Origin of the sequence: Streptomyces sp. NPDC005483 (assembly GCF_040606035.1) — a bacterium.
Taxonomy (GTDB): Bacteria; Actinomycetota; Actinomycetes; order Streptomycetales; family Streptomycetaceae; genus Streptomyces.
Map to the genome: position 1 here is coordinate 1 of NZ_JBEXEA010000047.1, position 52,165 is coordinate 52,165.

The 52,165-nt window shown below is 69.9% G+C and carries 51 protein-coding genes and 11 pseudogenes; 26 read left to right on the forward strand and 36 right to left on the reverse strand.

Going from position 1 to position 52,165, the window contains the following annotated elements; translation table 11 throughout:
* The 3 genes and pseudogenes from ABZT06_RS44540 to ABZT06_RS44550 form a co-directional block, all read left to right on the forward strand.
* Window positions 1-137 (forward strand): annotated as a pseudogene (locus ABZT06_RS44540) (alpha/beta hydrolase); the annotation flags it as partial.
* Window positions 138-243: 106 nt separating this feature from the next.
* Window positions 244-1,122, forward strand: a complete 879-nt coding sequence (locus ABZT06_RS44545) for a helix-turn-helix transcriptional regulator (RefSeq protein ID WP_355754251.1) — start codon at window positions 244-246, stop codon at window positions 1,120-1,122.
* A 102-nt stretch (window positions 1,123-1,224) separates the two neighbouring features.
* Window positions 1,225-2,085 (forward strand): alpha/beta fold hydrolase, encoded by an 861-nt coding sequence (locus tag ABZT06_RS44550; RefSeq protein WP_355754253.1) that lies wholly within the window; start codon window positions 1,225-1,227, stop codon window positions 2,083-2,085.
* 69 nt (window positions 2,086-2,154) lie between these two features.
* On the opposite strand, the gene ABZT06_RS44555 is transcribed toward ABZT06_RS44550, so the two are convergent.
* A complete protein-coding gene (locus tag ABZT06_RS44555; RefSeq protein WP_355754255.1) occupies window positions 2,155-2,499 on the reverse strand; it encodes a hypothetical protein in 345 nt (114 codons plus the stop codon).
* Between the two features lie 204 nt (window positions 2,500-2,703).
* On the opposite strand from ABZT06_RS44555, the gene ABZT06_RS44560 reads away from it, so the two are divergent.
* Window positions 2,704-3,276, forward strand: a complete 573-nt coding sequence (locus ABZT06_RS44560) for a helix-turn-helix domain-containing protein (protein ID WP_355754257.1) — start codon at window positions 2,704-2,706, stop codon at window positions 3,274-3,276.
* On the opposite strand, the gene ABZT06_RS44565 is transcribed toward ABZT06_RS44560, so the two are convergent.
* Complete coding sequence (locus ABZT06_RS44565) at window positions 3,270-4,175, reverse strand: Bax inhibitor-1/YccA family protein (RefSeq protein WP_355754259.1); 906 nt, start codon at window positions 4,173-4,175, stop codon at window positions 3,270-3,272. The two genes, ABZT06_RS44560 and ABZT06_RS44565, sit on opposite strands and share 7 nt — an antisense overlap.
* A gap of 420 nt (window positions 4,176-4,595) precedes the next feature.
* Here ABZT06_RS44565 and ABZT06_RS44570 point away from each other — a divergent pair.
* Window positions 4,596-4,958, forward strand: a pseudogene (locus ABZT06_RS44570) (SGNH/GDSL hydrolase family protein); the annotation flags it as partial.
* 58 nt (window positions 4,959-5,016) lie between these two features.
* Here the strand turns inward: ABZT06_RS44570 and ABZT06_RS44575 are convergent.
* The 7 genes and pseudogenes from ABZT06_RS44575 to ABZT06_RS44605 form a co-directional block, all read right to left on the reverse strand.
* Entirely contained in the window at window positions 5,017-5,223 is a 207-nt protein-coding gene (locus tag ABZT06_RS44575) for a hypothetical protein (RefSeq protein ID WP_355754260.1), read from the reverse strand.
* A 99-nt stretch (window positions 5,224-5,322) separates the two neighbouring features.
* Window positions 5,323-5,748, reverse strand: a complete 426-nt coding sequence (locus ABZT06_RS44580; RefSeq protein ID WP_355754263.1) for an organic hydroperoxide resistance protein — start codon at window positions 5,746-5,748, stop codon at window positions 5,323-5,325.
* 178 nt (window positions 5,749-5,926) lie between these two features.
* The gene (locus ABZT06_RS44585) at window positions 5,927-6,559 is read right to left on the reverse strand and encodes a peptide deformylase (RefSeq protein ID WP_355754266.1); all 633 of its coding nucleotides are present in this window, start codon (window positions 6,557-6,559) and stop codon (window positions 5,927-5,929) included.
* Between the two features lie 438 nt (window positions 6,560-6,997).
* A pseudogene (locus ABZT06_RS44590) lies at window positions 6,998-7,310 on the reverse strand (replication initiation protein, RepL2).
* A pseudogene (locus ABZT06_RS44595) lies at window positions 7,307-7,629 on the reverse strand (MarR family transcriptional regulator). Before ABZT06_RS44595 ends, ABZT06_RS44590 begins: the two co-directional pseudogenes overlap by 4 nt.
* 465 nt (window positions 7,630-8,094) lie before the next feature.
* Window positions 8,095-9,228 carry a ParB/RepB/Spo0J family partition protein gene (locus tag ABZT06_RS44600; RefSeq protein ID WP_355754268.1) on the reverse strand — a complete coding sequence of 378 codons (1,134 nt, stop codon included), beginning with the start codon at window positions 9,226-9,228 and terminating at the stop codon, window positions 8,095-8,097.
* Window positions 9,225-10,490, reverse strand: coding sequence for a ParA family protein (locus ABZT06_RS44605; RefSeq protein WP_355754270.1), 1,266 nt, complete (start codon window positions 10,488-10,490; stop codon window positions 9,225-9,227). The genes ABZT06_RS44600 and ABZT06_RS44605 overlap by 4 nt, the downstream gene beginning before the upstream one ends.
* Window positions 10,491-10,816: 326 nt before the next feature.
* Between ABZT06_RS44605 and ABZT06_RS44610 the strand changes: the two are divergent.
* Together ABZT06_RS44610 and ABZT06_RS44615 are read left to right on the forward strand one after the other, a co-directional pair.
* Window positions 10,817-11,472: pseudogene (locus ABZT06_RS44610) on the forward strand (phage/plasmid primase, P4 family); the annotation flags it as partial.
* Window positions 11,473-11,673: 201 nt separating this feature from the next.
* Window positions 11,674-12,057: a DUF6009 family protein gene (locus ABZT06_RS44615; RefSeq protein ID WP_355754273.1), complete on the forward strand. Its 384-nt coding sequence runs from the start codon at window positions 11,674-11,676 to the stop codon at window positions 12,055-12,057.
* 91 nt (window positions 12,058-12,148) lie between these two features.
* Here ABZT06_RS44615 and ABZT06_RS44620 read toward each other — a convergent pair.
* A pseudogene (locus ABZT06_RS44620) lies at window positions 12,149-12,809 on the reverse strand (transglycosylase SLT domain-containing protein).
* Between the two features lie 291 nt (window positions 12,810-13,100).
* Between ABZT06_RS44620 and ABZT06_RS44625 the strand changes: the two are divergent.
* A complete protein-coding gene (locus ABZT06_RS44625) occupies window positions 13,101-13,550 on the forward strand; it encodes a thioesterase family protein (protein WP_355754276.1) in 450 nt (149 codons plus the stop codon).
* A gap of 200 nt (window positions 13,551-13,750) precedes the next feature.
* Window positions 13,751-14,770 (forward strand): M28 family peptidase, encoded by a 1,020-nt coding sequence (locus ABZT06_RS44630; protein WP_355754278.1) that lies wholly within the window; start codon window positions 13,751-13,753, stop codon window positions 14,768-14,770.
* A gap of 3 nt (window positions 14,771-14,773) precedes the next feature.
* Here the strand turns inward: ABZT06_RS44630 and ABZT06_RS44635 are convergent.
* The 5 genes and pseudogenes from ABZT06_RS44635 to ABZT06_RS44655 all read right to left on the reverse strand — a co-directional run.
* A pseudogene (locus ABZT06_RS44635) lies at window positions 14,774-14,962 on the reverse strand (SsgA family sporulation/cell division regulator); the annotation flags it as partial.
* Window positions 14,963-14,970: 8 nt separating this feature from the next.
* Window positions 14,971-15,198 (reverse strand): annotated as a pseudogene (locus ABZT06_RS44640) (hypothetical protein); the annotation flags it as partial.
* Window positions 15,195-15,329, reverse strand: coding sequence for a hypothetical protein (locus ABZT06_RS44645; RefSeq protein ID WP_355754280.1), 135 nt, complete (start codon window positions 15,327-15,329; stop codon window positions 15,195-15,197). The gene ABZT06_RS44645 and the pseudogene ABZT06_RS44640, both read right to left, overlap by 4 nt.
* Window positions 15,314-15,502, reverse strand: coding sequence for a hypothetical protein (locus tag ABZT06_RS44650; RefSeq protein ID WP_355754282.1), 189 nt, complete (start codon window positions 15,500-15,502; stop codon window positions 15,314-15,316). Before ABZT06_RS44650 ends, ABZT06_RS44645 begins: the two co-directional genes overlap by 16 nt.
* A gap of 277 nt (window positions 15,503-15,779) precedes the next feature.
* Window positions 15,780-15,905, reverse strand: a pseudogene (locus tag ABZT06_RS44655) (transcriptional regulator); the annotation flags it as partial.
* A gap of 71 nt (window positions 15,906-15,976) precedes the next feature.
* On the opposite strand from ABZT06_RS44655, the gene ABZT06_RS44660 reads away from it, so the two are divergent.
* Complete coding sequence (locus tag ABZT06_RS44660) at window positions 15,977-16,276, forward strand: DUF1778 domain-containing protein (protein WP_355754285.1); 300 nt, start codon at window positions 15,977-15,979, stop codon at window positions 16,274-16,276.
* Window positions 16,273-16,659 carry a fic family toxin-antitoxin system, toxin component gene (locus tag ABZT06_RS44665; protein WP_355754288.1) on the forward strand — a complete coding sequence of 129 codons (387 nt, stop codon included), beginning with the start codon at window positions 16,273-16,275 and terminating at the stop codon, window positions 16,657-16,659. The genes ABZT06_RS44660 and ABZT06_RS44665 overlap by 4 nt, the downstream gene beginning before the upstream one ends.
* Window positions 16,660-16,997: 338 nt before the next feature.
* Here the strand turns inward: ABZT06_RS44665 and ABZT06_RS44670 are convergent, their stop codons facing one another.
* From ABZT06_RS44670 to ftsH, 4 genes and pseudogenes are all read right to left on the reverse strand, one after another.
* Complete coding sequence (locus tag ABZT06_RS44670) at window positions 16,998-17,399, reverse strand: DUF6009 family protein (protein ID WP_355754290.1); 402 nt, start codon at window positions 17,397-17,399, stop codon at window positions 16,998-17,000.
* Window positions 17,396-18,916, reverse strand: coding sequence for a phage/plasmid primase, P4 family (locus ABZT06_RS44675; RefSeq protein WP_355754292.1), 1,521 nt, complete (start codon window positions 18,914-18,916; stop codon window positions 17,396-17,398). Before ABZT06_RS44675 ends, ABZT06_RS44670 begins: the two co-directional genes overlap by 4 nt.
* Window positions 18,913-20,025, reverse strand: coding sequence for a bifunctional DNA primase/polymerase (locus ABZT06_RS44680; protein WP_355754294.1), 1,113 nt, complete (start codon window positions 20,023-20,025; stop codon window positions 18,913-18,915). Before ABZT06_RS44680 ends, ABZT06_RS44675 begins: the two co-directional genes overlap by 4 nt.
* Window positions 20,026-20,529: 504 nt before the next feature.
* A pseudogene (gene ftsH, locus ABZT06_RS44685) lies at window positions 20,530-21,934 on the reverse strand (ATP-dependent zinc metalloprotease FtsH); the annotation flags it as partial.
* Window positions 21,935-21,939: 5 nt separating this feature from the next.
* On the opposite strand from ftsH, the gene ABZT06_RS44690 reads away from it, so the two are divergent.
* Complete coding sequence (locus ABZT06_RS44690) at window positions 21,940-22,257, forward strand: PrsW family glutamic-type intramembrane protease (RefSeq protein WP_355754358.1); 318 nt, start codon at window positions 21,940-21,942, stop codon at window positions 22,255-22,257.
* Between the two features lie 119 nt (window positions 22,258-22,376).
* Here the strand turns inward: ABZT06_RS44690 and ABZT06_RS44695 are convergent, their stop codons facing one another.
* From ABZT06_RS44695 to ABZT06_RS44705, 3 genes are all read right to left on the reverse strand, one after another.
* Complete coding sequence (locus tag ABZT06_RS44695; RefSeq protein ID WP_355754296.1) at window positions 22,377-22,697, reverse strand: WhiB family transcriptional regulator; 321 nt, start codon at window positions 22,695-22,697, stop codon at window positions 22,377-22,379.
* A 55-nt stretch (window positions 22,698-22,752) separates the two neighbouring features.
* Window positions 22,753-23,157: an SsgA family sporulation/cell division regulator gene (locus ABZT06_RS44700; protein ID WP_355754299.1), complete on the reverse strand. Its 405-nt coding sequence runs from the start codon at window positions 23,155-23,157 to the stop codon at window positions 22,753-22,755.
* Window positions 23,158-23,233: 76 nt separating this feature from the next.
* Window positions 23,234-23,884: a hypothetical protein gene (locus tag ABZT06_RS44705; protein ID WP_355754302.1), complete on the reverse strand. Its 651-nt coding sequence runs from the start codon at window positions 23,882-23,884 to the stop codon at window positions 23,234-23,236.
* 541 nt (window positions 23,885-24,425) lie between these two features.
* On the opposite strand from ABZT06_RS44705, the gene ABZT06_RS44710 reads away from it, so the two are divergent.
* Window positions 24,426-26,114, forward strand: coding sequence for a hypothetical protein (locus ABZT06_RS44710; RefSeq protein ID WP_355754304.1), 1,689 nt, complete (start codon window positions 24,426-24,428; stop codon window positions 26,112-26,114).
* Window positions 26,041-26,346 carry a helix-turn-helix transcriptional regulator gene (locus ABZT06_RS44715; RefSeq protein ID WP_355754306.1) on the forward strand — a complete coding sequence of 102 codons (306 nt, stop codon included), beginning with the start codon at window positions 26,041-26,043 and terminating at the stop codon, window positions 26,344-26,346. Before ABZT06_RS44710 ends, ABZT06_RS44715 begins: the two co-directional genes overlap by 74 nt.
* Here the strand turns inward: ABZT06_RS44715 and ABZT06_RS44720 are convergent.
* Window positions 26,295-27,225, reverse strand: a pseudogene (locus tag ABZT06_RS44720) (IS5 family transposase). The gene ABZT06_RS44715 and the pseudogene ABZT06_RS44720 sit on opposite strands and share 52 nt — an antisense overlap.
* Window positions 27,226-27,416: 191 nt before the next feature.
* Here ABZT06_RS44720 and ABZT06_RS44725 point away from each other — a divergent pair.
* The 3 genes from ABZT06_RS44725 to ABZT06_RS44735 all read left to right on the forward strand — a co-directional run bounded on the left by ABZT06_RS44725 (window position 27,417) and on the right by ABZT06_RS44735 (window position 29,303).
* On the forward strand, window positions 27,417-27,875 hold the full coding sequence (locus tag ABZT06_RS44725) for a MarR family transcriptional regulator (protein WP_355754308.1): 459 nt from the start codon (window positions 27,417-27,419) through the stop codon (window positions 27,873-27,875).
* 80 nt (window positions 27,876-27,955) lie between these two features.
* Window positions 27,956-28,516 (forward strand): isochorismatase family cysteine hydrolase, encoded by a 561-nt coding sequence (locus tag ABZT06_RS44730; protein WP_355754311.1) that lies wholly within the window; start codon window positions 27,956-27,958, stop codon window positions 28,514-28,516.
* A gap of 127 nt (window positions 28,517-28,643) precedes the next feature.
* Entirely contained in the window at window positions 28,644-29,303 is a 660-nt protein-coding gene (locus ABZT06_RS44735; RefSeq protein WP_355754313.1) for a response regulator transcription factor, read from the forward strand.
* Window positions 29,304-29,373: 70 nt separating this feature from the next.
* Here the strand turns inward: ABZT06_RS44735 and ABZT06_RS44740 are convergent, their stop codons facing one another.
* Entirely contained in the window at window positions 29,374-29,739 is a 366-nt protein-coding gene (locus tag ABZT06_RS44740) for a response regulator transcription factor (protein WP_355754316.1), read from the reverse strand.
* A 248-nt stretch (window positions 29,740-29,987) separates the two neighbouring features.
* Between ABZT06_RS44740 and ABZT06_RS44745 the strand changes: the two genes are divergently transcribed.
* From ABZT06_RS44745 to ABZT06_RS44755, 3 genes are all read left to right on the forward strand, one after another.
* Window positions 29,988-32,786 carry an AAA family ATPase gene (locus ABZT06_RS44745; RefSeq protein ID WP_355754319.1) on the forward strand — a complete coding sequence of 933 codons (2,799 nt, stop codon included), beginning with the start codon at window positions 29,988-29,990 and terminating at the stop codon, window positions 32,784-32,786.
* Window positions 32,787-32,948: 162 nt separating this feature from the next.
* Window positions 32,949-33,269, forward strand: coding sequence for an SRPBCC family protein (locus ABZT06_RS44750; protein WP_355754321.1), 321 nt, complete (start codon window positions 32,949-32,951; stop codon window positions 33,267-33,269).
* The gene (locus ABZT06_RS44755) at window positions 33,242-33,421 is read left to right on the forward strand and encodes a hypothetical protein (RefSeq protein ID WP_355754323.1); all 180 of its coding nucleotides are present in this window, start codon (window positions 33,242-33,244) and stop codon (window positions 33,419-33,421) included. The genes ABZT06_RS44750 and ABZT06_RS44755 overlap by 28 nt, the downstream gene beginning before the upstream one ends.
* Before the next feature lie 60 nt (window positions 33,422-33,481).
* Here the strand turns inward: ABZT06_RS44755 and ABZT06_RS44760 are convergent, their stop codons facing one another.
* Window positions 33,482-35,035 (reverse strand): MDR family MFS transporter, encoded by a 1,554-nt coding sequence (locus tag ABZT06_RS44760; protein ID WP_355754325.1) that lies wholly within the window; start codon window positions 35,033-35,035, stop codon window positions 33,482-33,484.
* A 199-nt stretch (window positions 35,036-35,234) separates the two neighbouring features.
* Here ABZT06_RS44760 and ABZT06_RS44765 point away from each other — a divergent pair, with 199 nt between their 5' ends.
* Complete coding sequence (locus ABZT06_RS44765) at window positions 35,235-35,723, forward strand: TetR/AcrR family transcriptional regulator (protein WP_355754361.1); 489 nt, start codon at window positions 35,235-35,237, stop codon at window positions 35,721-35,723.
* Between the two features lie 114 nt (window positions 35,724-35,837).
* Here ABZT06_RS44765 and ABZT06_RS44770 read toward each other — a convergent pair whose 3' ends face one another.
* The 8 genes from ABZT06_RS44770 to ABZT06_RS44805 form a co-directional block, all read right to left on the reverse strand.
* Window positions 35,838-35,996, reverse strand: a complete 159-nt coding sequence (locus ABZT06_RS44770; RefSeq protein ID WP_355754326.1) for a hypothetical protein — start codon at window positions 35,994-35,996, stop codon at window positions 35,838-35,840.
* Window positions 35,997-36,142: 146 nt separating this feature from the next.
* On the reverse strand, window positions 36,143-37,060 hold the full coding sequence (locus tag ABZT06_RS44775; RefSeq protein ID WP_355754329.1) for a TIGR03619 family F420-dependent LLM class oxidoreductase: 918 nt from the start codon (window positions 37,058-37,060) through the stop codon (window positions 36,143-36,145).
* Window positions 37,061-37,112: 52 nt separating this feature from the next.
* Window positions 37,113-37,736 carry an HAD family phosphatase gene (locus tag ABZT06_RS44780; RefSeq protein WP_355754331.1) on the reverse strand — a complete coding sequence of 208 codons (624 nt, stop codon included), beginning with the start codon at window positions 37,734-37,736 and terminating at the stop codon, window positions 37,113-37,115.
* Window positions 37,737-37,915: 179 nt separating this feature from the next.
* Window positions 37,916-38,752, reverse strand: a complete 837-nt coding sequence (locus tag ABZT06_RS44785) for a prephenate dehydratase (protein ID WP_355754333.1) — start codon at window positions 38,750-38,752, stop codon at window positions 37,916-37,918.
* The gene (locus ABZT06_RS44790) at window positions 38,727-39,614 is read right to left on the reverse strand and encodes a hypothetical protein (protein ID WP_355754335.1); all 888 of its coding nucleotides are present in this window, start codon (window positions 39,612-39,614) and stop codon (window positions 38,727-38,729) included. Before ABZT06_RS44790 ends, ABZT06_RS44785 begins: the two co-directional genes overlap by 26 nt.
* Window positions 39,615-39,618: 4 nt before the next feature.
* Window positions 39,619-40,590 (reverse strand): NAD(P)-dependent oxidoreductase, encoded by a 972-nt coding sequence (locus tag ABZT06_RS44795; protein ID WP_355754337.1) that lies wholly within the window; start codon window positions 40,588-40,590, stop codon window positions 39,619-39,621.
* A 112-nt stretch (window positions 40,591-40,702) separates the two neighbouring features.
* Window positions 40,703-40,996 (reverse strand): WhiB family transcriptional regulator, encoded by a 294-nt coding sequence (locus ABZT06_RS44800; RefSeq protein ID WP_355754339.1) that lies wholly within the window; start codon window positions 40,994-40,996, stop codon window positions 40,703-40,705.
* A 126-nt stretch (window positions 40,997-41,122) separates the two neighbouring features.
* Window positions 41,123-42,097, reverse strand: a complete 975-nt coding sequence (locus ABZT06_RS44805; protein WP_355754341.1) for a zinc-binding alcohol dehydrogenase — start codon at window positions 42,095-42,097, stop codon at window positions 41,123-41,125.
* A 527-nt stretch (window positions 42,098-42,624) separates the two neighbouring features.
* Between ABZT06_RS44805 and ABZT06_RS44810 the strand changes: the two genes are divergently transcribed.
* Window positions 42,625-45,366, forward strand: coding sequence for a LuxR family transcriptional regulator (locus ABZT06_RS44810; protein ID WP_355754363.1), 2,742 nt, complete (start codon window positions 42,625-42,627; stop codon window positions 45,364-45,366).
* Window positions 45,367-45,400: 34 nt separating this feature from the next.
* Here the strand turns inward: ABZT06_RS44810 and ABZT06_RS44815 are convergent, their stop codons facing one another.
* A complete protein-coding gene (locus tag ABZT06_RS44815) occupies window positions 45,401-46,216 on the reverse strand; it encodes an alpha/beta hydrolase (RefSeq protein ID WP_355754344.1) in 816 nt (271 codons plus the stop codon).
* A 374-nt stretch (window positions 46,217-46,590) separates the two neighbouring features.
* Here ABZT06_RS44815 and ABZT06_RS44820 point away from each other — a divergent pair, with 374 nt between their 5' ends.
* On the forward strand, window positions 46,591-47,061 hold the full coding sequence (locus ABZT06_RS44820) for an SsgA family sporulation/cell division regulator (RefSeq protein WP_355754346.1): 471 nt from the start codon (window positions 46,591-46,593) through the stop codon (window positions 47,059-47,061).
* Here the strand turns inward: ABZT06_RS44820 and ABZT06_RS44825 are convergent.
* Window positions 47,049-47,954, reverse strand: a complete 906-nt coding sequence (locus ABZT06_RS44825; RefSeq protein WP_355754348.1) for a M28 family peptidase — start codon at window positions 47,952-47,954, stop codon at window positions 47,049-47,051. The genes ABZT06_RS44820 and ABZT06_RS44825 overlap by 13 nt on opposite strands.
* Before the next feature lie 659 nt (window positions 47,955-48,613).
* Here ABZT06_RS44825 and ABZT06_RS44830 point away from each other — a divergent pair.
* From ABZT06_RS44830 to ABZT06_RS44840, 3 genes are all read left to right on the forward strand, one after another.
* A complete protein-coding gene (locus ABZT06_RS44830; RefSeq protein WP_355754350.1) occupies window positions 48,614-49,297 on the forward strand; it encodes a lytic transglycosylase domain-containing protein in 684 nt (227 codons plus the stop codon).
* Between the two features lie 58 nt (window positions 49,298-49,355).
* Complete coding sequence (locus tag ABZT06_RS44835; RefSeq protein WP_355754353.1) at window positions 49,356-50,321, forward strand: sigma-70 family RNA polymerase sigma factor; 966 nt, start codon at window positions 49,356-49,358, stop codon at window positions 50,319-50,321.
* A gap of 103 nt (window positions 50,322-50,424) precedes the next feature.
* Window positions 50,425-51,327 (forward strand): alpha/beta hydrolase, encoded by a 903-nt coding sequence (locus ABZT06_RS44840; RefSeq protein WP_355754354.1) that lies wholly within the window; start codon window positions 50,425-50,427, stop codon window positions 51,325-51,327.
* 156 nt (window positions 51,328-51,483) lie between these two features.
* Here ABZT06_RS44840 and ABZT06_RS44845 read toward each other — a convergent pair whose 3' ends face one another.
* Window positions 51,484-51,864 (reverse strand): DUF6009 family protein, encoded by a 381-nt coding sequence (locus ABZT06_RS44845; RefSeq protein ID WP_355754357.1) that lies wholly within the window; start codon window positions 51,862-51,864, stop codon window positions 51,484-51,486.
* Window positions 51,865-52,165: the final 301 nt, after the last annotated feature.

The window sequence follows — 52,165 nt, forward strand, 5'->3', positions numbered from 1 at the left end:
CGGCCGTGCAGCGCTTCATGGCCAAGCGCGCCCACGCCCACACCACCGAGGTCGCCGCCTCCCACTCCGTCGCCGTCTCCCACCCCCGCCTGGTGACCGACGTGATCGAGCGCGCCGCCCGCGCCACCACCCACTGACACCCCCACAGGGCGGCGGGACCGATCAACGGTCCCGCCGCCCTCGGCCGTTTCCCGATCCCGTCACACATCGCCCATGTGTGTGATCCGCAGGAGAATCGACGACATGAGCTCACATCCCGACCCGCATGCCCTCGGTGCCTTTCTGCGGGCCCGCCGGGCACAACTGGACCCCCAGGAATGCGGCCTGCCCGCAACGGGCTCCGCCCGCCGGGTCACGGGACTGCGCCGCGAAGAAGTCGCCGCACTCGCCGCCATCAGCGTCGACTACTACACCCGCCTCGAACAAGGACGCGTCCGCGCCTCCACCCCCGTCCTCACCACCCTCGCCCAAGCCCTCCACCTCGACGACGACCAACAGCACTACCTCTACCAACTCGCCGGACGCACCGACGACCGACCCCGCCGCCGCAGACAACCCCAACGCCTACGACCCGCCATGCGCCGCCTCCTCGACCAACTCACCCACACCCCCGCCCTCGTCCTCGGCAAACGCCTCGACATCCTCGCCTGGAACCCCACCGCCACCGCCCTCTACACCGACTTCGCCGCCGTCCCGGCCCACCAGCGCAACTACCTGCGCCTCATGTTCACCGACCCCGCGATCCGGGGGCTGCACAAGGAGTGGGCCCACGATGCCCGGGACGCGGTGGCCGCCCTGCGGATGGAGGCGGGCGCCGACTCCGACGACCCGGAGCTCGCCCGCCTGGTCGGCGACCTGACCATCCAGGACGCCGACTTCCGGACCTGGTGGGCCCAGCAGCACGTCAACAGCGCCACCCACGGCACCAAGAACTACCGCCACCCCCTGGTCGGCGACCTCACCCTCGACTGCGACACCTGGTCCGGAGGCGACGGCTCAGGGCAACGCCTGATGGTCCTCACCGCCGAACCCGGCAGCCCCTCCCACGACGCCCTGCGCATCCTCACCTCCTGGACCGCGAGGCAGACGGAACCGGACTCGGGGCGGCACACATCCCGATAGGCTCCGGCCGGCTGAACCCGCGGGCCCTCCTCCCTCGTGGTCCTAGGGAGGCTCGTCGTCCCGGGGAAGCTCGTGCTCCTGGGGAAGTGGGAAGAGGTGGGCATGCTCGCGTACGACGTCCGGGGCGGCGGACCCGGTCTGGTCCTGTTGGCCGGGATCGGGGGCACCGCGGCGGACACCTGGGATCTGTTGCTTGCGGACCTGGCGGCCGAGCACACGGTCGTGCCGATCGACCTCCCCGGCTCGGTTCGCAGTCCCTTGCCCGTCGGCCCGCTGCGGGTGGGTGCCGTGGCCGACCAGGTGGTGGCCACCGCGCGCGAGGCCGGGCTGACGGAGTTCGTGATCGCCGGGACCTCGCTGGGCGCGGCCGTCGCCGTCGCGGTCGCGGCCCGCCATCCCCGTTCGGTGCGCGGCCTGTTCACCCTCTGCGGATTCGCCCGGCCCCGCACCACCCTGTGGCTCGGTCTGGAGATGTGGGCGTCGGTGCAGCTCCGCGGCGAGAGCGAGCTGAACACCTTTCTTGCCTCACTGTCCTTCTCCCGGGCCTACCTCGCCGCGCACACGGCCCAGACGGCCCGGCTGCTGACCGCCCGGCTGGCGGGGTCGGCCCCCGGTGTCTCCCAGCAGATCTCCTTGGCCCTGAACACCGACCTGCGCGGCGATCTCGCCGCCGTCACCGCTCCCACCCTGGTAGTCGCGGCCACGGGTGACCAGTTGGTGGCCCCGGAGCACTCGGTGGAACTCGCCGAGGGGATACCCGGCGCACGGTTGGCCGCGGTCAAGGGCGGGCACGCGGCGACCTTCGAGGAACCGGAACGGACGCTGGAGATCCTCACCGAGTTCCTCCGCGACCTCCACCGCCGACCCCGCCCCGCGCCCTCCCCCACCGACTCCGTCGGCCGACCGACAGGACCGGGCTCCCCGCGGACCGTCCCGGCGCCTCGCCGTCCCCATGAACGCTGACCACGTCACCGGACGGGACGGCACGACGGCAGCCTCGCCCGGCCGTGCAACCAAGGGCGGACCGCCCCGTCATCCCTCCCCGGGGTGCGGAGCGGGTTCCGGTTCCTGCGCCACCCTTTCCAACAGCCTTTCCGCGCTTGCCAGTTCGACGCCGCTGTCAGGCCCGGGGTGTGCCGTCGCCTCGTGGAGTGCGGCGAGGAGACGGGCGAGCCTGCCGCCACCGGCGTGCGGCAGGGCGACACTGCCCTCCCAGAGGATCTCGCGCAGCCGGACCGGGGTGAACTCGCCGTCCCCGGCGCAGGCCACCAGCAGGCGGGCCGCGAGCGTGCGCTCCAGCGGCCCCGGGACCCAGGCGCCCCGGTCGAGGTCCTCGGTCAGGGCGGCGGACAGTGCGGTGAGGCGCTCATGCGGCATGGGAGTCGACGGCCTTCTGCTTCCTTGCGGACGAGATGTCGGTGCCCCACCCGTTCGGACAGCGTGCGGGTGTAGGTTTCACTCAGAATACGTGTCACATGTGTGCCCCACTCGGAGATGGCGACATGTATGACACTCCAACCCTTGCCCGGCGCGGTACAACGCGCTGTGTGGCACCACGACCGGAGAGAGACCGGAGCATCGATGAGATCGGACGCACGCCACAACCGGCTGCGCATCCTCGAAGCGGCGGCGGAGACGCTCGCCGCTGCCGGTGACACCTCGCTCAAGTCCATCGCACGCAGAGCCGGCGTGGGCCAGGGCACCATCTACCGCCACTTCCCCACCCGGGAGGCCCTGGTGCTCGAGGTGTACTGGGAGGAGGTGGAGGAACTGGCGGGCGCCGTGCCCGTGCTCCTCGACGCCCTGTGCCCGCCGGTCGCGCTGCGGGCGTGGCTGAAGCGCCTCCTGGACGTCGGCGGCTGCACCCCGGAGTTCGCGGGTGCCATGAGCACGGCGGGCGACGTACTGACCCAGCAGTGCCGACAGGCGTACCAGCCGCTGCTGGACGCGCTCACGGCCCTCGTGGCGGCCAACGAGGCGGCCGGGACCATCGTGCCGGGGACGACGGCCGAGGACGTGCTCCTGCTCCTCGGCCCGCTGTGGCGGGTCGGAGCGGACGACGAGGAGCGCGCCCGGTCGGCACGGCTCCTCGACGTGCTCCTGCGTGGGCTGTGCCCGTCGGGCGACCCACGGGAAGCACCGCCCGCTCAGTAGTAGTCCTCACCGGGGAACAGGGTGAGCAGCCGTACGGCCTCCACGTACAGCCATGACAGGGTCAGCGTGAGCCCGAACGCGGCGAGCCAGGACCGGCTCCCGGGCGCGCCGTGGGTGATGGCCTCCTCGATCTTCCTGAAGTGCAGGGACAGGAAGGAGGCGGCCAGCACGACGCCCACCAGGCCCGTGAAGACCCCCAGGCCGAAGGGACGCAGGCCCAGGACGTCCCAGCCGGTGACGGGGAACAGGGTCCAGTCCGCCAGCGCGAGGAGACACGTGCCGAGGAGCGCGCCGCCGGTGAAGCCGTAAAAGCGGCGGTGCACCCGCATCCAGTGCAGTTTGTGGGCGAGGAGGACTCCGGCGGAGGTCGCCATCGTGGCCAGCACGGGCTGGACGAGGACACCGGGTGAGAGGTGGCCGGAGACAGTGGCGGAGAGCACGCCGAGGAACACACCCTGGAACCCGGCGAACGCCAGCGTCCGCGCCGGGGACGGCACCTGACTGCGGCACTGGACCACCACCAGTGCGGCGGCGGCGAGTCCGGCCCCGGCGGCGATGCCGTAGGCGACGGGCGCGCCGAAGGGGGAGTACGGCAGCAGCGTCCAGGACAGGACTGCCGCGAGGGCCGTCACCGCGAGCCCCGCCAGTGTCCTGGCCAGGACGTCGTCCATCGTCATCAGGTCACCGACGGAGAAGGGAAGGGGCGCGGAGCCGTCCGCATACGGCGGGTCCCTGTCGAGGTCCTGTTCCTGGGCCTTTCCGAGCCGGCTCTGCGCGACGGCGATCCCGGCCCGGGGATCCCGGGCCGCCGTCTTCTGTCCGCCGCGTCGCCCGAACTGCGGCCGGGCGAGTATCGGGTTGCTGCTCTTCAGGGAACGCTGCTGCTCGACCGGTGTCACGCCAGGTCCTCTTCCTCGTCTCGGACGTACCGGCACCGGTCCCGCGGGGCGGCGGGGCCGGTGCCGAGGGGCTCGCCGGAGGTGTCGGCTGTCGTCAGCCTGCGCTTGCGGACATACCGCGCGCATCAGTCACTTGACGGTCGGTCCGACATGCACGCCACGGAACGGACGCGCGGTCACGGCGGCTCGGCTCAGGCCTTCAGCGCGTAGAAATGCATCGGGGTCGGTCAGGCCCGTCGCGCGGGCAACCGGCGTGTGCCGTCCCGCAGGGCCGGGTCCACCGCATCCGTGTGCGTCTCCCCGACCGAGTAAGGGCTTGTTTCCACCAGATCGCTCAGCACGGGCGCACAACTCCCGCAGCAGGGCGACCAGTTCGGCCCCGTCGGCCGCCGTGCCCACCGACGTGGATCATGAAGGCACCTCCACCGCCGTGCGCCGCACGCCCGGGTCATGGTGGTCGGCTACCCCGACCTCTTCCCGGACGACGGTGTCGGCTGCACCAGCAAGACCGTGCCGCTGGCCATGGGCGACTTCGCCTGGCTCCGCGACAAGGAGAAGGAGCTGAACGCGATGCTGGCCCATCAGGCGTGGCACGGCAGGGCGCAGTACGTGAACACGTATGCGCCGACCGTCGGCCACGACCTGTGCAAGCCGACCGGCGAGCGCTGGATCGAGACGTTCGCGCCGGAGACCCCGGCGGCGCCGGTGCACCCCAACGCCACGGGCGAGAGCGCGATGGCGGGCGCCGTCAAGTCGGCCCTCGCCCACCACGGCCGCCGCTGACGCGTCCACGCAGTACCGGCGGATGATCCGTGCCGCCCGGGCCGATGCGGCCCGTCCGTCAGAGGAAGCTCGACGCGGACGGGCCGTATCCCCCGAGCACCGCGCTCTGCGCCCAGTTCCAGACCTGGAGGCCGGTGGGCCGGGCCGGCCCCTCGGCGTCCGTGATGGCCCGCGGGATCTCCCGGGCGGGCCGCTCGTCGGCCACGGCGGTACGGCCGGAGGCCCAGCCGTCACGGGCGCGATGTGCGTGTCGCCTGACGGTCATGTGCTGTCCTCGCTGTCCGTCGGCGGTGCGGGCCAAAGAAGGCAGCGGGTCCCGCATCCGGGGGGCTTGGAGAGATGCGGGACCCGCGTTCAGGGGGGATCAGGCCGCGGCAGCGTTGATGGTGACGGGGACGTTGCCGCGCGTGGCCTTGGAGTACGGGCAGATCTGGTGCGCGGCCTCGGCGAGCTGCTGGGCGGTGGCCTGGTCGACACCGCCGAGGACGGGGTTGAGGATCGCGGAGAGGGAGAACTCCCCGTCGTCGCCGTGGGTGAGGGTGATCTCCGCCGTGATGGTGGTGCTCGTCAGCCGGACCTTGCGCTCGGCCGCGGCACGGCGCAGGGCGCCGAGGAAGCAGGCCGCCCACCCGGCCGCCAGGAGCTGCTCGGGGTTGGTCGCGCCGCCCGCGCCGCCCAGCTCCTTGGGGATCGCGAGGCTGGTCTGCAGCAGACCGTCGGACGAATTGACGTGACCGCCGTTGCAGCCCTCTCCGTCGACGTCGACAACGGCGGTGTAGCTGACTGCCATGGCTGGTGCTCCGCATCTGGGTCCGGGTCAAGAAAGGTTTCGACACCTCCCGACCGGCACTTGCGTGCCATCACCGGTTGAGGTGGTGACGTAATCATGGCAGCCACCTTCGTCACCCGTCAAGCCGGTGATGTGTTGAGTGTGCGGGGGTGCCTCGGCCCGGACACACCCGCCTCCCCTACGGCAGCGAGAACCCGAGTTGTTCGGCGGCGGCCGCGGGCCCCGCGGCACCCCATCGCCGCACCACCTGTTCGGTGGTGGAGAAGGACCGCAGCTCGGCGCTGTCGAGGTAGAGCGTTCCGCTCAAGTGGTCGGTCTCGTGCTGCACGATGCGCGCCCCGATCCCCGCGTACTCCTCCACCAGATGCCGCCCGGTCTCGTCCTGGCGGGTCAGCCTGATGCGGTCCGGACGTGCCACCACGGCCTGCCAGCCGGACACGCTCAGACATCCCTCGTAGCTCCCCACCCGCCCTCGGCCCACGGCCCGGTACGACGGATTGACCAGCACGGTGAAAGGTACGGGCTGCTGACCGGCCTGGATCAGCCTGTCGGCAAGCGCCTCGGGGGTGGCCAGCACCGCGAGCCCGAGCGGGAGTCCGACCTGGGGCGCCGCGAGTCCGACCGCGCCTTTGATGCCCTCCATCGTCTCGCGCATGCGGAGGATCAGTCGGGCCAGCAGATCGTCGCCGAACTGTCCGTCGTAGGGGGCCGCTCGCTGCCGGAGTACGGGGTCACCGGCCTGCACCACAGCCAGTGGGCCCGTCTTGTCGAGGAGTTCAGCCACCTGGTCGGCGAGTGGGCTGCTTGCCATGTCCGGCCTTTCGTCGTCGAGCTGCAACGTTTCTCAGCATCGGAGAGGGCTGTAGAAACATGACGAAGATACCTGAGCATCGTTGCCAGGCACACATATCTTGGCATGGACTTACTGAGCACGTATGCTCATATCCGCGTGCGTACGAAGTGGCGCGCGAGACGGCGGGCCGACAACGCAGGGCGGGCCTCAGCGAAAGCGGAGAGAGCGCCAGGAGCCGGAATTCCGCGCGGCCCCGAGAAGCCGGCTCTCGGGAAAATCGTTCTGAGCGAAGAATCGAACAGATCGAACACCGTGCCGATATCGGCTAAATGATCCCGCCCGGGCGATGTGTGCCCTTGCCCGGGCGTCAGTCGTGGCGTCCCACGGAACGCCCCTCATTGACGTGACGTACATCTGCTACGCCTGAGGGGTCCGTCCGGTGAGAGAGGTTGTGGCTCAAGTCGCCCGCCGCAGCGGGACGACGACCCGCTCCCCCAGTCGGCCGGGGGTCAGCCGGTAGTACTTGATGTGACCGATCTTTTCGGTCTCCTCAAGCCACCCCAGCTCGATGACCTGCTTGCCGCGTCCGGGAGAAGACCGGGGGCGCCATACCGACCAGTTGGGCGAGCTGAGCGGCCGTCTCCAGCACCGCGCCCGAGCGCTCTGTCGGGTGCAGTGCGTAAAGCATGACGACGAGCCGCTGGTTGGCGGTCATCCCAGCCGTGGCCTCCAGCAACTTGAGGTTCTGCTGTTTGATGTCACTGGTCACTTTGCCTCCCACCGTGCTGGGGTGTTCTCGTCGAAGCCCGGGATGTCCGGCGGATTACATGCTTTTACCGCTTCACGCTGTTCCAAGCCCGTTCCGTGAAAAGCGATGTACGGGCTGATGCGGTACAGGTTGTAGTTTTCGATACGACCACGGACCACCAGAGGACGAGGAACTTCTGGCTGGGCGTGAACGACTTGGACTCCGTGATGGCCTCGACCCTGGCCTTGTCCACCTGGGTGTACCGACCGGAAAAGGCGTAGAACGCGTAGGGAACCGGCTCGCCGGTGTCGGCATCGACCAGTCTGCGTACTACTCCCAACAGGACCTCCGTGCATGGGTCATGGCCGCAGTGTTCCCCTGGGACGGCCCTCGAGCCGTCCCTCATGAACCCAACGTAAATGAGCAACACGTCAATCAAGTCCGCCCACAGGACGTTTCGTTTGCCTCCGGGGACAGTTGCCCGGCCTGGTCGAGCGGGCTTTTTCGGCGTCGGAGACATGTACGTCACGTCAATGTCCAACAGGCCGTACTCCGGCTCTCCCCCGGACTCCTCCCCCACCGCACGACGCCCCTCTCCCCGGCCCTTTCCCCTGTTCCTCTCCCCTGCCGCCCTCTCTGACCCGCACCGCCGAAAGTCAGCCACGACGGACCGGCACCAGGGCACCGGGGCGCGCGTGTGCCTCGCTCAGCCACCCACCAGGACCAGCCACGCCATTCGCTTTTTCGCCCGACGTGACTGTGGCCGGCACAAGGAAGTCTTGTGCCGGCCACAGTCACGTCGTCATCAGTGCGCGCTCGTACGCCGTCCCACGCGTTGGTGGTAGTGCTTGGTGAGGACGTCGAGCATCTTGTCGAACTCGGTCTCGCTCATCTTCCGGATGAGGTGCATGGCGATGAAGGTGCCGTCGTCGTAGGGAAGTCGGCTGCTGGTGGGAATCTTGACCATGCGCTCGGCCGGTTCCTCCACGGGGCGCGCCGGGGCGGCCAGAGCGGGGGGTGTGGTCGGCGTGGCCTGCTCGTCGAGAGCGGACCGGGTCGGCGGAACACCCCGACTCGGGCTTGAAGCCGGCGGCGTCGCATGCTGCTTCGCTTTCGGAGGGGCGGGTTCCTCGGTGGTCTCCTCCTGTTCCGGCTCCTCGGCGAGTGAGGAGAGCTGCGGATCCTCAGCCCTCACGGCAGGCTGGGGGCTGGTAGGCAGCCTGCGCTCGGCTTCCTTGCGGGCCCGCTCGGCCTTGAGTTCCTCCAGGACCGCTTGCTGGCGTTCCTGGGGGGCCTTGGCGACCGAGCGCAGCAGTTCAACGGGTTCGTCGCCGACTGCGTCCTGGAGTTCGGGGGTCAGGTTGAGCAGGGCGAGCCGCTGCGAGACCCAACCCTGCGATTTGTTCAGGCGCTTGGCGAGCTTGACCTGTGAGCCGTAAAGCGCGAGAAGGCGTTGCAGTGCACGGGCCTCGTCCAGGGGGTCGAGGTCGTTGCGGTGGATGTTGGCGACGAGCGCCGATTCGAGGATGGCCTCGCTGTCACTCCCCTGCTCGTCGTCGACCATGACGTTCAGATGAGTGAGGCCCGCTTCCCGGGCTGCTGCCAGGCGGCTGCTGCCGTCGACGACGACATGGGTGGTGTCGGGCTCCAGGTCTTCGGCGCGTGAGGGGTTGGCCTTGATGTAGGCATCACGGTTCATGACCGTGATGGCCTGCTTCTGACCGTGCTCCCTGAGGCTGCCGACGAGTTCGGTGAGGTCGCTCAGACTGGTGCGGGGGTTGTCGGGGTTGGGGCTGATCCGCACGACCGGCAGGCGGCTCGGAGGCGCCACGCCCTCGGTGGGGACACCGGTGGCGGCTCCGATGGCGGCGCGCCGCGCACTGACGGGACGGGCACCTCCTCCGAAGCGTCCACTGCCCAGCTGGTCGGCCTTGCTCATGAGATCTCCCGGGCCAGCGCGCGCATCGCGACAGCCTGCTGCGACGAGGGCGCGTAGCTGAGCAACGGCTGCTTCATGCGGACGGCTTCCTTCTGTTCCTTGAGGTCGCTGATGAGACCCACGACCTTGGGATCCTTTATGTCGACCCATCCCTGGAGAGACGATGTGGCGATGTAGCCGCGCCGACTGTCATAGAGGTTGACGACGATGCCCAGGTAGTCGATGTCGAGCGCCAGGTCGGTGCGAAGGTCCTCCATCTGGTTCGTCAGCAGGTCGTAGGCGTCGGCGGAACTGTCCTCGGCCTGGACGACGATGAGTGCTCCCGACTGACCGGGACCCTCGCCCTCGCGGCGGCGGCCGTAGTAGGCGGCGGCGTCCATGCTGAGGCCGAGGCTGGGCGGGCAGTCGACGATGATGACGTCGTAATCGGCTTCGAGGGGAAGCAGCGCTCGTTCGAGAGCCGCCTCGCGGGCGCGTACCGCGGAGAGCCGGACGTCCAGGAGAAAGGCGTCGTGGCAGGAAGGCAGCAGGTGCAGCCGCCCTCCGAAGTTCTCTTCGTCGACGGGGACGATCAGGTCGCGAAGGTCGCCCTTCGGATCGCCGGCCATGTGGTTGGTGAGACTGTCACCGTTCATCGCCAGGGGAGCGGCACCGAGTTGGTTGGTGAGGTGGCTCTGCGGGTCGAAGTCCACCAGCAGCACACGGAGGCCGTAGCCGGGGAGCTTCTCGATGTCGAGCGGGTCGTGGGCGGTGTCCGACAGGTTGTCCGCGGACTCGCTTGCGCGCAGGGCCGTGGTTAGCGCCTTGGCAACGCGTACCGGGAACAGGCGGTTGGGGTCCTCCGCCAGCGCCTCACCGACACCTGCGGTGATGGCCGTCTTGCCCACGCCGCCCTTCTGGTTGCAGACGACCACACGACGGGTGATCTCGGGGCGCTGGACGTCGGGCGCGGGGTTCGTGTCCAGCCAGAGCTGAACGGACTGGGCCAGTCCCTGCGTGAGGGACACCCGCCGATCCTCCGCGATCCTCCGGAACTCCTCCCACTGGCCTTGCGGCAGGAAGGTGGAGAAGGATTCGGCTCCGGCGGTGTCGACGGAAGCCGTGGTGGAGGCCAGGTCGATCCACGCGGTGATGCCCTGCGCGACGGCGGTCTGAATCTCGATGCCGAGTTGGGCAGTTCTGACTTTGAGGTTCTGCCGGAGCCATCCCGGCAGCTTGGACACGACCTTGGCTCGGTCGTTGGAGGTGGCTGGCATACTCATGGCGCTACCTTACTAACGTGCTAGATCATCTGGTGTATCGACTCGTTAGTTAGCTCATCTTTCGTCGGGACAGACCCCCACGACCCCACTCAGCACCTATTACGGCGTAATTGGTCCGTCAGGTTCACGGATCCACCGCCACCCTGAGAAGAGGGATCTGTCCTGTCTCACTCAATCAAGTCGTTTTCTCAACGAACCGAGTCGCTCGGGCTTCTGTCTCAGCGAACCACCGACCTGACCGGAGTCCCTGTCGTCGCCCTCGGTCAGGGGGGCGGGACTTCACCCGGCGAGGGGAGGTCGTCGCAGTGGACGTCGCACTAGATGATGGGCGACGGCTGATCGTGTGCAGCGAGCTGAAACTGAACGACAAGTTCGACGAGGCGCGGGTACGGCTGCTGACGGGCGGTGACAAGATCAAGGCCCGGCGCATGCGGCAGGACTACTTCTCGTTCACTCCGACCCACCACCTGTGGCTGCTGGGCAACCACCGCCCCGAGGTCTCCACGGGTGGCTTCGCCTTCTGGCGGCGCATCCGGCTGCTGCCCTTCACGCGCACGGTCCCGGCCCACCGCAGGATCGACAACCTGGCCTTCGAACTGGTCCGCGACGAGGGTCCGGGCATCCTCCACTGGCTGATCGAGGGCGCGCGACGCCATCTGCGGACCAGGGATCCCCTGGAGGGCCCGGACCGGGTCAGGATCGCCACCACCGCGTACGCCACGACGGAGGACCACATTGGGCGGTTCCTGGCCGAGTGCTGCACGCGTGGTGGCGAGGGCGGCAAGGACCTGAAGGTGGAGCAGGGGCTGCTGTACTCGGAGTACAGCTCCTGGTGCCACGCGGCGAGGGCATCCGTCCGGCGTCGCCCCGGGCCTTTGCCAATCGGGTCCGCCAGGAGGTCGGAGTGGCCTCGCCGACCGACATGATCAAGTCGAACGGCCGCAAGTACTATCCGGGCATCGCCCTGCTGGAGCGCCCGTGACGGCCGTCCTGTCCCCGCCCTGTCCACCACGTGGCCTACTCCGCCGTCGTCGTGCGTTCTACGATGGAGGGAGATCCCCGTCCGCGGTGGTCCTCGCAGAACGGTCCGCGACCCGGCGATGAGCGGACCGGAACGACACGGACAGACCCCGCGCCATGTCTCATGGCGGGGGAGTACGCCGACGAAGGAGAGGCTGCAGCCATGAGTTCGCTGTTGACCGAGAGCGACCTCATCCACGAGGCCGAGGTGGTGTGGCTGGAGACCCTCGAAGGGCTCGATTACGTACGTCAGGCACTGGACAAGACCAGACGGCGCAACACCAAGCCGCCCTACGCGCGCGACGGTCGCATGGTCGGGTACGCCCTGCTGGACGAGAACGCGTCCCCGGACCCCGACAGCGGCCTGTACAAACGCCGGGTCTTCTTCCTGCTGTCGCACGACCGGGACAGCCTGCCCGACGGCCTGTACCGGGAAGGTGCTCCGGGCGAGGCGGTCGACCCGCGCACCATCGCTCCGAGGAAGCCCGGAGTGAAGACGCCCCGGTCACAAAGCGGATCCGTGGCTGTCGCGGCGTCGGCGCCCTGAGCAGGGCGCCGACAAACCCCCGTTACCTACGACGAGCGCGACTCCGCGCGAAGTTCACGGCCGACGGCCCTCGCGGTCCGGCTGCCTCACCTCAGTACCAGTGGTTGGCCTGCCAGAACTCCCACGCCCCCAGGGGCTGCCGTAACTGGAGTTCATGTAGCCGAGCCCCCACTTGATCTGGGTGGCGGGGTTGGTCCGCCAGTCGGCGCCGACGGACGCCATCTTGGAGCCGGGCAGCGCCTGGAAGAGGCCGTAGGCCCCGGAAGAGGTGTTGACGGCGCGGTAGTTCCAGCTCGACTCGTGGTTCACGATGTTGCTGAAGCACTGGAACTGGCCGGATGGCACCAACTGCCGGGCCATCGACTGGATCTGCGCGACGGAGTAGGTACCGGACGCCGTCAGACCCGAGATGCCCTGGGCGGCCTTGGCCTTGGCCTTGGCCTTGGCCTCGGCACGCTCGCGGGCCTGCCGCTCGGCCTTCTCGGCGGCCTGCTTCTTCTCGGCCGCGGTTCTGGCTGCCGTCCTGCGGGCGGCCTCCTGGGCGTCCTTCCTGGCGCTCGTGTCGGCCGCGACGGCCTGGACGGCTGCCTGCCGCGTCAGCGACGCGGTCTGTTCCTCCACCTGCAGGCCGACGGGTACGGCCGCGAGGAGCGTCGACGTGGCGGGGCGGCGGTCTCGTTCGGCTGGGCGCTGCTGCCCGAGGCGACGCCCACGACGCTTCCGACGGCGGTGACCGCGGTGGCCGAGGCCACCGCGAACCCGCGGAACGAGGTCGGGTTCACGTGCTGTCCTTCCGTAACTCTGCGCGGATGGTGCCGTTCCGGTACTCGGCCGCCGCGCGCCGCCATGATCCGGCATTCGGCACACTCTGCCCTGTTCGCGAGGACGGGGCAACGTCCGGGGCACGTGTGACTGCTCATACGCGACATGACACGCACACCTTCCGGATGCTTTCGGAATGAACCTTTCGCCCGTCCCGACTCGTGTACGCAGGGAACGACCACCGGCCGAGCGCCATGGCACGGAGAGGCTGATCTGCCGACATGCCGGACGAGTTGACGAAGTCCTTCGAGGTCCGCTGGGACGACCTCGACCTCAACGGCCACCTCCGCAACACCAGGTACCTTGAGTACGCGTCCACGGCCCGTCTCGCGTTTCTGGTGGCGTCCGGGTGGACACCACGGGACCTCCTCAAGGCCGGGATCGGCGCCGTGGCGCTCGGCGAGGAGGTGCGCTACCTGCGCGAGGTTCTTCCTCTCGAGGTGGTCACCGTCGTCTCCCGGGTCGTTGGGCTGAGCACGGACGGGGCACGGTGGCGCTTCGAGCACATCTTCGTCCGGAAGGACGGGAAGGAAGCCGCCGTCGTACGGACCCTCGGCACCTGGATCGACCTCGCGGCCCGCAGGACGACCGCGCCCCCGGCCGGCCTGCGGGCCGCGCTGGCGGGGGCCGGGAGCGAGGACTGCGAACTGCTGGAACCGGCGAGGGCCTGACGCGGCGCCCGCCGACTTCCGCCGGGGAAAGAGGAGCGGTCGTCCTCGCATCGGGGAAGAGTGCGAGGACGACCGCCGTTCCTGCGACCGGCCAGCCATAAGAACTCGGCCGCAGGAGCTTCACTAAGGGCAACGGGCCGGGGACAGCGATGGGTTCACGGGAAAATCCACGGGAATATCCAGGGGAAGGCGAGCAACTGTTGAACACGGACGGGCATCTTCCGCATGCGGAGGCCGCACGCCTGCGCCGGCACGTGGAGTTCCTCGCCGCCGCCGGACCCCGCAGTCGGCGCCGCACGCCCCGGGCCATGGGGCGGGCCGAGACGTATGTCCGGGACGAACTGGAGGCGGCCGGCTGGCTGGTGGAGCGGCAGCCGTTCGAAGCGCGCTGGCAGTTGGGCGCCACGGACCGGCACGGTCACCGGGCGCTCGCCCTCAAACCGCGCCTGCACCGGCGTCTGTCCGGGGCGAACCTGCTCGCCCGGCTGCCGGGCCGGGACGACGGACCGGTCGTCCTGGTCGGTGCCCACCTCGACAGCGTCGACGGCAGTCCGGGAGCCGACGACAACGCCTCGGGTGTGGCCGTGGTGCTGGAGGCGGCACGCCTGCTGGCCGCCGCTCCCACCGCCCCGCGCGTGGTGCTGGCCGTCTTCGACATGGAGGAACTGGGGCTCGTCGGCGCCCGTCAGGCGGCTCGCGGGCTGAGCCGGGGCGGCAAGGTGCGCGGCATGATCTGTCTGGAATCGGTGGGCTACTTCGACGACACCCCGGGAGCCCAGCGGCTGCCCGTCGGCTTCGGACGGATCTTCCCCGAGGCGTCCGCCGCCACCGCTGCCGCCGGGTACCGGGGCGACTTCACCCTGGTCGTGCACCGGCGTTCCTCCGCCGCCGCGGCCGAGGTGTGGCGACGGGCCGCCGCCGCGGCGTCCCCGGCGCTGACCGGCCTGCCCCTGCGCGACCCGCGGCCCGACGGCCTGCCCGGCCTGCTGATCGGCCTGGCCGTGCCGCCCGCGAACCACCTGGGCCGCAGCGATCACGCGCCGTTCTGGAACCGGGGGGTGCCCGCGCTCATGCTCACGGACACCGCCAACTTCCGTAACCCGCACTACCACCGGGCGACGGACACGCCGGGAACCCTGGACTACGGGCGGCTGGCCGCCGTGACCGAGGCCACCGTGGTGACCGCCGGTTCCTGGCCTGACGTCCCGGGGCGGGGGTGAGGGTCAGTCGTGCTGGGCCTCGCGGGTGGGGAGCAGGCCGACGCTAGCGACGTCCCAGTCGACCCCGGCCAGCTCCTGGCCTGCGGGCACCAGGGCGTAGGTCTGCTCCAGCCACTGGGCGAGCGGCTGTACCGGCAGCTCGAAGAGCGCGGCCATGTCGCCCGAGCACAACTGGAGCCACGCGGTGGCCCGGCCGCGACCTCGATCTGTTGAACCCGCCAGCCTCGCTCGGTGAGACCCTCGCTCACCACGTGGACGATCTCGCTGATCGGTGCCGGGCTCTGCGTGGCGACGTCGAGGTCCTGAGAGAGCCTGTCGACCAGGCCGTGCATCTGGACCGCGTACCCACCGGTGATCACCAAAGGGTAGGGCGTGCCGATGTCCAGGACATCGGCCAGAAGGCGACGGTGCAGATCGGTGAGGTTCACGCGGCAGCGGTGGTGTGCGTCGCCAGCTCGGGGAAGCCGCCCTCCCAGGCGTCGCGCAGAGGTCGACTGATCAGCGTGCGCAGAATCGGCCACTGAGCGACCAGCAGCTCACGGTTCAGGAAGGAGACCACGTCCTGGCGCTGCCCTTCGGTCCGTAGGAACGCCGGCCCGACCAGACGACGTGCAGGGGAAGCTCCACCGTGCCGGCCGTCGGCCCCGCGAGCTCGTCCAAGGACGCGGGCAGTCGGCGTGCGTACTGTTCGCGCAGCATCTCGAAGGCGCTCGGCGTGGAAAGATCGGCCATGCCCCCAGCATCGCCTCTCGGAACCTGCGATAACACCGCGGCGGGCACAGTCCCTACTGGTCTCAAGGGTGTTGCAGAGCTTGGTGGCGGGGATTTTGCCTGTATGTACCAGTGACTGGCGGCCGACGCAGCCCGCGCCGACGAGCACCCCTCCCCCTCGCCAAAGGCGGTGTCCGCAGTCTCGCCAGCCTTGGAAGCGTAGTCGTCGCCCGCTCCACAGCGTCGGCCCCTGCATCCGATCTCGGGCGCCGGGCATGCCAATTCGCGCGGTGCTTCGTCAGGCGGCGAAGCCGACGTTGGTGACGTACTCGTACTGGCCCCATTGGGAGCCGAGGTCGACGACCAGGCCGACCCAGGCGTCATCCAGCTCCTGGTCGTCGCCGGCCGCCCAGGCGGCGACGATCGTGCGCCCGATGGTCACCGCTGTATGAAGCCGGTAGCGGCCTCGTTGGTACCGGCGATACCATCGGTACCATGCCTCAGCCCAAAGCAATGAACCTCCGTTTCCCCGATCCAGCCCAGCGCGCCGCGATCGAAGCCGCGGCACGGCAGGAGGGCGTCAGCCTGCAGGAGTACATCCTGTCCGCTGCCTACGCCCGTGCCACCGCGGTAGAGACGCACTTCCTCGACGCCTTCGGCCTGTCGATGGCCCGTAGCGGCGACGCCTTCGCCGAGGCGGCCGGCGCGGCCGCTCCCGATGGAGAGCGTCGTGCTGCGGAGCTCGCCGCACGTCATGATCTTGACGAGCAGCAGGACCGGGGTCACGCCGCGTGACACAGCACGAGCCATTTCGCCCTCTCGATGTGACGTTCCTGCTGCATGCGGCCGAGCTGTTGCCCGGTGATCCGCAGGTGGACGACTACGGTCCTCTGTACGCGGCTGTCGCCCGGGTCAATGCCCGGGCCATGGAGCGCGACGTCTACGGGTCCTTGTATCTCAAGGCGGCGGCACTGCTGCTGACCCTGGTGCGGCTGCCGTGCTTGGAGCACTCCAACGAGGCGTTCGCGTGGCACTGCGCGGAGGCCTACCTCGTGGTGAATGGGTGCCGTCTGGAGTATCTGCCCAAGGAGGCCGTCGCCCTGGTCCGGGACGCGGCCGCCGGCGCGATAGGAGTGGGCATGGTTGGCCGGCAACTGCGCGCCTGGAGCGTTGACTGACCATTCACGCAGCACTGGCACAGGCTGTCCACTTCACGGGTGAGCCCCAGGACCGGGTGCTGAAGCCTGGCGTGTCTGGCTACCCGGACGGTGTCCGACGACAGCACTGCCCGAAGCCCCCCTCACACTACGCGAACTCGATGTCGTACGGCTCCGCACACGGGGCCCGACCAACCGGGGCGAGATCGCCGCCTGGGGCTTGGGCGAACGCGCCGCATTCTGCGGGGGAACAACCCGTGCCGCACGCGCCCGTATCCGTCGTCAACAACTCTCTGCGTGGGTCGCGGTGTGAAGGCGGCCATGACAGCGGGTCCGCGACCGGAAGGGTCACTGGCCTGCTACAGGGGGAGCTGTATGCCGAGTTCTTGCATGGCGGCGGAGGGTGGGCCGCCTTCGGAGCGTTCGGTTTTGTAGCCCTTGACGCGGGGTTGGAGGGTGCGGGGGTCGACGGCTTCGGCGGGGGCGCTGTTGGCGTAGAGGCCGTCGGGCTCGCTGTCGCGGTCGTGGGGCTGGAGCCAGAAGACGCGGCGGCGGAAGGTGCCCGAGGCGCGGGAGGCTTTGGCCTCGGGACCCAGAATCGCGTAGCCCACCATACGCCCGGGCCGCCGGTAGGGCGGGCGGCCCTTGCGGGTGGGCAGGCGGTCGATGCTCTGACGGACGTAGTCGAGCCCGTCGATCTCCTCCAGCCAGACGATGTCGGCCTCGTGGCTGATCTCGTCCGCGTCGATCAGGGAACTCATGCGCCCGCTTCCCTCTCCTCGTCGGTGAGCAGTCCGATACCCGGGTAGTACTTGCGCTGGTTGGACACCTTCATCTCCTTCGGCGACGCCAGCCCGACCAACTCCCGCGTACGGGCAGCGAACGCACGTGAAGACATGACCAACGCACCTTCATTCTGGCACCAGGCCGCGTAAACGGCGTAAAGCGCGGTCTGCTCGGCCCGCAAGTCCGGGCCCAGGCGGCAGCACTCCTCGTAGAAGCGGCCGGTGTGATCCTCCGTCTCCGCGTACGCAGTTGTGGCGATCCGCACCCGTTCAGGACCCGCCAGGTCGCGGCCACCGCTGAGGTAGCGGCGCGCCCCGTCAATGAGCCACCCCAGGATACCGGGGCCTTCCTCCATGACGAGGAGGTCCGCCAGGTTGTCGATCTTACGGTCGTCGGGGACAACGCGTTCGAAGGGGATCAGACGCATGCGGCGCCAGAAGGCGAAGCCACCGGTGCCGACTTCGGGTTTGTGGTTGCCCAGGAGCCAAAGTTTGTGGGTGGGTTCGAAGGAGAAGGGGTCCTGGCGCATGCGCCGGGCCTTGATGCGGTCGCCGCCGGTCAGCAGCTTGACCCGGGCCTCGTCGAACTTGTCACCGGGCTTGATCTCCGAGCAGACGTAGACGCGCCGGCCGTGCAGCTCGGCCAGGTCGGTGGGGTGGCCCTCGAAAGGCTTGGCCATGAGGAAGCCGGGCGGGGCGGCGTCCGCGTAGTCACCGAGCAGTTTCATCATGACGTCGAGCAGGACGGACTTGCCGTTCTTGCCCGTTCCCCACAAGAAGGGCAGGATCTGGGCGCCGACGTCACCGGTGATCGAATACCCGAGCAGCAGGTGCAGATAGTCGATCATTTCCTGGCCTTCGGCGTCGTCGCCGAAGGTGTCGCTCAAAAAACGCAGCCAGCGCGGGATAGGCGTCTGCTGGGGGCCGACGGTAGTGGAACGGGAGTGGAAGTCCTTGTTCGGGTCGGGGGCCCGCAGCAGGCCTGTGCGCAGGTCGACGATCCCGCGGGGCGTGCACAGGGCGTAGGGGTCGGCGTCCAGGCGGTCGGCCTTGAGGACTATGCCGGGGGCGGAGCGGGCCTGGGTGAGCATGGCGTTCATGCCGGCGGTCGACATGGTCCGGGCTCGGTGCTTGTCCAGGGCCTGCATGCTGAACCTACCCAGGGGATCCCGGTCGGCGATGTTCTCGGCAAGGTCGCCGGCGGCCCACAGCACGGTGTCGTCTTCGTCGAGCTGCCACCGGGTGGTGTCCCACCGGAACCAGCCGATCCTGGGGACGTAGCGGTAGTCGTTGGCGTAGAGCTTGACGAACAGTTTGGCGTTGCCGCGGTCGGTCAGTGTGTCCGGCAGGAGGCCATGGGCCGTCGCGTCGCGGTGCGAGCGCTCGGCTGCGGCTTGCGCCGGCAGCGGGACAGGGGGGTTCTGCGCGCGGATCTGGTCAGCGACAGCTTGGGGGTCGAATTCAAAGAGGGGCTCGATGCCAGGCGAGGTCACGGACGCCTCCCCGTGGCGTAGAGGGGCTTTTGAAGGCCTGCGGCGAGCCCGCTGCGGACGATCTGCTCGATGCGCAGTTCCTGCCCGGGGCGGGCGGCGGCCGCAGTGTCCTTGAGCGCCTGCTCGGCTTCCCGACCTGCCAGACGGCCGGCCGCGATGAGCCCGCCGATGGTGTAGGCGGCCCGGTTGAGGGCGTCGGAAAAGCCGGCACCCTCAGGCACTTGACCGCAGGCCTCGACCGGCGCCAAGACAGCGGCGAGAGTGTGCTCCGCTTGTTCTCGGCCGCCGCCAGCAGCCCGTACGGCCTGTTGCGCGCGCGGCGGGACCGGGCGGGGCGCTGGGATGGTCGGGGCGGGAAGGTGGCCGGTGCGAGCAAGTTCCTGAGCCAGCCACGCAGGCAGGGCGGCCGGTTCACGGACGTCGCCGATCGGGGTGTAGGTGCCGTGCTGGGTGGTGGTTCCGGGAGCGATGATGTAGCTGCCGTAGGCCCGGACATCGACCTGCCAGGCCAGCGCGCGGCCGGGGCTGGACCCTGCGGAGGACTTCCATCGGCGGTTGCCCGTCGACCGGTACCACACGTGCAGTCCACCGGAAGGGGTGCTCACGCGCAGCGTTGAGGCGTCATCGGCGGGGCTGGGCTGGCCTCGAAGCGCGGCCAGGACGGCCAGGGTGTGGAAACCGTTGGCCAGACCTGTGAGATCGACCTGGTCGCCGATGGGAATGCCGGGCAGGATGCGGTCGCGGGCGGGCGGCTCGCAGTGGTGGGCGTCAATGTCGATGACGACGAGACCGGCCGGACCGCAGGAGACACCGATGCCGAACTCGGGATGCCGGCCCCACCACTGTTCGATGCGTTTCTGGTTGAGGGTGGCGGCGTGGAAGCTGTGACACCACCGTCCTTCGGCCAGGCAGGGGCAGGAGGCGGGGGCGTGTGCAGCGTCCCGGCAGTCGGGGCAGTTCGCGGCGGGGGTCTTGCGGCCTGCGGCGAGGGGGTGCACCGGCCAGCCTCGGCGGACGCATGCCTGCGCGACGGCCAGCGACGGAACGGCTGAAGTCTCATGGGCGGACTTCGCTGAGTCGCTGAGGGAAAGCTGCAGTTCAGCAGGCATCTCCATCCCCTTCCAGCGACCGAAGCGACTCAACGACGAACACACCCTAGCGAACGAGGCCTGCGCGGTCGTGGAGTACATGCGCAACCACGGTGTCCCGTGTTCAGAATCGGAAGCCAACGAGAGGCCTGCCAGCGACTGAAGGGAGGAAGCAGCGACCCAACGTCCTTCAGTCGCTGCTCGTTGGTCTCAAGGAAAAACGCAGGTCAGAGAGCATCTGAAGCCAAATTAGCGACTGAAGCGACTGAAGGCATCTATTTGTCACGCGCACGAGCATAGCTATGGGCCCCATATATACCGAGCGCGAGTCGCTTCGGTCGCTCCCCTGAGAGACCCAGCCGTCTGACCTGCGTTTATGCTCCGCTGAGCTAGCGACCAAGCGGAACCCCGGTCGCTGGCCGTTCAGTCGCTCCCCACGTCCGAGGAAGCGACTCAAGCGACCGAAGCGACCCAGCCCCGAAGCTGGCTGCACCATCCCGGGTCACCGCGTTGGGGCCTGCCCAGTCACTCACTCCCTGATCGACCCGTGAGGTCTTTCAGGTCCGTGAGGTCGCTCAGAGAAGGGATTCCGGCGATCCGGTAGGCGTCCGGCTCGTCCAGAGTCTCGTGCTCCAGCAGAGCCGCGGCCAGGGCGTCAAGCCGATGGCGGTTGGCCTCCAGCATGCGGCACGCCTCGCCGTAGCAGTCGTCGACGATCCTGCGGACCTCACTGTCCACGAGATCCAGGGTGTGCGGGGAGGCCGACATCCCGTAAGGCTGCCGGTCGTCGGCGGGCAGCACGGACAGGTGACCCACCCGGTCGCTCATACCCCACCGCGCCACCATTCCGCGAGCGATGCCGGTGACGTGCTCCAAGTCGTTCTCGGCGCCGGTGGTGATGACTCCGAACACCACGTGCTCGGCCGCCATGCCGCCCAGGGCACCGATGATGCGGCCCTGCAAATAGTCCCTGGTGTAGGCGTACTTGTCGGAATCAGGGGTGGACAGGGTCACACCGAGAGCCCTGCCGCGCGGCACGATGGTGATCTTGCCGACGGGGTCGGCGCCCGGCTGAAGCATGCCGAGCAGGGCGTGTCCGCTTTCGTGGTAGGCGGTACGGCGGCGCTCCTCCTGCGGCATCACCAGCGGGCGTTGCGCACCGAGCTGCACCTTCTCCAAAGCGTCGGAGAGATCGCGCCCGGTGACCCGGGCGCTGTTTCGCTTGACAGCGAGGAGGGCGGCCTCGTTGGTGAGGTTGGCCAGTTCCGCGCCGGTCATGCCCGGTGTCGTACGGGCGACCTGAGCGAGGTCGACGTCCGGGGCGAGCGGCATCGAGCGGGTGTGGATGCGCAGGATCGCCTCGCGTCCGGTATGGTCCGGCGGGGAGACGGTCACCACCCGGTCGAAGCGGCCAGGGCGGGTCAGTGCCGAGTCGAGGATCTCGGCGCGGTTGGTCGCCGCGACCACCACGACGCCGTCGGATCCGGAGAAGCCGTCCATCTCGGTGAGGATCTGATTGAGGGTCTGCTCGCGCTCGTCGTGGCCGCCGACCGCGGAGCCGGTGCGGGCCCGGCCGATGGTGTCGATCTCGTCGATGAACACGATGGACGGCGCCACCTTACGGGCCTCGGCGAACAGCTCCCGCACCCGGGAAGCGCCCACGCCCACGATCATTTCGATGAACTCGGACGCGGAGGCGGAGAAGAACGGCACCCCGGCCTCGCCCGCCACCGCTCGCGCGAGCAGCGTCTTGCCGGTACCGGGAGGACCGGCCAGCAGCACGCCCCGGGGCATTTTCGCGCCCATGCGGAGGTAGGCGTCGGGGCGCTTGAGGAAGTCGACGACGTCGTTGCGCTCGTCCTGCACCTCGTCGATGCCGGCCACGTCGGCGAAGCTCGTCCGCCCCTGCTCCGCCTCGACCATGTCGTGGATCACCTGCTGGTGGTGCGTGGCCTGTTGAGCCCCGCCGCCCACATGGCATGGACCGGGCTGACCAGCGCGGCACTGTGGTCGGCCGCGGCGCAGCACTGGCGTCGCCGCTCGGTGGGAGTCCTGGTTCTGGTGTACGTGATCGCCGTGGGCCTGCACACGGCCTGGGACAGCTGCGATGACGACACGGCCCACGCGGTGCTGGCGACCGTCAGTCTGTCTCTGCTGGTGTACACCACCCACCGCATGGCCGGCCTGTCCCGGACCGCGGGCGTCTCCCTCCCGGCCGCCACGCCGGTGGTGGCTCCCGCCCCTCATGGCTGATCCGGAAGCCGATACACAGGCTGATCCGCCGTCACCTCGCGTGACGGCGGATCAGAAGGGACTGGCGGGTCGTGGGTGCCGGCGGGGGGTCCGTTCCGTTTCCGCGGCCGGGCCGCCCCTCACCGCTGCGCCACGTCGTGGGTGTCGGTCCTGTCCGCGCTCTCCGTGCCCGCGTCGAGCCGTCGGCGTTCGTCGTCGGACAGCCCGCCCCAGACGCCGTAGGTCTCCCCGTACTTCAGGGCCGTGGCCGCGCACATGTCGACGACCTCGCACCGGCCGCAGACGGCGCGGGCCCGCTCCTCGCGGAGGCGGCGCGCCCGGCCCCGCTCGCCCGGCGGCGGGAAAAAGACGGAGCTGCTCATCCCGCGGCAGGCGGCGCGTTGCTGCCACTGCCAGTCGGCCAGCAAGGGGCGCAACGTGTTCTTCGGTGTGTTTCGCATGGTCTCCCTCTCCCCTGCATCTGTTGTCCGGCCGGGGCGGCCGCACCCGTCGACGTCAGTCCGCGAGCTGGGCCCACTCGTCCCAGTCCACGCCGTCCAGTTCGGTCCCCCGCGGGACCATCTCGAAGGTCCTCGCCAGCCATTGCCGGACCGGCTCGGCGGGGATCTCGAACACCGCCTTGTGCGTGCTGCCCACGCGGACGCAGAACGAGGACGGCTCACCGTCGTAATCGAGCAGGGGCCACAGCGTCACGTCGCCCTCGCCCGCCCGGGCGGTCATGCCGTCCGCCAGCAGATCGCGGGACAGGGCCCAGGTGACGGGCCGCGCGCCGGTGGTGTTGAAGACCACGGTGACGGCGAGCGGGTCCGTGGTGTCGTAGGAGAACTCGCACTCCAGCGGCAGGTCGAGCTCGGAGCACACCCAGTGGGTGATCTCCAGGGCGAGATGGCACTTCTTCATGGTCGCCTCCTGGTAGGGCCTCAGCCGGTCATCGGCGTGGAACGCGGGTGGGTTGTGCTCCTGGGCCGTGCTGGGATCAGTCGACGGCGCGCAGAGTCCGGGGGGTTCGGCGTGCGGCGGCCAGCGCCTCGAAGGCCGCGGTGGCCACCAGTACGAAGCCACCGACATTGGCCAACTGCGCCGGTGACACGGAGGGAAAGGCGGTCATGAACAGGCCCGCCGAGACGATCACTGCGTTCAGGACGTCGTCGTAGACGAAGACGTGGCTCACCGAGGGCGAGGTGACGGAGATCGCCATGGTGAGTCCGCGCAGCAGCCAGGCACAGCCGGTCCACAGGGCGAGCAGGAACACCGTGTCGGCGCGCCCGGCGACGAGGACCGCGCCCAGCGGCAGCGCGGCGACGCCGGCGTCGGCCAGCAGCAGGCGGACGGCCGTCGAGGCTGTGGACCGGCACACGGCCAGCAGTTGGAGCACCCCCTGGACCGCGATGTGCACCCCGAACAGCGCCCCGGCCACGGCTGGAGTGGGGGCGGGCACGACGATCAGCAGGCCGCCCACGACCGCCGAGGCCAGCGAGCCGGCCAGCATCGTCGCCCGGGTGAGGGCACCACCCAGGCGGGCGTCCCACCGGGCGCCGGAGGGACGCGCCGGGGTCGGCCCCGAGAGGGATACGGGCTGGCGCATCCGGTCGTGCACCTCATAGAGAGGTGTTTCCGTGTGAGCCATGTCCGTTCCCCGTTTCTGAGCCACAGGTGTTCGATGTACTGCGGCACGTGTCTCGTCCTGAAAAACCTTGTTGCCTGTGGGGGTTTCGGCTCGGGGCGTCCAATGCTGCCGCTCGTCCGACGGTCTGCGCTGCCCGCGGCTGAAGCGTCCGATCCGAGCCCCAAGTTTCTGAGCGGACCTCATCCCGGTCTGTCGTGCGTTCCCTCTCCCTTGCTCGGGGTTGCCCCAGGGCTTTGTAGGGCTTACCCCACCTCGCGCCTGGTACCAACCGTGTGACCTGCGGTTGTGCCCGCGCCCCGATCGAACCGGAACCCGCTGATCCGGGCCGTCTCGCGCGCCGAGCTCGGGTTATCCCTACATCGTCTGTCAGGTGGACCCACCGGGGCTGGTCCGGTGGCCTTGACAGCCACCGGCGGCGACAAGGACACATGCTGGGTTGCGGGCGACACACCTCACGGTGTCGGCCGTGGCACCTCACATGTGACCCGGCCGGGCCCGTGCGGCACACGGACCACTGGAGGCTCCCTTGCTGAAGGCGACGATGACCGACACCGCGGAGCTGCTCCTGCGGCGCGTGCTGCGTCTTGCCCACCGCCACGAGGGCGGAGTGCTGTGGATCGAGGGTCCCGCCGACTCCGGCAAGTCCCATCTGCTGGCCGTCGTCGCCGAGCGGGCGGCCCGGACGGGAGCAACGGTGCTGACCGCCCCGCTGCTGGGCGCCCTCACCCAGCAGGCACCCGAGACGTCCGGTTCTCCCTGCGAGATGCTGCGGCAGGTCGAGGACGGACTGCGGGAACTCGCCCACCAGGGGCCGGTCCTCGTCGTCCATGACGATGTCCACCACTGCGATGACCTGACCCTGCTCGCCCTGCGCACGCTCACCGCACGCCTGGCCGGGCTGCCCCTGCTGTGGGTGTTCGCCACCCGCTCGCACCTCGACGTGCCGGCGGTCACGGCCCTGCGCCGCGACCTGCCGGCCGAGCAGACGGACGGTTTCGAGCTCACCGCCCTCGACCCCGATGCCGTACGGCGGCTCATGACCGACCTCCTGGGTCCGCGGGCCGGGGAGGCCAAACCGTATCTGCCGCTGCTCGGCGGGCTGCCGGGCGCGATCCGGCACGCGTGTGCGCTGCTTGCCGCGTCGGCCGGGAGTGACGAGGTGACCACGGCCGTCGTCACACGCCGCCTCGACCATCTGACACCGCCTGCGCGGGAACTGGTGCTCACCGCCTCCGTGTTGGGCGACAGCCTCGACGTGCGGCATCTCTCCCGCATGCTGGAACGCAGGGAACCGGCCCTGCTGAGCCCGCTGCGCGAGGTGCTCGCGGCCGGGTTGATGCGCGCCGAGCAGGAACGCCTCGCCTTCGCGCATCCGTCGGTACGTGCCGCCGTCGCCGCCACGCTGCCCCTGCCGGTCCAGCGGTCCGTGCGCCGGCGTTCGGTCGACCTCCAGCTCGCGGACGGCACCCCCGCGACGGCTCTCGCGGCTGAGATCGGTGCGCTCGCGGACCCCGGCGACGAACGGGCGATTCGCGTTTTGGAGGCCGCCGCCCGGGAGGCCGCGCCCCTCGCCCCCGCGGCGGGCGCTGCGTATGTGCGCCGTGCGATGGAACTGGCACTGCCCGCCACCCCCCGGCGGTCGCGGCTGGCGGTACGCCTGGTGCCGCTGCTGTGGGAGACGGGCGCGTCCGCGGAGGCCCGCGCACTGGCCCGCGAGGTGCTCCAGGCCCCTCCCGACCCGGTCACCCACGCGCACGTCTGCCTGGAACTGGCCCGGATGGGCGGCCCGTTCCCGGTTTCCCAGGCCGACGCCCATCTGCGCCGCGTGCTGCGGCATCCCGATGCCGCTGTTCTCCGCCGCCTCCACGCATGCGCGGGGCCTGTACGCGGCAGACGCGGAGCTGCTCGTGGCGGCGGCGGAGGGCCACGGGGAGGGCCGCCCCCTGCTCAGCGCCCGCGCCCTGGAGGACGCCGGCGCGTGTCTGGCCGCGGCCGACACCCGTGGCGCCCGGTCCCGCCTCGAGGAGGCACTCAGCCGTTACGTCGCCTGCGGGGCCGAACACGACGCCCAGCGGGTGCGCGGGAGACTGCGCGCCCTCGGCGTCCGGCTGCTCACCACGGCGACCGCAGCGCCCGGAGCGACGGCCGCGCCCGACATGGAATGGCGGGGGCTGACCCGGTCGGAACTGGGCGTGGTGCGGCTGATCGCCCACGGCGCCACCAACCGTGAAGCGGCGGAACGGCTGTTCGTCTCCCCGCACACCGTCAACACTCATCTGCGGCACGCCTTCGAGAAGCTGGGCGTCCGCTCCCGTGTCCAGTTGGCCCGGCTGTACGCCCGTGAGGTCGACGCGGCAAGCGCTCCCGTCCGCACGCTCTCCAGTCCGGCTTCCAGGCGCTGTTTCTCGGATCATGTGCGGAGCCAGATGATGAGTGCTGTGACGGTGACTGTGCCGAGGTAGGTGTGGGCCGGTTTCTCGTAGCGTGTGGCGACCGCGCGGAAGCCTTTGAGACGGTTGATGGCGCGCTCGACTGTGTTGCGCTTCTTGTAGCGTTCGCGGTCGAATCCGGTGGGCCGACCACCTCGGGAACCGCGGTTGCGTCGGTGTCTGCGTTGGTCGAGTCGTTCGGGGATGGTGTGCGATATGCCGCGTCGTCGCAGGTAGCGGCGGCTTTCGCGGGATGTGTAGGCCTTGTCGGCCAGGACGTGGTCGGGTCGGGTGCGAGGCCGGCCGACGCCGCTGCGGGGTACCGACACCTGCTCCAGGACGGGCCGCAGTTGCGGACCGTCACCGTAGTGGCCGGGTGTCATGACAACGGCGAGCGGACGGCATCGTCCGTCCGCTGCGAGGTGGATCTTGGTGGTGAAGCCGCGGCGGGAACGTCCCAGGCACTCTCCGATCTGATCACCTCCTCCAGCCGGACGGCCAGTTTCCGAAGCACCGGATCGACCTGGTTCGTCCGCGGGCGAACCCCCTTTTGAGGAACCGCGGCGGGCGATGCCTTCCTCGCCCCGGCCGCGTGCTGGTGAGCCCGCACCGCCGTGGAGTCGACGGACACCTCCCAGTCGACCGGCCCGCGGCGTCCTCGGCGGCCTGCACCTTCGACAGCAGCATCTGCCAGGTACCGTCTGCCGACCAGCGGCGATGGCGCTTGTAGACCGTCTCCCACGGCCCGAACCGCTCGGGTAGATCCCGCCACTGGACCCCGGTGCGGACCCGGTACAGCACACCGTTGATCACCCGTCGGTGATCGCTCCACCGGCCCCCACGTGCGCCGCCGCGAGGTAAAAACGACTCCAGCCGGTCCCACTCCGCATTCGTCAGGTCTCCGCGTCCTATGGAGACAGCCTGCCCCAACATCCCACCCGCGGAGGGAGATCCGAGAAACAGCGCCTAGGGACGTCACCGCGCGGGCGAGGGCGCCCCAGGTATGAGGGTCCCGGGTGCGACGGCCTCGGGTGTGACCGTTCCAGGTGTGACAACATATACAGCTAGCTGAACATCTCCGAAACACGTGTTACGGTTCAAATGTGAGCGAGCAGAACATACGGGACGATCCACGTGGCAATCCGCCCCTACTGGCGACACATCTGCGGGCCGTCCTCACACAGCTCGTCCGCAGGCTCCGCGAGCAGAGCACCGTAGGTGATCTCACGAAGTCGCAGGAGGCCGTGCTGCTACGGCTGAAGCGCGAGGGTGCGACGACCGCGACGGAGCTGGCGAGAGCCGAGGGAATGCGCCCCCAGTCGATGGCGAAGATCGTCCAGACACTGGAGGAGGCGGGACTGCTGGCCGGTACGGCCGACCCAGCCGACGGCCGACGCATCCGGCTCGCTCTCACCGACACCGCCCGTGGGCACTTCGAGAACGGACGGCTTGCCAAGGACGACTGGCTGACGCGGGCGATCCTGAAGAGCCTCACCCCCGAGGAAGCCGACCTCCTCGCCGCGAGCGTGCCACTGCTGCGCCGCCTGACGCAATTCGCCTGACCCCCCTTCCCCGAACTCCCCCTTCCCTGAACCCACCCCTTTCCCGGAGCCACGCGCCCCGACCTCCACCGAGGAGAAACATGTCCATCACCGCCGTAGACCCGAAGACCGCCCTGATCGTCGTCGACCTCCAGAAGGGCATCGTCGGGCTGCCCCTCGCGCACCCCGCCGCGGATGTGCTCGACCGTAACGCCGAACTGTTGCAGGCGTTCCGCCGTCGCGGACTGCCCGTCGTCCTGGTCAACGTCGCTGGCGGCCCCGCGGGACGCAACGATCTCGGAGCGAGCTTCCCGGCCCCGACCAAGGAATGGACCGAGCTGGTCTCCGAGCTCGGCACCGACGAGAACGACCACCTGATCACCAAGCACTCGCGCAGCGCCTTCACCAACACCGGCCTCAACGAGTGGCTGCGCCGGCACGGTGTCACCCAGGTCGTCGTCACCGGCATCGCCACCAGCAGTGGTGTGGAGTCCACCGTGCGGGACGCGCACGAGCGCAACCTCCACGTGACCGTGCCGGTCGACGCCGTTACCGACACCGACGGCGCCGCACACGACCACACCATCGCCAAGATCTACCCGCGCATCGCCGAGACGGGCACCACCAAGGACGTGCTGGCCGCCCTCACCGTCGCACGCTGAGGCCCCGTAGCCCTCACGTCGCCCCCGGCCGCGAGAAGCGGGCGGGGCGATGTCATGCCATCGGCCCGCCGGGATCATCGCATTCCTCGTCAATTCGGGGACTCACACCTCACGTTAGGATCCCGCCATGAGTGAACCACTGCGGGCTGTGCTCGGAGAAGACCAGCCCTTCATGCGCGAAGGCATCGCGGCGATCCTGCGCAGGGCGGGTATCGACGTCGTCGAGGCCGTCGACAACGCGGTGGACCTCATGCGGGCCGCCGCCGAGCACCGCCCCGACGTGGTGATCACCGACATCAGGATGCCCCCAAGCCTGGAGGCGGATGGTCTGCGGGCCGCGCAGAAGATCCGCGCCGCCCGGCCGGAGACCGCCGTCATCGTCCTCTCCCAGTACTTGGACGCCTCCTACGCGCTCGACCTGGTCGGGGACGATCCGAGCGGGGTCGGCTATCTGCTCAAGGAGAAGGTGGCCAGCCCCCAGATCCTCATCGACGCCGTCGAGCGGGTCCTGGCACGTGACTCGGCGCTGGACCCCGATGTGATCGCCGCGCTGCTGGGCCGCAAGCGTCCGGAGGATCCGCTTGCCGCGCTGACGCCGAAGGAGCGCGAGGTTCTGGCGCTGATGGCGGAGGGCCACTCCAACACAGGTATCTCCGAGCAGCTCTTCGTGAGCGTCGCCGCCGTGGAGCGGCATGTGACCGGCATCTTCATGAAGCTGGGCCTCAGCCAGACGGCCACCGGGCAGCACCGGCGGGTCCTGGCGGTGCTGCGCTATCTCGGTCAGTAGACCGGCAGGTCTGTGGGTCGGCAGGTCAGTGGGCCGGCAGGCCAGTGGGCCCGTGACCCTGAGGCCGCGGTCAGGGGGCGGTGGGGGTGAACAGGCTCTTCAGGTCGGCGTCGAAGAGTCGGTCCTTGGCCACGAAGGACTCGATGCCCGCGCGTTCCAGTTCCTCCGGCGACCAGAACGACTTGTCGGCGGAGGTCAGCACGATCCGCGGCCCGCCGTCCTGCTCACTGAGCCGGCGTGCCACGGAGAGCCCGTCGGTGTCGGGCAGATGCAGATCGAGCAGCAGCCCGTCCGGGCGGTGTTCCCGCACCGCGGCCAGAGCCGAGGCACCGTCCTGGGACTCCGCCACGACATGCAGGCCACGAGCCGCAAGCAGTGTCGTGGCGATGCGGCGGAACCCAGGGTCGTCGTCCACGACGACGATGTTGATGCGCATACACCCAGCATGCCCAACCGCCCGACGACCGGACCATAGGGGGAGCCCTACGCTTTGTGTATTGCTCATGCAAAGAGAACCTCCACGAGCCGCTCCCCCGCCGTGCCGGCCCGTCCGACCGGCGCGAAGGCATGATCTGGACGCCGTTTAGACTGCAGTGATCGCATGACAGCACGGAGCCAGGTGCAGCGCAGCCAGGTCGGCGGACAGCACCGGGCCTTCAGACGTCGGCCGTTGGAGGCAGCTCGATGAATGACCTGGACTCGACCGTCTGCCCGGCCTCGACACGGCTGGTGGGACGCGACCAAGATCTTGCCTTCATCCAGTCCTTCTTCGGCAACTCCGAGGTCCAGGGCGCGGCCCTGCTGCTGTCGGGCGAGGCGGGGGTGGGCAAGACCGCGGTGCTCGACGCGGTCGCGACCGGTGCCCTGCGCAACGGTGTTCGCGTGCTGCGCGCGGCCGGTGTGCAGTTCGAGGGTGACATCAGTTACGCCGGTCTCAACCAGCTCCTCGTCCCCCTCCTCGACGACCTCGACGTCCTCGATCCCGTCCACCGGGACGCGCTGCGGGTCGCGATCGGCATCGGGGGCGGGCCGGCGCCCGACCGGCTGCTGACCTCCACGGCGGTGTTGCTGCTGCTACGGCTGACCGCGGCCCGTACGCCGCTGCTGCTCGTGATCGACGACCTGCCGTGGCTGGACCGGGCGACCAACGCGGTGCTCGGGTTCGTGGCCCGGCGGCTGGTCGGCAGCCGGATCGGTTTTCTCGCCGCCTCCCGGGACGGCGCCGACAGCTTCTTCGAGTCCAGCGGTCTGGCCGAGCACCGGTTGCGGCCCTTGGACGACGCCTCGTCGACCGAGCTCCTGGCCCTCGCGCACCCCGATGTCTCCCCCGCCGTACGGCGTCGGATCGCGGCCGAGGCGCGCGGCAACCCGTTGGCGTTGGTGGAGCTGCCGACGGCACTCTCCGCCGAGCAGCGTGTCACGCTCGCGGCGGTGCCGGCCGTACTGCCGCTGAGTGAGCGGTTGCAGGCGCTGTTCGCCTCGCGGGTGGCGGAGCTGCCTTCTCGCAGCCGGGAGTTGCTGTTGCTCGCGGCCCTCGACGGAACGGGCGACCTCGCCGTCATCGAGGCGGCGGCCGGCCGGGCCGATGTCGACGACCTCGGTCCGGCCGAGCGGGACCGGCTGGTGACGATCTCCGCCGACAACCGACGCCTGTCGTTCCGGCATCCGCTGATCGGTTCCGCGGTGGTGGAACTGGCGAGTGCCGCGGACCGCAGAAAGGCTCATCACACGCTCGCGGACGTGCTCGGCGGCCAGCCGGAGCGTCGCGCCTGGCATCTGGGCGAGGCGGCGACGGGCCCGGACGAGACGGTCGCGGCCCTGCTGGAGGAGGCCGCGCGCCGTCGGTTGCGCCGCGGGGACGCGCTCGGTGCCGTCGCGGCGCTGACCCGGGCGGCGGGGCTCAGCCCCGCCGCGTCCGACGCGAGCCGTCGGCTCGCCGTCGCGGCCTATGTCGGCGTGGATGCCGGCGGTGAACTGGACGACGCCACACGGCTGCTTGCCGAGTCCCGGCTCGTCCATCCCGCCGGACATCAGTCGCTGCACGCGGCGACCGCGTCCGCCTTCCTGTTGATCAACCGGGACGGCGACATCGACACCGCCTACCGGCTACTGGTGGGCGCGACCGAGTCGGCCGAGCCCGAGCACGGGTATGACGCCGAGGACGAGGGGCTGATCGAGGCGCTGCACGTGCTGGTGCTGCTGTGCTGGTACGGCGGTGACCCGAAACTGTGGGAACCGATGTTGGCGTTCATGAATCGGCTCACCCCCGGCCCTCCCGAACTGCTCTGGGTGATCACCCAGACCTTCGCCGACCCGGCGCGCACGGGTGCGGCGGCGCTGCCCCGGCTGACCGAGCTGATCGCCACGGTGGGCGACGACCCCACCCGGGTGATCCGGGTGGGCACCGCCTCGGTCTTTCCCGACCGGCTCGGCGCCTTCCGGTGGGCCACCCTTCATCTGGTGGAACAGGGCCGCGCCGGAACCGCGCCGGTGCGACGGCACCTGGGCGCGCTGATGCATCTGGGCCTGGACTACTTCCATCTGGGGCGGTGGGAGGACGCCGCTGGGCTGGCCGCCGAGGGGCTCGCACTGTGCGCGAACCACGACTACCGGTTCTTCGCGTGGTACTTCCACTACATCCAGGCGGTCGTGGCCGCGGCGCAGGGTGACGCCGAGACCAGCGCCGCCCTGACCGAGGCGATCGTCCGGTGGGCGATGCCGCGCGGAACGTACGGCGCCCGGTTCTTCGCCTGCCATGCCCGGGCGCTGGCGGCCCTCGGCAGCGGTGACTTCGAGACCGCCTACCAGCACGCCTGCACGCTCAGCCCACCCGGGACCGTGGCCCCGTACGTCCCGATCGCCATGTGGGGCGCGATGGACCTGGTGGAGGCGGCTCTGCGTACCGGCCGGGAGAAGGAGGCCGCGGCGCACGCGGCCGCGATGCGCGCGTCGTCGATGGCCGCGTTGTCCCCCCGGCTGGAGATGCTGGTGCTGGCCTGCGAGGCACTGACCACACCCGGCCGGCCCGGCCTGGCGCTCTTCGACCGGGCGCTGTCTCTGCCGGACCCGGAGCGCTGGCCCTTCGACGTGGCACGGGTGCGTCTCTTCTACGGCGAACGGCTGCGGCGGCTGCGGGCCACCGCGCTATCGCGGGATCAGTTGGTCCAGGCGCTGGAAACCTTCCAGCGCCTCGGTGCCAAGCCGTGGGTGGCGCGTACCGCGGTGGAGCTGCGGGCCAGCGGCCAGTCCGCGCCGGCCGACGCCCGGCCGAGCCCGGTGGCGCTGACCGCGCAGGAGTTGCAGATCGCCAGGCTCGCGGCAACCGGGCTGACCAACAAGCAGATCGCCGAGCGGCTGATGCTGTCCCATCGGACCATCGGCACGCACCTGTACCAGATCTATCCCAAGCTGGGCATCACCTCGCGGGCGGCGCTGCGGGACGCGCTGTCGGAGCTCGACGCGCGGGCGGACGACGGCCGGTGACGCCCCGGATCCGGGCGTCTCGGGCTGCTGGGGTTCTCCAAGTCATGTGACCTATGTGGGGTGCCGGTCCGCCGCAGAGAGTGGGGGTGGAGGGGGTCCTTCCGGTCCGCCCTCGACGGGTGGCCGCCTCGGGAGCCATCCCGCACCACGAGAGGGGACCCCGTGCCCGGCGCCTCGGAGAGCCACCCGGACATCCACTGGCCGTCGGGTTTCTCCCCCGACCAGGCCCAGAACTTCTGCACGGCGCAGGCCGTCGTGAACGCCCCGCCCGGCAGGGCCTTCGAGCTGCTCAGCGATGTGGCCCGGTGGCCGGAGTGGGTGCCGGGCATCACCGAGGTGCGGGCCGGGCCGTTGGCCAGGAACTTCGAGGTGTGGCTGCACCGGCATCGGTTCGAGATCTTCGTGGGTGGCATGTGCCGCCGTACCGGCTCGGCTGGTCGGGTGTCGGTGCCGGTGTGCAGATGTACCAGGCCTGGCTGCTGACCGCGGTCGAGTCCGGTACCCATGTGGTGACCGAGAACGTGGTCCGCGGACCCGCCGCCAAGTGGCTTCAGGTGTCGTCCCCGTTGTGGGCGCAGCGGCTGAACTCTCTGTGGCTGGCTCAGCTCAAGAGGCTCGCGGAGAGCGCCCCGTAGCACGCCGCCGGCCGGCACCCAGGAAGGTGTCGGCCGGACGAGTGCGGAGCGTGCGGTGGGTCAGGCGGCGTGGACGGCGTCCTTGGCGTCGGCGTCCTGGGTGTCGGGTGCCTCGGTGTTGGGGGCGGTGCGGTCCGCCTCGGCGTTCTTGCGGGCCGGCTTGAGGAAGAGCGAGAGCAGGATGCCGACGGCGAGGGCCGGGGCGATCCAGAGGTAGCCGGCGGCGGTGGCGTGGGCGAAGGCGTCCAGGGCGGTGTCGCGCAGGGCACCGGGCAATTGACCGATGGTGTCGGGGCGGGCGGCGTCGAACCCGCCTGCGGTGGGCAGGGCGTGGGTGAGGTCGGCGAAGCCGGTGTTGAGCAGGGTGCCGAAGACGGCGACTCCGAAGGCCGCGCCGATGGAGCGGGAGAAGGTGACCACCGCGCTGGCGGCGCCGAGGTCGGTGGCGGGCACGCTGTTCTGGACGGTGGTCAGGACGACCATGGGGACCATGCCGATGCCGACGCCGGTGATCAGGAAGTAGATGCTGAGCACGAGGGTGCTGGTGGCGGCGCCGATGGTGCCGAGCAGGAGCAGTCCGGCGAGGTTGGCGATCAGGCCCGCCAGCAGGATCTTCTGCAGCAGCCGGGCGTGTGCGGTCCATCGTCCGGCCAGGAACTGGCTGATGACGAGGCCGGCGACCAGCGGCAGCATGTAGATGCCGGACAGGGTGGCCGAGACGCCGTGGACGATCTGCAGGTAGGTCGGCAGATAGACCAGTACGGCGAACATGGCGGCGTTGGCGAAGAAGGCGATCAGCGAGGAGAACACCACGGTCCGGGAGCCGAGCATGGCCGGCGGCAGGACGGGGGCGGCGGCGCGGCGCTCGACGGGCAGCAGCACGGCGGCCAGTGCGACGGTGGCGACGATCAGGCCGACGATGGCCGGCGAGCCCCAGCCCCAGCGCTCACCGAAGGAGGTGATGAGGACCAGACCGGTGGCGATGGCGGCCAGGAGGGTGGCGCCGAGGTAGTCGATACGGGCCTTGGCGCCTCGGGTGGCGGCCGGCAGGGCGCGGGCGGCGATGGTCAGGGCGACGATGCCGACGGGCAGGTTGATCAGGAAGGCCCAGCGCCAGGAGAGCTGGTCGGTGAAGATGCCGCCCAGGAGGGGGCCGACGATGCTGGCGACGCCGTAGACCGAGCCGAACATGCCCTGGTAGCGGCCGCGTTCGCTGGGGGCGACGATGTCGCCGACGAGGGCGAAGGTCAGCACGATCATGCCGCCGCCTCCGACGCCCTGCAGGACGCGGGCGCCGATCAGCTCGGGCAGGTTCTGTGCCAGGCCGCAGGCCACCGAGGCGATCAGGAAGATCGAGGTCGAGGCCAGGTACAGCCGCTTGCGGCCGAACATGTCGCCGAGCTTGCCCCACAGCGGGGTGACCGCGGTCGAGGCGAGCAGGTAGGCGGCGCTGACCCACGCGATGTTGTCGAACCCGTTCAGGTCCTCGGCTATGCGGGGCAGCGCGGTGGAGACGATCGTCTGGTCGAGTGCGGCCAGCAGCACGGCCAGGATCAGCGCGCTCATCGCGGCGGCGACCCCACCTGCCTTGGGTGATGCGGATGCCTTCGACATGGAAGGTGCCTCTCTAGAAGAGTAACAAGAGAATGACGGAATCTCTCTTATCTGTCACTCCACTGTAGCACTTAATGTCCAGGGTTCTACTCCCAAGAGGCGTTAGATGTCTCAGGCATCACATTCCGGCACTAGACTCGGGGCGGTGAGAGCCGACGCAGCACGCAATCTGGAAGCCGTCCTGACCACCGGTGCCCATATGCTCGCCGCCGATCCCGGCGCCAGCATCGCGAGCATCGCCGCCGAGGCAGGTGTCGACCGGCGCACCGTCTACCGGCGCTTCGCCTCCCGCGAGGACCTTCTCGCGGCCATCTACGAAGCCCGCCTCACGGCCATCGAGCACGCCATCGAGGACGCCCGGTTGCGCGAGGCGCCCGTCGCCGTCGCCCTGCACCGCTACGTCGAGAACATCATCGCCGTCAACCGGACCTGGCCAGTCGACCTCGCCCGCATGCTCAGCGACACCGCCGCGCACGCCCGCCGCGACGCCTCCGTCCACGAGGTCGACGCCTTCCTGCAGCGCGCCACCGACGATGGCCTGCTGCGCGGCGACCTGCCGGAGGGATGGGCGAGCGCGCTGCTGCCGCAACTGATGCACCTGGTGTCCCGGCAACTGCCCGAGCTGACCCCGGGGCAGGCCGCGGACGTGGTCGTCGGCACCCTGCTGAACGGGCTCGGCACGTCATGACCGCCTGACACACCGACGGCCCTCGAAGACACCTGGAGCAAGGTGTCTTCGAGGGCCGTCGGCGTCGAGGTGGCAAGGCGGTGTCACCGGGACGGGACGCCGCCGCTGCTCAGCTCATTCCACGACGTGCCGGGCCGTGTCCGTGTCGGTGGTCTCGCGCTTCTCGTCGACGTCCCGCGGCCGCAGGGCGGCCGGGGCGGGTGACGGCACGGTGCCGGGCAGATGGACGCGGCGCAGACGAGACGACTCGTTCCTGGTGGTGGAGCGCTTCAAGGCTTCTCCCATCGGTGCGTATGACGAACCTCCCCAGGGCGCGGCGCCTGGGGACGAGGAGTCGAAGGGTGAGTGCTCCGGGAAACCAAGAACGTGGCCGACACATTCCGCATACCGGCGACGAATGTGCCGGCGCACCAGTGGGGTCAGCCCCGGCGAACCCCGTCGAGGAAACGGCCGGCCAGGTCGACGCGTTCGGCGAGAGTCGCCGGTGTCTGCCCGAAGTCCACGAACAGTTCGTGCACGCCCGCCTCCGCGGCGGCCCGCGCGTAGTCGATGTACTGGCCGAGCGTGCCCGCCTGGGGCATCCGGTCCGGATCGGTCCGCGTGTCCGTCAGTTGGGGGTTGACGCGCAGCGCCATCCGCAGGGTCGCCGGGTCGCGTTCGGCCCGCACCGCTTCCTTCTGAATGACGTCCCACATGCCCATGAGCTGGGGCAGCGGCATCGCCACGGGCAGCCAGCCGGCCAACCGCCGCCCCACCCGCCGCAGTCCGACGGGGGTGAACGCGGCCAGCAGCACGGGCGGCCCGGGCCGCTGACCGGGCTTGAGGCCCACCACGGTCTCCGGAACGGTGAACAGCGGCCCCTCGTGCGCGAAGACGTCGCCGGCCCAGTACCCCTCCAGGACGTCCAGGGTCTCGTCGAGCCGGGCGCCGCGCCCCTTCCAGGGCACGGAGACCGCGGTGTACTCGTCGGGCATCCAGCCCAGGCCGAGTCCGACGAGCAGACGGCCCTTGCTGAGGACGTCGAGGGTGGTCAACGACCGGGCCAGCATGAGCGGGGGCAGCCACAGACCGTTCAGCGTGCTCGTACCCAGGTGGACCCGTGTGGTGTGGGACGCGGCGAACGTCAGAGCGACCAACGGGTCCATGTGGTTCTCGTAGATGCGCGGCATCTCGCCGTTGCCGCTCGGGTACGGCGCGCTCGGCACGCGGGGGGCCAGGACGCGGTCGCCGGTCCACAGCGAGTCGTATCCCATGTCCTCGGCGGTGCGGCAGATCCGCAGGATGCCTTCCGGACCGGCGTCGGGACCGAAGGTCGGCAGGGCCAGGCCCAGTTTCATAGGTGTCTCCTCAAGGGGTGGCCCGGTTCGGGGCCGTGTCCCGGGGGCTCGGTTACGTCAGCGGGACGCCCAGCAGAGCTTCCAGGGCGACAACCGTTCGCGCCGGATCCACGGCGTGGACGGTGGCGAAGCCCAGCTCGGCGGCCGGCGGCAGGTGCTGCGCGGTGTCGTCCACGAACACGCACTCCTCGGCCGTCAGACCGAGTTCCTTCAACACGAGCCGGAAGATCTCCGGTTCGGGCTTGCGCATGCCATGGACCTCGGACAGCACCAGGGCGTCGTACCGCCTCTCCACGTCATAGCCCTCGTACAGGTTCCACGGGGTCAGGCCCACGGAGTTGGAGAGGATGCCGACCTTGATGCCCGCCCGGCGGGCGGCGGCGGCCGCGGCGATCATCACGGGCTCAGGGCGCAGGTCCGCGAAGATGCGGCCCATCAGGTTGTCCGCCGGGATGCCGAGACGTTCGGCCGCCGCCTGGTTCCAGCGGCTCTGCGTGAGGGTGCCGCGCTCCAGTTCCTCGGTGCGCCGGATCGCCTCGGGATCCAGGTAGAGGCCGGTGAGCAGGGTTCCCTCGGCGAGTCCCTCGCGACGCTCGAAAGCGAGCGCCGCAAGCAGCAGGGGGGTTGTCAGCACACCACCGAAGTCGAGGACGAGGCCCTTGCGGTGCTGGGTCATGCTCACACCTTAAAAGGTGGTCGCGGGCCGTGCCCGGTCAGATCACGTTTCTCGGTGGGTGTCGATGACCACACACATGTGCCGGGTACGGTGTGAACCTTCGGTGAGGTTGGCTACGTCCTGCTGGTGAGGGGTTCCCCGGCGCCCATGGCGACGGCGGCGGGGAACCCGTCCCCTCGTCAGCTCCCGCCGCGGTGCGGGTGCGCGGGGTAGACGCCCAGGACGCGCACCTCGGAGGAGAAGAAGCGCAGTTCGTGCAGGGCGAGGGCGACACGCTCGTCGTCGGGGTGGCCTTCGACCTCGACGTAGAAGCGGCTGGGGCTGAGGCCCGCACCCATCTGGTAGCTCTCGATCTTGGTGAGGTTCACGCCGCTGCTGGCGAACCCGCCCAGCGCCTTGTATAGCGCACTGGGGATGTTGCGCACGCAGAAGAACAGGCTCGTCATCGTCGGCTCCCCTGTGTGCGGGGCGAAGGACGCGTCCCGGGACAGGACGACGAAGCGCGTGGTGTTGTCCGGGTCGTCCTCGACCTCGGCGCGCAGCACCTCCAGGCCGTAGAGCTCGGCCGCGGCGGGCGGGGCGAGCGCCGCGTGCCGCGGGTCGCCGAGCTCGGCCACCTCGCGGGCGGCCCCGGCGGTGTCGTCGCTGACCAGGGTGCGCCAGTCGCCCTCTCGCAGGATCTTGCGGCACTGTCCGAGGGCGTGCACATGGCTGCGTACGCACTCCACATGGTCCGCCGTCGCGCCGGGCACGCCCATCAGGTCGAAGCGGATGGCGAGGAAGTACTCGGCGACGATGAACAGCCCCGACTCGGGCAGCAGATGGTGTACGTCGGCGACGCGTCCGGCCGCGGAGTTGTCGACCGGGATGACGGCGATGTCGGCGGCGCCGAGCGTCACGGCGTCCAGGGCCTGCTCGAAGCTGGTGCAGGGCAGCTCGCGGGCCTCGGGGAAGAGGGCGCGCGCGGCGGTTGCCGAGTTGGAGCCGGGTTCACCCTGATATGCGGCGGTCGTCACCGTGGTCAGCCTCCCTCGAGGAGGTCCTGCCGCCAGGCGGCAGAAGCTCCGTCGTGTAACGCGCCTGCTGAAGTATCGGTGAGGCCGCTTCGATCAGACTCACCACGGGGTGGCAGGCGCCGCCCAAGTCTGCCGTCAACACGTGTTGGTATGCCGCTGCGACCACATGCTGGACGGCCTGACCGGCTCGTGGGAGGCGCACGGCGAGCCGCCGCTCGGCGGCCGCGGACAGGCCGTGCCGGGCGGACGGGGCGTCGTGCAGGGCGGCGGCCAGGCTGAGCCGCTCGTCGTGCAGGACGGCGGCGAGTTCGGCGGCGGCGCGGGTACTGGCCGCCCCACCCGCATGCGGGGCGGCCAGTACGTCGGTGATACGACGGCCCGTGCCCAGGGCCAGGGCGGCGACCGCCGTCCAGAGGAACGTCGCGTCGCCGGCCCGCAGCGGAGCGCCCGCCGCGTGCGTGGCGAAGCCGGCGGGAACGTACAGGTCATCGAGCCGAACCAGGGCGGTGGCCCCGCTCGCCTTGGGCAGTGCCTTCGACGCGACGACGAAGAGGTCGGGTTCGCCGGCCCCTGTCACGGGGACCGGCAGAGTCAGCCAGGGGCCGATCTGCTCGTGCGCGGGAAGAGTCCACAGCCCCGACAGCGTGAAGCCGCCGGGGGGCGGCCGGGCGGTCGCCCCGGGGAAGTCCAGGTCGCACACGGCGGCCGGCAGCGACGCGGCCCAGTTCCAGGCACCCGTCAGGGCCTGCCAGGTCCCGGCCGGATCGGCATGTCCCGCCGTCTCGAAGGTGGCGTACACCTCCGCGAGACGCGTGTCGGGTCCGAGCAGTCGCGGGTGCCGGTCGCCGTACGCGGGTGTCATGGGCCTAGGCAGCTTGCTCGCCTCCTTCGGCCGGTGACGCCGTGAAGACGACGTTGTGCAGGTCCTCGCCCCGCGCGTAGCGGTGTAGCTGGCGGCGGAGGAAATCCGTGGTCAGTGTGGGGAAGGCGTCGGTGAAGGCCGCCACGTGCGGGGTGATGAGCGCGCCCGGCAGGCTCCACAGGGGGTGTCCGGCGGGCAGGGGCTCGGGGTCGGTGACGTCGAGGGCAACACGCAACCGCCCCGCCCGCACCTCGCGGAGCACCGCGCCGGTGTCGACGAGCTCGCCGCGGGCGACATTGACGAGCAGAGTTCCGTCCTTCAGCAGGGACAGGGCGTCCGCGCCGAACATGCCGCGCGTGCCGTCGGTGAGCGGCGCGCACAGCACCACGGCGTCCACCGTGGGCAGCAGCGCGGGCAGTTCCGCCGCCCCGTGCACCCGGCCGGCAGGTGTGGTGCGCGCGGTGCGGGCCACGAGGACGACCTCGCACCGGAACGCGCCGAGCCGGGCGGCGACCGCGGCGCCGACCGCGCCGTAGCCGACGACGAGGACGCGCTTGCCGACCAGAGTCGAACGGACCTCGGGCACCCACTCCCCCCGCGCCTGCCGGGCCGCGAACCCGTCCAGGCCCCGGCACAGGGACAGCAGCAGGGTGACCGCCAGTTCGGCGGTGGTCTCGCGGTGCACTCCGCGCCCGGTGGCCAGCCGTGTTCCGGCGGGCAGCCCGTCCAGCAGCGGCACCATGTGGTCGTAGCCGGAGCTGAGCAGTTGCAGCACCTCGAGGTTGCGCAGGTACGGCAGGACGGGACGCAGGACGCGTTCGGCTCCGGGCGCCGGGATGCCGACGAGGAAGCGGACGTCGGCGGGGTCGCCGGGCAGCGGTCCGGTGCCGTCCCAGTAGGCGTAGGAGAGCCCGTCAGGCAGGCCGGGGATCTGGTTTCGCTGGTAGGGGAGCCAGACGGTCGCGCCGTCCTTCATCGTGCATCAGCTTCTTCCCGCTCCGGTGTCACACACCTGTGGAACGTGTGAGTCAGAGGACGCGGTTCACGTGAGCCGCGCCACTCGCATGTGTGAACTGGGCCAACAGGCACTACCGGCCCCCGGCCGACCGGGGATGGCTGATCAGCGGGGCGTCCCCGTGGGCCGTCCGGAAGATCTCCGCCCACGACGTCACAGTCGGCCGCCGGCGCAGCAGCGCCCGCCGCTCCCGCTCGGTCATCGCACCCCAAACGCCGTACTCCTCGCGGTGGTCGAGGGCGTGGGCAAGGCAGTCGAGTTGCACCGGACAGTCCAGGCACAGGGCCTTGGCCTCGTTCTGGGCGGTGCCTTCGACGAACATCCGGTCCGGCTGCGTCCGGCACAGCGCCTGGTCGGCCCAGTCCATGTCATCTCGCTCCCCAGCGGGCGCCCCTCGGGCCCGCCTTTGCGGCCGTACACATGTACAGCTAGATACGTGTCAGACTAACTCACATGTGTCTGAAACGTCGCACCGAGGGGCGCCGCGCCCGGCTCAGTCCGCGTACCGGATGCGGTGGCACAGGGCGGGAATGTCGCCCGCTGCCAGACCCGGCATCACCTCGGGAAGGTCCTCGAAGCGGCTCTCGCCGGTGATCAGGGCGTCCAGCGCCGGATCGGCGAGGAGTTTGAGGGCGAGGGCGAGGCGGTCGGCGTAGCTACGGTCGGCCCGGGCCGGGGAGACGGTCCCGACCTGGCTGCTGCGCAGGGTGAGGCGGCGGGAGTGGAAGCCCTCGCCGAGCGGAAGGGCGATGCGCCGGTCGCCGTACCAGCTCAGATCGACCACCGTGCCCTCGGCCCGCAGCAGTTCCAGGGAACGGACGAGGCCCTGCTCGGTGGCACTGGCGTGCACGACCAGGTCGCAGGCGCCGCGCGCGTCACCCGGGGCGGCGAACTCCGCACCGAGGGCGGCGGCGGTACGGGCCCGGGCGGGGTCGGTGTCCACCAACTGCACCCGCACACCGGGGAACCGGGCGAGCAGCGCCGCCACCGAGCAGCCGACCATCCCGCCCCCGACCACGGCGATCCGGTCCCCGACCAGCGGCGCGGCATCCCACAGGGCGTTCACGGCGGTCTCGACGGTGCCGGCGAGGATCGCGCGTTCGGCGGGCACGGAGTCCGGTACGACGGTGACGGCGGCAGCCGGTACGACGTACCGGGTCTGATGCGGGTAGAGGCAGAACACCGTGCGCCCGACGAGGTCCGCGGGGCCTTGCTCGACCTCGCCGGCGTTGAGGTAGCCGTACTTCACCGGGCCGGGGAAGTCGCCGTCCTGAAAGGGCGCCCGCATGACGTCCCACTGGCTGCGGGGCACCTGGCCGCGGAACACCAGTGTCTCGGTGCCGCGGCTGATCCCGGACCACAGGGTGCGCACCAGGACGTCGCCGTCGCCCGGCTCCGCGAGCGGCAGGTCACGGATCTCTCCGTGACCCGGTGGACGCAGCCAGAACGCGCGGGCCGAGTGGCTCATGTCGGTGGTCCTCCTCGTCGTCCGGGGCCGTCACGCCGCCGAGACATGTCTTCTGGCAGAAGGTACACACCCCCTCGGTGTGCGACGGATGCCGGTTGGTCGTGGGGCCAGCCCTACAGACACCGTCTCTGGGTATGGGGGCAGCCGTACAAGAAGAACTTTTTCGGCCATAGCGGCTGACGGATGCCATGGTGCGCCCTACTCTTCTGCGTGAAGGTGTGAAGGGCGGACGGCCGGACGTGTCACGAGCACAGCAGGCCCCCGCCGGGGATCGCACCGAGGAGTGCCGGGCCGCCCCACCGGCCGCGTTGTCCCCGGCGCAGCCGTCCGAAAGAGGTGTGCGGGCACACATCTCCCTCGAGCGGGGGCGACCGCAGCGGAGGCACCTGCCATCACGGCGGGGAGGGGCAGCAACGTACCCTCACAAAATGTTTTGGCGTGATCCATGCGCCTGGACGCGACAGCGTGCGGGCCGGACTGGTTCATCGGGAAGGGAGTGGGGGACGGTGGAGTCAGCGGTCAGGACAATGCTCGGACGGGACAGCGAGCGGGAGGTGCTGTCCGCGTTCGTGGCAGCACCCGGAGGCAGGGCGCTCGTGCTGCGAGGTGACTCGGGTGTGGGCAAGAGCGCACTGCTGGGACATGTGTCACAGCTCGCGGATGCCGAGCAGCACCGGGTGATCCGGGCGGCCGGGGTGGAGGCCGAGTCGGAGCTGCCCTTCGCCGGTCTGCACCAGGTCCTGTACCCCCTGCTGTCCTTCATCGACCAACTGGACGAGGTCCACCGCAAGCTCTTCGACGTCGTCTTCGGCCGGAGCGAGGGCACTCCCCCGTCGGTCATGACCCTCGGCATCGCCGTCCTCGACCTGCTCTCCCTGGCCGCCTCGCAGCACCCGCTGCTGCTGGTGCTCGACGACGGCCAGTGGCTGGACGCCTCCAGCACCGAGGTGATCGGCTTCGTGGGACGCCGCCTCACCGGCAGCTCGGTGAAGCTCGTCGTCGTCCTGCGGGCCGGGGTGCCCTCGGGCTTCGACACCGCCGCACTGCCGGAGCTGACGGTGGCGACGCTGTCGCAGACAGCCTCCGAGGAGATGCTGGACATCTACCACCCCGATCTCGCCGACCACGTCCGCCGGCTGGTCCTGGAGGAGGCGCAGGGCAACCCGCTGGCCCTGCTGGAACTGCCTCCGTATGTTCATGGCAACCGGACGGAACACACGGCCCAGGAGTCCTTCGGATACACCGGCATCCCCCTGCCGCAACGCCTGCAACAGGTGTACGGCGCCCGCATCAAGGCCCTGAGCGGCAGCGTCCGCGCGGAGCTGCTGCGCGGTGCCCTGGACGGTGTCGGGGCCGGTACGGCGGCCGGTCAGGCACGGGGCGGGCGGTACCGCATGACCGACGCCGATGAGGCCGTGGACTGCGGGCTGGTGGAGGTCGATCCGCTGAGTGGCGACTTCGTCTTCCGGCACCCGCTGGTGCGGTCGTCGGTCGTCCAGACGGCGACCCCGAACGAGCGGCGCGCGGCGCACGCCGTACTCGCCGACGTGCACCGTGACGACGTCGAGCGGCGGGCCACCCACCTGGCGGCCTCGACCGTCGACCCGGACGAGGAGGTTGCCGCCGCCCTGGAAGCGGCTGCCGAGTCCGCGACCCGGCGGGGCGGCGCGGTCGCCGCCGTGGCCTGGCTGACCCGCGCCGCCGAGCTCAGCGAGAGCCGCGCGGAGCGGTCCCGCAGGCTGGGCAGCGCCGCCTATGTCGCCGGGCACTCGGGCCGCCTGGACCAGGCGCGCCGGCTGGTCCGCGAGGGTACCGGCGCGGACACCGACGGCTCCCCGGACTCGGTGGTCGCCTCGGGTTATGTCGCCTTCTTCGAGGACGGCGACATCCGGTCCTCCCAGCACCAGGTCTTCGCCGCGATCGAGAGCATGCGCGATCGCGAGGTCCGGGCATCGGACGAGGTACTCACGCGGCTGATCGATCTGCTGCTGGCCATCAGCCAGTACGGCAGTGACGAGGCGTGGTGGCAGCGGGTCCACGAGCTGCTGGACAGCCTGGGCGACGCGGTGCCCGCGAACTCGCGTATTTACCAGGACGCGTGGGGCGACGTGGTCCGGCGCGGCGCGGGAGTGCAGGAACGGGTGGAGCGTGCCTTCGCCGACCTGCACGCGCTGCGGCCCTGGGACGTCACGCGGCTGGGCGTCGCCGCCTATCACGTGGACGCGCTCAGCCAGTACCGGCCGTATCTGCAGCGCACGGTGGACCGCGAGATCGAGACGGGCGCCATGGCCGACGCCATGACCATGCTGCATCTGATCATGCTGGACCAGATCACAGTGGGTGAGTGGGACGAGGCGGAGCGGACCGGGCAGCGGTGCCTGGAGCTGACGACCGCACACAAGCACGCGCTGTTCATCCACCACGCGTACGCCTATCTGGGGTTGTTGGCGGCGTTGCGCGGCCAGGTCGAATACGCCCGCGAACTCCAGGCCACCGTCGACGCCTGGGCCCGCCCCCGCGGTGTCGGCTTCCTCACCCAGATCACCGACGCCATCGGCACCACCGCCGCCCTCGCCGAAGGCGACTACGAGGCCGCCTACCTCCACGCCATCGGCATCACCGCACCCGGGACCTTCCGCCCCTACGCTCACCAAGCCCCCCGCACCCTTCTCGACCTCGTCGAAGCAGCTCTGCACACCGGCCGCACCCAGCAGGCCCACGAGCACGCTCAGGCCGCCCATCACTCAGGGCTCCCCCAGATTTCCCCCCGCCTGGCCGTGATCACCTACGGCGCCCTCGCCATGACCACCCCCGACCCCACTGAGGCCGACCACTACTACCACCAGGCCCAGACCCACCCCCAAGGCCACCTCTTTCCCTACGAACTTGCCCGTATTCACCTCGCTCACGGCATCCGCCAACGCCACACCCACGGCCCCAAGGTCGCCCGGCACTTGCTCACCCTCGCGGCCCAGACCTTCCAACGCCTCGGTGCAGCGACCTGGGCCGAACGTGCCCAAGCGGAACTGCGCGCCTCCGGCCTCGCCACCCGCGCGACCACTCCACTCCCCGAACTCACCTGGCAGGAACGTCGCATCGCCGACCTCGCCGCGAGCGGTCTGACCAACAAGGAGATCGGCGAACGCATGCACCTGTCTCCACGGACGGTCAGCTCACACCTGTACCGGGTCTTCCCCAAGCTCGGCATCACCTCCCGCGCGGCCCTTCGCGACGCACTGGGCAAAATTCCCGACGACCAGAACGTGTGAGTGAGTCCCCTCAAGGGCTCCCCGTGGGCGGTGCTCATGAGCGGTGTGCCCGCAGACCGTGTTCGCCGAGCCAGCCGAGCACGTAGTCCGCGACGCACCTCCATCCGCTGTCGATGACCAGAGAGTGTGCCCGGTCCGCGAACTGCTTGAGATCGGCTACGGCCAGCGAGTCTCCGTACCGCTTGTAGACCGCGCGTGTGGCGGCGTCGGGCGCCAGCAGATCCTCCTGTCCCGAGATCAGCAGCAGCGGTCCGTGGTCGGCGTTGGCCACGTCCGCCACGACACGTGGACCTGGCGCAGAGCCCAGGTACCCGAGGTCGGCGAGCAGCCTTCGGGGCGTCGGCACCACATAGCGATCGAAGAGCCGGGCCGACTCCTGCGCGCTGACCCTGTTCGCGAAGAAGCCGCGGAACTGCTCTGGGGACAGCGACACCGAAGAGTCGTGCACCGAGGAATCGCCGTCGTCGGTCTGGCCGGGCAACCACAGTCCGGACGGCGGGGCGGGCGGCGCGATGTCGTTGACCGGCACCGGGGCGATCGCCACCGCGGCCTGACCGATGTTGGCGCCGATGAGGTGCTGGGCGATCAGGCCGCCGACCGAGTGACCGATGAGCACGGGTGCAATATCGAACGAGTCTACAATTCTTGCGTAGTGGTCGGTCAGCAGGTCCAGGCCGACGTCGGCAAGCCGCTCGGGGGACTTCCGCATTTCTCCCACGGTGAGAGGCTCCCCCGGCCAGCCTGGTGCGAAGGAGACAAAGCCTCGGCTGGCGAAACGCTCTGCCCACGACTCCCAGGAGAGCGCGTGCAGCCACGCGCCATGGATGAAGACCACGGGGGTACGGTTCACGGCTGTTTCCTCCGAGCCAGACGATCACCCGGCACCGGCACACGGGCGACCGTTTCAGCATCGTTCAGGCGCAGGTCAGGGGCGACAGTCGAATGACTTAATGTTCATGGCCCGTGACGACTGCCGGAACCCGGCAGCCCGGGGCGGGCTCGCTGGACTGGTCGTCGCAGAGCTCCGGGCGGGTCGGGCCAAGCCCCGATCAGACCGTCATGACGCAGATACCGGTCCGTCTGAAGAGCCGACCGGGGATGCGTGCCACCGCGTTCGCCGCCGATGTAAGTGAAGTCGGGTCGGTCATATTACTTATGTACGTCGCTTCCGCGGCCGCCAGAGTGGATGAGACCAGCTTCCGCCACAGAGAGGGATCACTCGTCATGAGCGGCAACCCATCAGATCGACAGGTCCGCCGAACCACAGTGGACGGTCGCCACGAGCTGATCCTGGACATCGAGCGAGTACTGGACCTCTCCACCCGGCAGGCCGTGCGGGCCGAATTCCGCTTCGATCCGGAGGCTCCCTGGCTTGTGTCTGTGGAACTGGCCATCAAGGACGGTCCGCGCGTCCTGTGGCGGATCGGCCGTGATCTCCTCCATCAGGGGCTCGACTCGATGAGTGGTCTCGGCTCTGTCCAGATCTGGCCGTCACAGTCCGCGGGCCGGGCCACCGCGCGGCTGCAACTGGTCTCCCAGGACATGGCAGCCCTGTTCGAGCTGCCCGCACTGCCGCTGGCCGAGTGGCTGACGTACACGTACGAGCTAGTGCCCGCTGGCGACGAGCTCAGCGAGATCGACTGGGACGCCGAGTCTGCGAATCTGCTCCGCAGGCCGCAGGCTCACCGCGACTGATCGCGTTCAGCGCCGCTGTCCGGAGCCTGTGGTGCTCCACCCCGCCGTCCTCCGCGCCGTCCCGGGCGCGTCTGCGGCTCGGGCCACGAGGTGGCGGTCAGGGCGGTGGCCTCGGTGACGGCGGTCAGGCGCTCGTAGTCGAGGGTCCTCGGCACGTCCGTCGACCGGTGGTAGTGCGGATTGCGGAAGTTTGCGGTGTCCGTGAGCATCAGCGCGGGAACCCCACGATTCCAGAACGGCGCGTGGTCACTGCGTCCCAGGTGGTTGGCGGGTGGTACCGCGAGCCCGATGAGCAGGCCGAGCGGGCCGTCGGGCCGGGGATCGCGCAGCAGCAGGGCCCGGAGTGACGGGGAGGCCGCCGCGGCGGCCTGCTGCCATGTCCGTGCTGCCGCGGTCGAGGAGCGCCGGTGCACCACGAGGGCGAAGTCACCCCGGTGTCCGCTCTCCCGCACCGCGGTGGACGCCTCGGGAAAAACGCGCTCGAAACCGACGGGCAGTTTCTGGGTGCCGGGATCGTCCGCGAAATACCCGACGGACTCCAGACAGATCATCCCCCGCACGCCGTCGCCCCGGCTCAGTTCACGGGCTGCCTGACGGGCGCCGATCAGTCCGAGTTCCTCCATGTCGAACACGGCCAGCACGACGGGGGCGGGCAGGGGCGCCTCGGCCAGCAGGCGGGCTGTCTCCAGGAGGACCGCCACGCCGGAGGCGTTGTCGTCGGCGCCGGGACTGCCGCTGACGCTGTCCAGGTGCGCGCCGACCACCACGGCCGGGCCGGTGCCCGAACTGGGCAGCGAGGCGATGAGGTTCGCTCCGCGCAGGCGCCGGTGCAGGCGTGGTTTCAGGGCGAGCGCGCGGTGGCCGTGCCGGTCGGTCGAGCTGCCAGCGCACATCGAACGGCCGTCGCTCCACCAGCCAGCCCGCGGAGGTCAGTTGCTCGCCGACGTAGTGTTCGGCGCGCTCCATGGCCCGAGGCGCGCGCAGCCGGCTGCGGGGTTCGGCGGCGAGGAACTCCACGTGCCGGCGCAGCCTGGCGATGTCCGGGAGCGCGTGCGCGAACGGTGCTGAACCAGGCGTCGTCGTGGGGTCGTTCGTCATCCAGTGCTCCGGTCTGCGATGGCCATTTGGGACAAAGAGGAGAACCAGTAGTGCAGGTCGATTGTCTCCCTCCCTTTATGAACCTGCCGTGCCGTCAACCTCGTTGCCCCAGAGAAGACTCCTGCGCCAGGGATGTTCATGGACTGGCCCCGACGCAGGACAGGGTGGTCGTCCTCATGCTCTTCCCCGACATGAGGGCGACCGCTCCACCCAGCAGATCACACCTATCCGCGCCACAAGTGCCGACAGGTAGGACTCTTCCTAGACGTGTCGCCTCCGCCGAAAGGTTCAGCCCTCTGAGCCGTCGGCCGAGAACGTGTGTGAGCATTCACACCTCCCAAGACATTTACATGACCTCTCTGAAACGAAAGAGTGTTTTAATTCCAGCTTTCGGCAGCCCAGTTGTCCATCACAGCCGCGGCACTCGCCCGGGCACGCCCCGAAAGGAACACACGTGAGCCTCAGGTCGGTACGGGGATTCGCAGTGGCCTCCGCCACTGCGGTCACCGCTGTCGGAAGCGTCGTCGGCGTCGCCTCGGCCAGCACCGCTCAGACGAACGACGCCGAGGGGACAGCAGTCGGGACCACCCTTCTAGCGGAGATACCCGCGGGCGAGCAGGCCCAGACGCAGACCGCGTCACTGACGCAGCAGGCCAACGTCCAGGCCATCCAGGCGGACGCGAGCGCCAAGAAGGACGCCGAGGCATCGGCCCGCAAGGCTGCTGCCAAGTCAGCGATCGAGAAGAAGGAGGCCGCCGAGCAGGCGGCGAGGGAAGCCAAAGAACGTGCCGAGGCCAAGACGGCGGCCTCCCGTTCCGCCTCCAGCTTCCCCGTCCAGAGCTCCTACACGGTCGCGCAGATCCAGGCGATGGCCGCGCAGATGGTGCCCAGCGGTCAGTTCCAGTGCTTCAGCAACATCGTGAACCACGAGTCGAGCTGGAACTACCGGGCCGTCAACGCGTCCTCCGGCGCCTACGGCCTCTTCCAGGCCCTGCCGGGCTCCAAGATGTCGTCGGTCGGCGCCGACTGGCAGACCAACCCGGCCACCCAGATCAAGTGGGGCCTCAACTACATGAACAGCTCGTACGGCAGCCCGTGCCAGGCGTGGACGTTCTGGCAGGCCAACCACTGGTACTGAGCCCCACCGCGCACGCGGTTAGGGTCGAAGACACATGTCACGGCCGGGAGGGCAAGGTATGAACGGGATACCCGGAGACGTCGGCCCGGCGGAGGACGCGGCTCTGACCCGGGCCGCGCAGTCGGGCGACGTGTCGGCACTGGCCCTGCTGCTGGAGCGCCACCGGCCCGGCATGCGGGCGGTGGCGCTCAGTCTGTTGGGGCCTGGCCCGGACGTGGACGACGTCATGCAGGAAGCCGCACTGATGGCACTGCGCCGGATCGGGGACATCCGCGACCCGGAAGCCGTGGGGCCCTGGCTTCGCATGGTCGTCCGCAACTGCTGCCGCACGCTGCTGCGCACTGCCCAGCGGGTCGAACCCATGGAAGCGGTGCCCCTGACTGCCTCCGGCGCCACACCCGAACAGGTCCTGCAGACCCACGCGCTGCGAGACTGGGTCTGGGAGGCCGTCGAGGCGCTGACGCCGACGCTGCGCCTTCCCCTCGTCCTGCGGTACTTCTCCACCTCAGTCACTTCCTACCAGCAGATCGCCGAGGCCTGCGCGGTACCGGTGAGTACGGTGCGCAGTCGGCTGCACCAGGCGCGCGGCGCCCTCGCCCAGGCCCTCAGCGCCATCGCGGCCTCGGCGCACGACGACATGTCCCGCCGCACCGAGGCCAGTTGGCAGGAGGCACGCGAGACGCTCGCGGCGGCCGAGCGCGGCGAGTTCGGCAAGGTGATCAAAGACCGCTACTCCCCCGAGGTCTCGCTGCTGGCTGGAGGTCAACGGCTGGGCGGCACCGACCTCTTGCTGGCAGGGATGGACGGAGACCTCTCGGCTGGCGTACGTCAGCACCCTCTGCACGTGGTGGCCGGGCGGTCATTGGTCGTTTGGGAGATGGAGCTGATCAGCCCATCCGACCATCCGGACCACTGCCCGCCTGGTGTTGCCTGGATCATGTCGGTCGACGGTGGCCGTTTCGACCGGGTTTCGCTCTACCACACAGCCCGCCCGGCGCCGTCGAGCATGCCTGCCCCGACCTGAGACGGCAGGCCTAGTGACCCACATCACAACGTGGTGATAGAACTTCTCGGATTTCGGAGCGTCCTGTCGGTGTCATTGCCCCTGCGGAGTTACGGAGACCCCGATGAGCACCTCCACCACCCACACCAACCCACTATCCCTCGGCACTCACTTCTACCGGACCGGCGGAATAGTGCAGCGTTACCACGTGCACGGCAGCGGACCAGTGTGCGTGGCGCACTCGGGCGGTCCCGGCATCTTCTGGGAGTACCTGCGCATGCCGGCTCTCGAGGAGCACCTGACGATGGTGTACGTCGAACCGGTGGGCACGTCCGAGGACAGCCGACTCTCCTCGCACCCGCACGGCTACACCCGCGAGCGCTACAGCCGCTTCCTCCAGGTTCTGATCAACCGCCTCGGAGTGTCCAAGGTGCACCTGCTGGGGCATTCGCACGGCGCCTTCGTAGCCGCCTACCACGCCCTGCACCGCCCAGAGCAGGTGGCGGGCGTGGTGCTGTATGAAGGCGCCCCTGTCACCGGGCCCGAGCACGGTGCGGAGGCGGGCCGCATGGTGGAGGCGTTCGTTGCTAAGCACGCAGACCACCCGGGACTACCCGAGGTCCTGGCCGCGTTCGGGGCCATGTCCACCATCTCCAGCGACGAGCAGACGCTGGCGGTCGCGCGAGGCGTACTACCCTCCTACTTCGCCGACTACTGGGGCAATGAGGAGCGGCTGGCGCCCTATCGTGACGCGGTCCGGGCCACCCACATCTCCGGCCTGGACGAGAGGCTCGTTCCCGAGGTCATCGACGATCGCGCCGCCCTCAGGGGGTTGGAGCCGCCGGCACTAGTGATCGTGGGCCGTCACGATGTGATCTGCAGTCCCCGCTGGGGATCTGAACTGGACGAGCTGATACCCGACTCGCGGCTGCTGGTGCTCGAGAACAGCGGGCACATGGGCCACATTGAGGAGCCCGAATTGTTCGCGGAGGCGGTCCGTGCCTTCGTCCTGCGGACCAAGGCATAAGGCGGAAGCAGGTGGCGTGCGTCGGCTCCACAGGCCGACGCACGTGAACCCATGGCGCGCAAAAGACCGTCGTAGTAGTGGAGGACTGTCGCCGCGCCTCAGCAAACCCTGGAATGGGATGCCCCGGAACTCTCCCGGAGACCGACCGACAAGGGATCAGGGCGCTGACGCCACGACCACCGAGCCCGACTGGGAGCGGGGAGTCTTGGCTCCCGGCTTCTTCGGCTCGATCGTGCGCGGGTCGACGGCTTCGCCCGGCGCGCCCTCACAGTAGAGACCGTCGGGAAGGCTGTCCCGGTCGTGCGGCAGCAGGAAGAACACCCGGCGCTTGTACAGACCGCTGTCGGGGTCCGGTGAGGCGTCCTCGTCCAGCAGGGCATAGCCCACCATGCGGCCGTCGCGCGCGTACGGCGGCTTGGTGTTGCGCCGCCTGGTCTTGTCCAGCGCCTGACGGACGTAGTCGAGCCGTTCGAGGTTCTCCAGCCACACCACCTCGGCCTCGTGGATGAGGTCGCTCTCGGTCAACAGCGAACTCATGGCTGCAGCCCCTCCTTCGTCGGCGTGCTCCCCGGCCATGGGGGCATGTCCGGGCATCTGTCCGTATCGCTCCGGCCCGCTCGCCGCCACATGGCGGGCCGGTTTGTGGGGGCCACCGCGGGCGGGGCCTGGCCACCATCGTAGAGCGCACAGCGAGACCGTTGTAGGGCACCCGGTAGAGGCATATGCCCTACCCCAGCCATCATGAGTGCTCCAGCAGTCCGATGCCCGGGTAGTATTTCCGGCCATTCGACTTGATCATGTCGGTCGGCGAGGTCACACCCACCTCCTGGCGGACACG

Excerpts from the sequence above, each read along its gene's own strand:
- ABZT06_RS44845 (WP_355754357.1), bottom strand. The coding sequence starts at position 51,864 with ATGAGTTCGCTGTTGACCGAGAGCGACCTCATCCACGAGGCCGAGGTG.
- ABZT06_RS44710 (WP_355754304.1), top strand. The coding sequence starts at position 24,426 with ATGACCGACACCGCGGAGCTGCTCCTGCGGCGCGTGCTGCGTCTTGCC.
- ABZT06_RS44585 (WP_355754266.1), bottom strand. The coding sequence starts at position 6,559 with ATGGCAAGCAGCCCACTCGCCGACCAGGTGGCTGAACTCCTCGACAAG.
- ABZT06_RS44795 (WP_355754337.1), bottom strand. The coding sequence starts at position 40,590 with ATGAAGGACGGCGCGACCGTCTGGCTCCCCTACCAGCGAAACCAGATC.
- ABZT06_RS44840 (WP_355754354.1), top strand. The coding sequence starts at position 50,425 with ATGAGCACCTCCACCACCCACACCAACCCACTATCCCTCGGCACTCAC.
- ABZT06_RS44790 (WP_355754335.1), bottom strand. The coding sequence starts at position 39,614 with ATGACACCCGCGTACGGCGACCGGCACCCGCGACTGCTCGGACCCGAC.
- ABZT06_RS44730 (WP_355754311.1), top strand. The coding sequence starts at position 27,956 with ATGTCCATCACCGCCGTAGACCCGAAGACCGCCCTGATCGTCGTCGAC.
- ABZT06_RS44680 (WP_355754294.1), bottom strand. The coding sequence starts at position 20,025 with ATGCCTGCTGAACTGCAGCTTTCCCTCAGCGACTCAGCGAAGTCCGCC.
- ABZT06_RS44765 (WP_355754361.1), top strand. The coding sequence starts at position 35,235 with ATGCTCGCCGCCGATCCCGGCGCCAGCATCGCGAGCATCGCCGCCGAG.
- ABZT06_RS44625 (WP_355754276.1), top strand. The coding sequence starts at position 13,101 with ATGCCGGACGAGTTGACGAAGTCCTTCGAGGTCCGCTGGGACGACCTC.
- ABZT06_RS44760 (WP_355754325.1), bottom strand. The coding sequence starts at position 35,035 with ATGTCGAAGGCATCCGCATCACCCAAGGCAGGTGGGGTCGCCGCCGCG.
- ABZT06_RS44740 (WP_355754316.1), bottom strand. The coding sequence starts at position 29,739 with ATGCGCATCAACATCGTCGTCGTGGACGACGACCCTGGGTTCCGCCGC.
- ABZT06_RS44745 (WP_355754319.1), top strand. The coding sequence starts at position 29,988 with ATGAATGACCTGGACTCGACCGTCTGCCCGGCCTCGACACGGCTGGTG.
- ABZT06_RS44715 (WP_355754306.1), top strand. The coding sequence starts at position 26,041 with ATGGAATGGCGGGGGCTGACCCGGTCGGAACTGGGCGTGGTGCGGCTG.
- ABZT06_RS44605 (WP_355754270.1), bottom strand. The coding sequence starts at position 10,490 with ATGAGTATGCCAGCCACCTCCAACGACCGAGCCAAGGTCGTGTCCAAG.
- ABZT06_RS44545 (WP_355754251.1), top strand. The coding sequence starts at position 244 with ATGAGCTCACATCCCGACCCGCATGCCCTCGGTGCCTTTCTGCGGGCC.
- ABZT06_RS44735 (WP_355754313.1), top strand. The coding sequence starts at position 28,644 with ATGAGTGAACCACTGCGGGCTGTGCTCGGAGAAGACCAGCCCTTCATG.
- ABZT06_RS44810 (WP_355754363.1), top strand. The coding sequence starts at position 42,625 with ATGCTCGGACGGGACAGCGAGCGGGAGGTGCTGTCCGCGTTCGTGGCA.
- ABZT06_RS44805 (WP_355754341.1), bottom strand. The coding sequence starts at position 42,097 with ATGAGCCACTCGGCCCGCGCGTTCTGGCTGCGTCCACCGGGTCACGGA.
- ABZT06_RS44800 (WP_355754339.1), bottom strand. The coding sequence starts at position 40,996 with ATGGACTGGGCCGACCAGGCGCTGTGCCGGACGCAGCCGGACCGGATG.
- ABZT06_RS44600 (WP_355754268.1), bottom strand. The coding sequence starts at position 9,228 with ATGAGCAAGGCCGACCAGCTGGGCAGTGGACGCTTCGGAGGAGGTGCC.
- ABZT06_RS44615 (WP_355754273.1), top strand. The coding sequence starts at position 11,674 with ATGAGTTCGCTGTTGACCGAGAGCGACCTCATCCACGAGGCCGAGGTG.
- ABZT06_RS44695 (WP_355754296.1), bottom strand. The coding sequence starts at position 22,697 with ATGCGAAACACACCGAAGAACACGTTGCGCCCCTTGCTGGCCGACTGG.
- ABZT06_RS44660 (WP_355754285.1), top strand. The coding sequence starts at position 15,977 with ATGCCTCAGCCCAAAGCAATGAACCTCCGTTTCCCCGATCCAGCCCAG.
- ABZT06_RS44780 (WP_355754331.1), bottom strand. The coding sequence starts at position 37,736 with ATGACCCAGCACCGCAAGGGCCTCGTCCTCGACTTCGGTGGTGTGCTG.
- ABZT06_RS44705 (WP_355754302.1), bottom strand. The coding sequence starts at position 23,884 with ATGGCTCACACGGAAACACCTCTCTATGAGGTGCACGACCGGATGCGC.
- ABZT06_RS44700 (WP_355754299.1), bottom strand. The coding sequence starts at position 23,157 with ATGAAGAAGTGCCATCTCGCCCTGGAGATCACCCACTGGGTGTGCTCC.
- ABZT06_RS44650 (WP_355754282.1), bottom strand. The coding sequence starts at position 15,502 with ATGGCCGATCTTTCCACGCCGAGCGCCTTCGAGATGCTGCGCGAACAG.
- ABZT06_RS44550 (WP_355754253.1), top strand. The coding sequence starts at position 1,225 with ATGCTCGCGTACGACGTCCGGGGCGGCGGACCCGGTCTGGTCCTGTTG.
- ABZT06_RS44775 (WP_355754329.1), bottom strand. The coding sequence starts at position 37,060 with ATGAAACTGGGCCTGGCCCTGCCGACCTTCGGTCCCGACGCCGGTCCG.
- ABZT06_RS44820 (WP_355754346.1), top strand. The coding sequence starts at position 46,591 with ATGAGCGGCAACCCATCAGATCGACAGGTCCGCCGAACCACAGTGGAC.
- ABZT06_RS44555 (WP_355754255.1), bottom strand. The coding sequence starts at position 2,499 with ATGCCGCATGAGCGCCTCACCGCACTGTCCGCCGCCCTGACCGAGGAC.
- ABZT06_RS44575 (WP_355754260.1), bottom strand. The coding sequence starts at position 5,223 with ATGACCGTCAGGCGACACGCACATCGCGCCCGTGACGGCTGGGCCTCC.
- ABZT06_RS44670 (WP_355754290.1), bottom strand. The coding sequence starts at position 17,399 with ATGAGTTCCCTGATCGACGCGGACGAGATCAGCCACGAGGCCGACATC.
- ABZT06_RS44560 (WP_355754257.1), top strand. The coding sequence starts at position 2,704 with ATGAGATCGGACGCACGCCACAACCGGCTGCGCATCCTCGAAGCGGCG.
- ABZT06_RS44580 (WP_355754263.1), bottom strand. The coding sequence starts at position 5,748 with ATGGCAGTCAGCTACACCGCCGTTGTCGACGTCGACGGAGAGGGCTGC.
- ABZT06_RS44835 (WP_355754353.1), top strand. The coding sequence starts at position 49,356 with ATGAACGGGATACCCGGAGACGTCGGCCCGGCGGAGGACGCGGCTCTG.
- ABZT06_RS44825 (WP_355754348.1), bottom strand. The coding sequence starts at position 47,954 with ATGTGCGCTGGCAGCTCGACCGACCGGCACGGCCACCGCGCGCTCGCC.